A 53,140-nucleotide genomic window follows, 5' to 3' on the forward strand; every position below is an offset into this window, starting at 1 on the left:
AATCCAGCCTAAAAAATATTCAACGACTCGCCCTCCTCTGTCACCTCTACAGAAGGATGCAGTTGGAACGAGCGAGAAGCCATATGCACACCTATCGCATCAACGATATCAAGGATCACAACATAAAACGACTCTTTAAAAAACAACACAATCCTTCTGAAGCAAGCATTTGTGTATTCTGATGTTTTCCCAGCATAAACAACTTCAGATACTTGAACTTCATCATCTTCATAGACCGATTGTGCAACGGGATTCCCTACTCGCTCATATTCCCAGGAACCCTTCGGAACGGTAGTTGGGTGTCCATCCAGAATGATCACATTATGGGCGTATTCCGACTTCAAATAATTTCTTATGGGAGATTCCGTGTAAGTCCCCCTCCCCGGGTCGACTATGACAGGTGTTCCCCCTAATGAAAAAGAAAAATTACCTAACGCAGCATGTCCGTGCCCGCTACCATGTCTTCCATTATGAAGGCTATAGAATACGCCTTTCTCAGGATTTTTATAGATAATGTTGCCGCTCGCTTCTCCTGAATAGAGAGATTTTTTCTCCGAGTCCACCTGATTATGTTTGAATTTCATCCCTACATAAAGCAAATATTCATCCGTACGAACAGCTTCGTCCGTAGAAAAAACCGCATTCAAGCAATCCCTTTCAATCCGGATATCAACAGGATCACTATCATGCAACGCCAGCAGCTTACCTGACAAGTCCTCCAGATAATAACTTGCTTGAACGCCATTCAAAAGCCTTTCACGAATAGAAAATGGTGTTTCACGCTCGAGATAATCATAATGCATCATTATCGTTGCGCTACTCATCAATACTTCAAATTGATACAGGGGGCTTTGTTCCCAATGATAGCCATCTCGGTAAAATTGAATACGCAATTGTTCTTCAAATTGTTTCCAGGCCCATCCACGTTCTTCTTTTGCTAAAATATTCGGGTACAGTAAATCCACTGCTAATATTCCCGTCACCCCAAGGACTCCCCAATTACTAAGAATATGTTTCTTCCTGGAGTTGGCGAAAATATCCTTGATTTGTGATTCCAAAGAATATTTAATCTGTTGTTCCTCTACCTCAGATAGCGGTGCCAGATGTTGAAAAAGCAGCAGTGAGGTCACCCAGTTTCTGCAACGGATTCCCGTATCAATTATCCGCCAAGCAGTGTGATTTGATTTGTCCTTTATACCTACTTTTTCAATCCAGTCAAATACCAGTTTTTTCCATTTTTGAATATACTTTTGTTCTCCGGTCAACAAAAATGCTTGGCTAAGTTCCACCATGAATCCTTGTCTGTTCAGCATATAAATCCACTCGTCATCTCCATTTGGAGTGAATACCCAATCTATATCCTTAAAATAATGGGGTATATAACAACACTCCATATCTAAAGGGTCATCAAACAGAAAGATGTTCTGACAGATTAAATTCGCCTTGTAAATGATATGTTTTGCACGAGGTGTATCTTTGACGTAAGTTAGCCATTCCTTGTCACAAAAACGCTCTTCATACATTTTGAACGCTCGCTTATCAAACACTCCGTTTCCTCCCATTACTGGCTCCGTTCTTTATCAATACCGACGACGGCTTGCGGAATGATCTGAACGATGACTTTATCTGCAATTTCGATGCTGTACTTCTCATCATTCATTTGCGTAATTCTGCCGAAAATACCGGAAGAGAGTAAAACAAAATCACCTATCTTCAGTTTTTTTTGAAACTGAAGATAGGATTCTTGGTTATTCTTCCGGTTGCGGTATTGAAGGAACGGCTGGACTATAAAGCTCAGTACAAAAGTGCTGCTAACCAAACCCCAGATCCAATATTCCCTCATTACTTATTACACCATCCCACTTTGCATGGACATTATCATACTTCGGCTTTGCTCGATAGCCTCTTGAATGGCTGCTGCCGCTTCTTCATCTTTTATGTCGGAATAAAGGAATTTCATTGTCAATTCGACAACTAAGCCCAAGTTGATTCCAGAAATGACGTATTGATTTTCGGAGAATTTATTTTCCAACATGATACGAGCTGAAATTTGATGGGGAGCCCCGCCAGTCAAGTCAGCAAAAATAATGACTTTTTCATTATCTTTCAGAAGGGCAGTAACATCCTGTTCCAATACTTCGTGTGTTCTTTCGTCGTTCAGATTGTATGCGACAACGTTCTCATTTTCTCCAATTAATAGGCTGAGCGCGGATAAAACACCCTCAGGAAAGTTCCCATGTCCAACTATTGCAATTTTATACATTCTTCTACTCCAATCCTTACCCTAAAATTCCTAATGCAGATAATGCAACTCCGACAACCATCAATAAACCGATCAATTTATAAGTGGTCCAATTATATTTCTTGATCAAGATATAAACGACCACTGTCACTAAAACAGAGCCTAGTTTTGGTATGATTTTATCCAGTATCGTTTGTAAAGCTACGATTTGTTCTTCACCGGATGCCAACGTTGTTGCATATTGTAATTTCATGTTCACCTTTACGAAATTCACAGCCAATCCAGAGATAACCGTAACCCCGACAATAGTCGCTGCTCTTGATATTTTAGAAATTTGTTGGCTTAACGTATCAATGATGCTGGTTCCCAACTTATAACCTAATAGTCCCATTGTCAGCTTAATGGATAACATGCTTCCGATCATAGCAATCAAGAATATGATTGGTGCCGCAACAATTCCATCCAAGGCCATACCTGCACAAATAGTGGAGATGAGGGGTGCCAAACCGAATTGGGCAATGGAGTCACCAATACCAGAAAGAGGTCCCATCAAAGCAAGTTTGATACTTCTAGCATCTTCGACGTCTTCGCCGTGATCCAACATCGCTAATTGCAAACTAGAGATAAAAGGAACCGTCTGAGGATTCGTGTTGAAAAATTCGATATTTCCATCGACAGCATCTTTTAATTTTTGCGGTTCATCTTTATATATTTTTTCCAAAGCTGGGAAAATGCTGTAGGCATAACTAGTTCCTTGGTAACTGGTATAGTTGAAACCATTTTGCATAAAATAGGAGCGTAATGATGTTTTAATATAATCCTTTTTTGTTAATACCGGCTGTTTAGATCCCATTTTCAAAGTCCTCCCCTGTCGTCGCTACTACTGCACTGTTTGAAACATCATTTTGTTTGTTATACATGTCAATCAAAGCGAAGATAGCACCGATGATTGCCACGCCCATAACAGGGAGTTCTAGATAAGCGATACAAACGTAACCCAATAAAAGATAGGCTGCATAGTCTTTTTTGAACATAACGGTCATGATCATTGCAAACCCGATAGCCGGCAATAAGCCGCCTGCTACTGTCAAGCCAGTAACTAACCATTGTGGGAACGCTTCAACAAAAGCTTGTAAACTGGACATACTTACTGCAGATACAAACCCGATGAGAAATCCTACGACTAAAAACGTTAAAAAGGTGGAGTTGGAGAGAAATTTGAACTTCCTATAGTCTTCTTTTTCGATTGCTTTTTTAATCGTTGCACTTGTACCTGACATCGCTGTATATGTTGCCGTAACAACTATCTGGAATAAAACAGCAAACGGATAGGACAACGCCAAGGCAGATTCTACCGTCATCCCGCTATTTTTCAAAGTGATGGCCATGATTGTTCCGACAATACCAGGTCCCATCGGGTTCGGAGGAACTGTACCACCCGCACCAACACCAAATCCCATAAACGCTAATTCACCAATAGCGCCCATCATCAACGCTGTCGGCAGATCACCCAAAATCAATCCCATAAAGAAAGATAATACGATAACCCGATTTGTATAAAGACCCATCAATTGCCCTGCAAAACAAAATGCCGTGACTAAACCAATCAATAATGCTTGTCCCATGGATATGTCCATACTATTATTTCCTCCTCAAACTTAGTTCTTACAGAAAGTTATTTAAAGTAGCTGCTGTTTTCTCTCCATCATTTGACATTGGAGAAGTGCGTGTATTGAATGTAATGTGATGTTTATCGCGTAAAGTTCTTAAAGATTCTTTATCCTTTTCACCCAAATAAATGAATTGTGAGACCTTTTGTTTCCCTTGATCGGAATGTATATTTCCAATGTTGATTTCTTTAATCGGAAACCCACCTTCTACTAGTCTCAAGGCATCTTCCGGACTTTTCACAACCACAAATATTGTTTGTTGAGGACTGGCTTTAAAAATCACTTCATTTGTTTTATCGATTGAAAAAAATCGCATGCCTATATCCTTAGAAACTACTGTTTTCATTAACGTTTGTTGAATGGGATTCGTTGCAGCTTCATCATTTGCGACAATCACGAGGTTAACTCCTAGAGAATTTAACCATAATTGACCCTGCCCATGAATAAGTCGTTCATCAATCCGAAGCATCTTAACATTTGGTTGATTCATTATTTTTCCTCCTATTTTTTACCAGTACATTTCCCAGTCTTTGTAATAGCGAATGAGTGCTTCTAAGTAATAATAGTCACCCCAGTTATTCCCCTCGTCCACACCTTTGCCCGAATGCCATGAATAGACTCCGTGATTGATCAAGGCGGTTGCGTTATTACTCAAATCATCTGTATAGCGTGCGATAAGTTCTTTTAAAATAGCGTGTGCGCTATATCTGTACACTTCTTTATATTGGTGTGTTGCCGGTAGATATTTATCCATCAAATTCATGCCACACACAGCAATTGCAGCTGCAGAGCTGTCCCGTGACTGATTGTCTTCTTTACCAAATATTAAATCCCAATAGCAGACAAAGTCTTCTGGCAGACGATTCAAAAAATAATTGGTAACGGCTTCAAATTGAGGGATAGCGGTTTCATTTGGAAGATAGGAATAATTCAATGCGATTCCATAAATCAACCATGCCTGGCCACGTGCCCAAGAAGAACTATCGCTATATCCCTGACGTGTTTTTCCATATAATGGATTACCTGTCGCTGGATCGAAATAGAATGTATGGAATGCTGACGCATCTTCACGGATAGCATTCTTTATCGTTGTTTGATAATGATTATGAGCTATTTCTCGATAATGATCTTTTCCGGTTATATCCGCCGCCCAATAAAGCAGTGGAATATTCAATAAACAATCCACAATCAGACGGTAGTTATCTTCTGCCCCTAGTTCTCCCCAAGCTTGAATAAATTTACCATTCTCTTGGTAGCGGCTGATTAGTTTATCAGCCGCTAGAATAGCCGCTTCTTTCGCAGTTTCATTGCCAGTCAATTTATAGGCCGCAACACATGAAGGCGTGTACAAAAAACCTAAGTCATGATGATCGACTTCAATATTATTGTTTATGCGATGGTAGAATGACTCGACATGCTTTTCTGAAAGTTCTTTGTACTTTTTATCGCCGGTATACTCGTATGCCAACCACAACTGACCTGTCCAAAAACCATTCGTCCACTCAATATTTCCAATTGTTTCATAACTGTTGTTTTTTGTAGCTGGTGCAGGGAAGCGTTCTCCAAATTGTGTTATGTTCTGATCAATTTTCTTGATTGCTTTCTCGATAGCTTCCTCTACAACTTGCTTTGATAACAAGCCTTCTTTGAAGTAACGTTCACTGCTGATCAATTTCTCGATAGCTAATTTTTTACTTTCCAATTCCTCGCAGTTCATGTATTCTCGATTTCCTCCTCCATATTTGTTACTCAATATCATGCAGCGGTACGTCGGACATAATTTGTAAAGCATAGTAATCCGGATGAATATAGGTTTTCGAATATTCAAACGGCGTATTATCTGGATGATAGCTTACTCTTTCATTCAAGAAGACGGGTACATTCTGATCAATTTCCAATTGTTCCGCAACCACTTCATTTATTGGGAATGCAATGGATACCCGCGCTTTCATCGGGAGTCCAAATAAATTGATATTTGTCGCAGCCTTCAAGAAATCCGAAAGAGAAGATGACGCTTTTATTTTTGTTTCCTCGATTGCCGGCAAACGTTTTTTTGCAATATAACTATTTTGAAAAGTCCATGGTGTGCCGCCCACCAAACCTACTCTGCAAAAATGAATGATCGGATCATTTGGTTCAATCTTCAACTGTTCAGCAATTTGGGCATCTACGATTTCTTTGACGAACACCCATTTTTTCGTTTCTTCGATTTTCCCGCCAATGGTAGATGCTTTCAATTTTTGATGCATTGGTAGTTCTTCATCTACATAGACTTTTTTATGTTTGTAGCTTTTTCTGACGAAAGTGCCTTCCCCTTGTTTTCTGATCAGATATCCTTCTGCTACTAGGTTTTGCAAAGCTTTCACAGCAGTCGTACTGCTTACGTTGTATTTCTTTTTTATTTCGTCTTCTGAATAAATGCGGTCTCCAGGGCTCAAAGTCCCATCTTCAATCATGCGCTTAATGTCGCCCTCAATTATCTCGTATTTGTATTTCATGTGGATGCATCCTCCGTTTCCTAACTTAACGTGTTAACCCGTTAACGCCATAATATATCTTTGAGGATCATTTTGCAAGTGTTTTCGTTAATTATTCGAATTTTTTTAAAGCGGGAAAAGGTGGCTTAATTTTCCCGCTAAATCAACACTTTTCATGGTCAAAAATAGGACCAAGCATCTAAAATCATCTATTCAGTTCCTTCTGAACTTCTGACCGCCCTAAAAACCTGTCTTCGTTTTGCATTGATAGATTCATTATTATTCTGAGTCTTTTCAGATTTCCCAGCCTTACTCTTTTTCCCTTTTGAGATTATCAGTTCCGTGGTTTTCACCACCACATTGTCTGGCTTATTAAGAACTTGCAATTTTTTCCCATCTAGTCGCAGATCAATCCCTGTGTCATTCAACATACTTGGATCGGATACAGAAATTTTGATTGTATCTTTAGTCTCCTCCATAGTTAGAGAAGCTGCTTGAAACAGCGTTACTGCGCCAATTGTCGTTGGGATATTCTCCTATAAATTGATTCCTGTCGCACCGGTTTCCGCATCGTGCACCGCTTGTACGACCCCGTCGTTTGTATGGACGAAAAACCCTATCAACTTCTGGGTGAATCAAGAGAACCCCTTCCTATGCGAAAAGGCAGTAATCAAAAAATTGATTCTGAATACGTAATAGAAGGAACTTGTAGCATTTTTATCTTCACTGAACCACTAGGTGGTGTCCGACACGTTAACGTCCGTAAGCAGCGAACCGCAGTAGCTTGGGCCGAGGAGATTCAATACCTTGTAGACATTGGTTATCCCGAGGTTGAAAAATCACTTTGGTTCTGGATAATCTCAATACACATACAATCGCTTCACTCTACAGAGCATTTCCGCCTGAAGAGGCACGGAGGATAGCTCGCCGCTTAGAGGTTCACTTCACGCTATTACATGGCAGTTGGTTGAATATTGCCGAAATAGAATTGAACGTTATGACTAGGCAATGTTTACATCGCAGATTTTGATGATTTTGAGAAACTCCGTTCGGAGTTGGCTGCATGGGAGAGAGAACGGAATACCCAATCATCAAAAATCCGTTGGCATTTTACAAATAATAATGCGCGGACAAAGTTGGCTTCGTTGTATCCTAAAATTGTATGTTCAAATATTTGATGCACATTGAGGATATCGACTATATTTCTAAATATCAACGATACACTACACTAGAATAAAAGAACTTAAGCAACTTATTTTTATCCATCAACACTGCAATGGTTTCTGCACGCTGTGGCTTCACGCATGGGTAGACAACGAAAAACAAGAGCAACCTCACGAGGTTGCTCTTGTTTTTTAGCGGAATCGGAGTCTTTTCGGAACACCTGAAATTCCCTGTTTTTTTCATTTATAAGCCGGCAGATAATCGCCATGGGCAGCGATCAATTCGTCCACCATTGCTTTTATTTCCGAAATGGACAGTTCTGAACTCGCATGAGGGTCCATCAATGCCGCTTGATAGATTTTGTCTTTTTCAAGTGTCATTGCGGCTTCAACCGTCAATTCCTGGACATTGATGTTTGTTCGATTCAATGCGGCCAATTGCGTAGGCAGGTTGCCTACATAGGTAGGTTGAACGCCATTTTTGTCCACCAAACACGGAACTTCCACACAGCAATCTTCAGGCAAGTTCGTGATCAGACCTTTATTCAGAACATTTCCGGCAATCACAGTCGGATTTCCCGTTGTAATCGCATCCATAATATAAGAGGCATATTCGCGGCTTCTTGTATGTTCTAGCAAACCGTTATTGACGATCTCTTCTCTTTGGAGTTCCCAGCCTTCGATTTGGGTAACGCATCTGCGCAAATATTCATCAATCGGGATTTGCAATTGATCAATCAGCTGCGGATAATTCTTTTTGATGAAATAAGGATGGTACTCCGCATTATGTTCACTGGATTCTGTGATGTAGTAGCCAAAATGTTTCATCAATTCAAAGCGCACAGAATCCTTATGCGGATCAGCGATTTTTGAAGCCAGTCGGCGAATTTCAGGGTAGAAATCTTTTCCGTTTCGGTTGATTTCCAACAGCCAAGCCATGTGGTTGATGCCGGCGATTTTCCATTGGAATTCCTCGAGATTGTATTGATCTTTTATCCCCAAATGTTCGAATAGTTCCGGCACACAGACTTGGACACTGTGGCACAAACCGACCGTTTTGATCTTCGTCGCTTTCAGCATGCCCATCGTCAAAATGGCCATCGGATTGGTGTAATTCAATAACCATGCATCCGGACAAACCGCTTCCATGTCTTTGGCGATATCAAACATCACTGGAAGTGTGCGCAATCCTCTGAAAATACCGCCAATCCCGGCAGTGTCCCCAATCGTCTGCTGCAAGCCGTATTTTTTAGGGATCTCGAAATCGATCACGGTGCTCGGTTTATATCCACCAACTTGGATTGCGTTGATGACGAAATTCGCATCTTTCAACGCTTCTTTTCTATCGCTGAAAGATTTTATTTTAGCGCGGTTTTGATTCGAGTTTTTGTTGATCGTCTTAAGCATTAATTCGGATTCTTTTAAGCGTTTTTCATCAATATCGTACAATGCGATCTCTGCATCTTGAAGACTCGGCGTCAACATCGTGTCCCCTAAAACATTCCTTGCAAAAATCGTACTGCCTGCACCGATAAAACAAATTTTAACCATATCCATGCTCCTTTTTCTATTTGATGTCTCCAGTATAGTTTATTCTTACTGAAACAAAAGTGCATGATTTTAGTTACAGGGTACAATTTTGTAGGTCTTATTTTTCAGCCTTATATTCGGTCGGCGAACTGTGAAACCTGTGTTTGAAGGCCCTCGAAAAAGAGTGCCGGTTCTCATATCCTACAGCGCTTGAGATTTCCTCGATCGACAATTCCGTCGTTTTCAGCAGTTGGCTGGCTTTGTTCATCCGGTACAGGTTCAAATATTTGAGGGCGTTCAAACCCAACTCCTCTTTGATCACCTGGCTGAAATAGGAAGGATGCAGGTACATCGATTTCGCAATTTCTTCGATCGTCAAATCCTCGCGATAATAATTATTTTCCACGTACAACAAAAAGGCTTCGCTGTATTTTGTCCTTTGGCTGACGCGGACCTCCATTTCCACACCTTCATTATGAATTTTGAAGAAAGAAAAAATGTCATAGAAGTAGGCCTGGTTTGCTAATTTTTGCGAATCATCAAAGAAATCGGATTGTATAAAACTCTCGAATTTTTCCCGCAACTCTTCTTTCGTGTCAACTTGCCCTATATAGTCTTTAACTCCCATGCCGTTTGTCTGCAGGATTTCTTTCACCTTGTTTCCCGAAAATCCTATCCAATAGTATTCCCAGGGATCTTCCACATCCGCTTCATAATTAATCAGTTCATTCGGCCGGATCAGAAAAAAATCACCCGCACCCAAGTGATGCGTTGTATCGTTCACGGTATATCTTCCTTTTCCGCTGATCACAAAGTGCACGATATAGTTATCCCGTAACGAAGGGCCAAACCGATGCTTGCTCTGACATTTTTCATAGCCTACATTGAAAAAGAAAAAATCCGAGAAATAGTATTCTTTAAAAAATAGATCCTTAAATGGTTTTTCATTCATGGTATATCCTCTGTTATCTTTTTATTTATCATAACCTTAAAGGCCGGGCAACGCTGCTTTCCGATTGGACCGGCTTCGATGGTGTCATTCATCAGTACATTTGTACAGGTAGATTTTAGCACTAATCACAAATAAAAAAAGGGAATTAATGTTAAAATAATGAAATGATTGTCCAACTAACATGAATTATTCACTTGAGGTGGGAAATGTGGAAACATTGATTTATAATCTTTTAGCATACATAAATAACTCTCTTGATAAGGATATTAACTACCATATAGCGAAAACGTTGCTCGAAAATTTTCATAAGATTGAGGGATTTTCATTAGAAACAGCAGCAGAGGTATGTAATGTAGCTCCTTCTACAATTAATCGTTTCTGCAAAAGAATTGGTTTTAGAAATTTTTCAAACTTAAGAAATTCTGTAATGAAGTATGGGCCATCTCTTGAAAAGAACGATAGTGACCTAAGTGGAGATAGGTTTATAGAGCAATTAAAGGAAAACGTGGAAATAATTGAAAATATCCCTAGGGAACAGATTGAGCGGATTGTAAATCAAATTGGCAAATCCCGTAGAGTTGTCATATTAGGTTTTGAAAAGCATCAAATCCAAGCTTTGGAGTTGCAAAAAAAAATACTTCTTGCAGGGAAATTTTGTGAGTGCAATACAAATCTTTTCAAACAAATGGATGATCTGGACATATTGACAGAGGAAGATATGATCATCACTATTTCTATACAGGGACACTTACTATCAGAGGAATTCCTCTTATTTGAAAAAATTAAAAAGACAAAGGGAAAGAAATTACTTATTACCTTCTCGGAGCCACATCAACATCTAGAATTATTTGATGAAATTTTACAGTGTGGAAAAATTGAAAATAGTGCTGTCAGTAGTCAAACGTTATTAAGATTGTTTGATGTATTGTTCCATTGATTCCAATAACAACATTCTTCTTACTTAGCCTTAAACTGGTCTCTTTTTGACCAGTTTTTTTAGCATCACTAAATTATAATAAAATTAGAAACAAAAAAAGTCGAGAGAAGGAATATAATATGACATTTCCAAAAGGTTTTTTATGGGGTGGAGCTACGGCTGCAAACCAATTAGAAGGAGCTTACAACGAGGGGGGCAAAGGCCTTTCCATTTTTGATATGGTTCAGTTTATACCAAAAGAAGAGCGTGCAAATGAAATCGAAATGGATATCAGAAGCAAAAAGGAACTTGAGGATCTTTTAGCAGGAAACGTTGGAGATAACTTCCCGAAACGTCGTGGTATCGACTTCTACCACCGTTATAAAGAAGATATTGCACTGTTTGCAGAAATGGGCTTTAAAACATTCCGTATGTCCATCTCTTGGCCTCGTATTTTTCCAAATGGTGATGAGACAGAGCCAAATGAAGAAGGGCTAGCTTTCTATGACAAAGTATTCGATGAATTACTGAAATATGGAATTGAGCCACTTGTGACGTTATCACACTATGAAATTCCTCTTACTTTAGTTCAAAAATATAATGGTTGGGCAGATCGACGCGTAGTTGAATTCTTTGTTCATTATGCAGAAACGGTATTTGATCGTTATAAAGGAAAAGTGAAATACTGGTTAACGTTCAATGAAATTAACGTTTCAACGATGTCTCCATATATTGGTAGTGGTGTTCTTATAGATGAAGTAGAACACAAGGAAGAAACGGTTTATCAAGCATTACATCATCAGTTTGTAGCAAGCGCTAGAGCGGTCAAGGCATGTCATGAAATGATCCCTGATGCCATGATTGGTTGTATGCTGGCTCGTATGGAAGTATATCCAGAAACTTGCAGTCCAGATGATGTATTAGAAGCACTGAAAGAAGACCAAATGAACCTGTTCTTCACTGACGTCCAAGTTCGTGGATATTATCCAAGTTACATGTTAAGTTATTTTGAAGAAAATGATATCAAGATTAACATGCTTCCTGGCGATGAGGAAATATTACTGCAACATACAGTGGATTACTTATCCTTTAGTTACTATATGTCAATGGTTGCCAGCGGAGCACCTGGTAAGAAGAAGGAAAAAGGGAACTTCTTTAGTGGTGTGAAAAACCCTTATTTAGAGTCATCTGATTGGGGATGGCAAATCGATCCTAAAGGATTGCGTATTACCTTAAAGAAAATGTATGATCGCTACCAAGTACCGTTGTTTATCGTGGAAAATGGACTTGGCGCCTATGATAAAGTAGAGGAAGACGGCTCAATCAACGACGATTATCGTATTGATTATATGCGTGCACATATTGAGCAAATGAAAGAAGCGATCAAAGAGGGTGTAGATCTTATTGGGTACACAAGCTGGGGTTGTATCGATTTAATTAGTGCAAGTACCTCTGAAATGTCTAAACGTTACGGTTTCATCTACGTTGATCAAGACGATTATGGCAATGGTACTTTAGAAAGAAGCAAGAAAAAATCATTTGATTGGTATAAGCAGGTAATTACTACAAATGGAGAAGAACTATAGATAGAACTTAAAAGGGGGTGTCTCAAAATAAAATGAGACACCCCCTTTGCTTATAGATATGATAGCACCTTATGTTATTCAAATTAAAGTAAAGGGCTTGGCGACCACGGGCTGATTGAACGCGCGGTGAAATGTTGATTGAAACCATGAATAAATCCAAAGTATTTATCTTTTCGAGCCCGAATACCGTCTTAATCATGAATAACTCCAAAGTATCCATGTTTTCACGCCAATATTACCTACCCCAACAAAAAAAACCAGAAAAGCCCAAAAGGCGCTCCGTCAAGAGCGCCTTTTGGGCTTTTTCACTATACATTTTTATCCTTTGACTGATCCGGAAGTCACGCCTTCCACATAGAAGCGTTGCATGAAGATGAACAGGATCGTGATCGGGATGGCAATCAGCACGCAGCCTGCGGTGAACGCCATGAACAGCGAGTTCGCAGTTGTGCGGGTCATCATCGTGAACAGCCCGATCGCTATCGTGTAGTTCGGGATGTTGTCGCCCATGATGATTTTTGCGAAGATGAAGTCCATCCACGGTCCCATGAAAGCCAACAAAGACGTGTACACGATAATCGGTTTGGACAATGGCAACGTGATTTTCGTGAAAATCTGCCATTTGTTCGCACCGTCGATCATGGCCGATTCATCCAGCGCCATCGGGATTGTATCAAAGAATCCTTTGGCGATGTAGAAGCCCAACGCGGAGCCCGCGGAATAGACCAGAATCAAGGCAAGCAGGCTTTCCGTCAGGTTCAGGGCTTTCAGGATGTAGTACACGGCGATCATGCTCATGAATCCGGGGAACATGTTCAGGACCAGCGCCACTTTCAGGAACGGTTTCCGCATCTTGAAGCGTAGGCGCGACAATGCATACGCCATTGCGATCGTGATGAAAGTCGACAGGATGCAGCTGATCACGGAAACAAACAGCGTGTTCAGGAACCAGCGCACAAACGGATAATTACCGGTTGTGTTCTGCAGGAGAATCCTGTAGTTTTCCAACGTGAATGATTTTGGAATAATGTAGGGAACGAACGCGCCGCCTTCTGCCCGGAAGCTGGTCAAAACGATCCATACGATAGGGAACATCCAAATGACCGATAGGACAGCCAGGACGGCGTAGACTGCAGCCAGCGAATACCGCCGCTGCGCTTTGTATCCTGTTGTTTTCTTTGCTTTTGCCATTTTTTTAGCCCTCCTTGAATGAATTCGTTCTTGTGTAGGCCAGCAGACTGAACGCTGCGGACAGGATGAAGATCAGGATGCCGATGACGGATGCCAAGTTGTAGTCCATCGTGTTGACCGTCAAGTTGTACAGCCACGTAACCAGCAAGTCCGTCGAACCCGCTCCGTAAAAGTCGGAATTCGAAGGTCCGCCGCCGGTCAGCAGGAAAATAACGTTGAAGTTGTTGATGTTTCCGATGAACTGTTGGATCAACGCAGGCATCATGACGAACAAAATTTGCGGGAAAGTGATGTTCCTGAAAATCTGCAACTTGTTGGCGCCATCGATCCGTGCCGCCTCGATTTGATCAGTCGGCAGGTTTTGGATGATCCCCGTCGAAACCAGCATCGTTGCCGGAATACCGATCCACATATTGACGACGATGACCGTAATTTTTGCCCAAATCGGATCCGTCAAAAACGGAATGGCGGAATCGATCAGGCCCAGATTCAGCAGCGTTGCATTGATGGGACCCGCGCCATTCAACAGATTGCGCATAACCAGCAGCGAGATGAACTGCGGCACTGCCATCGTGACGACGAAAATCGTGCGCCAAACGCCTTTGAATTTCAAGCCTTTGGTATTGATCAAAAGTGCCAGCAGGATGCCGAAGAAAAAGCAAGTGACCGTCGCCAGCGTAGCCCAGATCAGCGTCCAGCCCAAGACCGGGAAGAAGGTGTCTGCCATATTTCCGGAAATGACGTTACCGAAGTTCACCAAGCCGACCCAGGTAAAGAGGTTTTTCGGCGGCAAGTGCGTATGATCATAGTTCGTGAAGGCGATCGAGATCATGTAAAGCAACGGCAGGACCGTGAACAGCAGTACGCCCAACAACGGAATCGTCATCAGGGTAAGGTAGAACCGTTCGTTCAGCAGACTCGCCAAATCATCCATCGTGCTCGGAATCTTTTCATCCGCTACTTTAAGTTCATGGATATGCCGTGCGCTTTTCAGATTGATGATGTACAAACCAACAAGGAGCACACAAATTACAATGGCAGCAATGCCGAATAATAGCAGTAACATCGAGTTGTCGCCCTCTTGCAGCACTTCAATCCCCAAGCGTTCATCAAAAACGAGCCCTTGCCCCTGAGTACCCAACGTCGCCAACATGGACAGCGCGTGCACTCCGTTGCGGATCAGCCAATAGAAGAAGGCGATCTGCGAAAACAGGAAAATCAAACCCTTTAAGTATTGTTTATTGGCAAGATTGGCAGCTCCCATGACAACAAAGGAAAGTTTTGTTGCGACGTCCCCTTCTTTGAACAATTCCCGAAAGGTCATCTGCTGGCCGTAACTTTTTTTCTTGAACATGGCTTCCCCACTCACTTTCATCATTTAAATAGGAGGGACGAAAGATGCGTGATCTTTCGCCCTCCCTTTTTAATTTTTATTATTATTTTTCTTCTTCAGGTTCTGTCACTTTGGATGTGTCGCTGACCAATTTGTCCAGTTTTTCCATGTACTCGGATTCTGTGATGTTGCCTTTGTATGCATCATTGATGATGGCATCCATTGCTGGCCAGAACGAAACGATTTCCGGAACTTTAGGCATTACAACTGAATGAGTAGGTTGGGACATTTCCATAACCGCTTTTGCAACAACGTCTTCTTGCACTTCCGCTGTTTCCTGAACGACTTTGTTAGATGGGATGACGCCCATTTCCTGGAATTCAGTCAATTGGGAAGTTTCATTGGACAGGTAGTTAGCCAAAGCCATGGATGCTAAAGGAGCATCTGTCTGTTGGTTGACGGCAAACAATTTGACGCCCAAGAAAGCTTTCATTTGAACTTCGCCGCTGCCGAAATCGACTGTCGGATAAGCCGCAACGCCCATGTTCTCGCCCAATGCTTTGACTACGTCGTTTTTGGACCAAGGACCGGAAAGGAAAGCATCCGAAACGCCTGCTTCCAAGTTTGCCAAAGCTTCAGCTCCGGACTGGATCACGCCTGGATTGTTCTTTTGAGCTGCGATCCATGCAAGTACTTCAGCACCTTTTTCGTTATTGAAATTAGTTCCGCTTGGATCTTCACCGTTTTCACCGTACAAGTAAAGACCGTTACTCATGAACAGCGGTCCAAAGATATAGTTGGCTCCAGCTTCAGCAAAATTTGTGCCGATTTTGCCTTTTTCAGACAATGTCGTCCAGCTCTTCACATCGTCTTCAGTAAGTTTCGCTTTGTTATAGTAGAGGACTTGCGATTCAACGCCGTATGGGTAGCCGTAAAGCTCATCATTCCACGTTACGCCTTCCACAGCCGATTCCACGTTGTTTGCTTTTACTTCATCTGCGTATTTTGTGTTCGGGTACAACAAACCCGCTTCAGCCATTTGACCGACCTGGTCATGCGGCATCATGAAAACATCGGCAGCCGCTTTTGGATCTTTCGAGACATCTTTTTTTGCATCAGCTGAGCTTCCTGCTGCCACTTCAACCGTAACTTCAGGGAATTCTTTTTCAAATTCCGCCACGATTCCTTTGAAGACTTCCACGTGATCCGTGTCCACCCACAATTTAACATCGCCTTCTACAACGACTTCCCCGGATGTGTTCTCAGCCGAGCCAGTGTCGCTTGTATCCGCTGTGCCGCCGCATGCGCCCAAGATTAAAGCAGATGCCCCCAAGATTAAACCGCTTCCAAAATATTTTTTCCAATTCGTCTTCACTTACTTGTCCCCCTTGAAATGAATTTCCTTTACAAGTCTGATTATGCAACCGATTGCTTAAATAGTCAAGCGTTATTTCTCATAAAAAGAAAACGGTTTATTTTTTTGATGAGTCAGATTGTTTGTGAAAAGCTTATTTATATAGTTATATCAAGGTTTTTTAATAATTCGAAATCCAACCGACGTGATTCTCCACCCCAAAAATAAAATGCAACCGATTGCTAAAAGTTCTTGCAACCGATTATCCGATGTGCCACAATGTGGGAAAACAAAGAATGAAAAGGAGCCGATACTACTATGAACACTTCAGCGCTTTACCATCGTCCCGAAAGCGAGTTTGCCTATCTATATGACTCGGAAACGATGCATGTCCGTTTGCGTACCGCACGCGGAGACGTCCGAGAAATGGGACTGCTTTACGGAGACCCTTATTTTTTGGACAAAGAGGAGTGGTTCCGCAAACCGCTTCAAATGATCAAAACACTTTCCACCGATCTATACGATTACTGGTTCGTGCAAGTGAATGCACCCTTAAAACGCTTATCCTATGCGTTCGCCTTAACAGGCCATGACGGAATTTCCGTCTTTTATGGCGATCACGGCGTCTACCCATTAGAAGAAGAATATTTGCGGATGCCGAATAATTACTTCCGGATGCCCTTCTTCCATGAAGTCGATCGCTACAAAACACCGGAATGGGTCAAAGAAACCATTTGGTATCAGATTTTCCCGGAGCGTTTCGCCAATGGGGATCCTAGCAACGATCCGGAAGGCACGCTTGCTTGGGGCTCGGAAGACCCGAACAGACAGAACTTCTTCGGCGGTGACCTGCAGGGAGTCATCAATCACCTCGATTATTTGGAGGACCTGGGAATCAATGGCATTTATTTCTGCCCGATTTTTGAAGCTTCTTCCAACCATAAGTACGACACGATCGATTACCTGAAAATCGACCCGGCTTTCGGCGATGCCGAAACCTTCAAAAAACTCGTGGATGAATGCCACAGGCGCGGCATGAAAGTCATGCTGGACGCCGTCTTTAACCATATCGGTGACTCTTCCCCGCAATGGCAAGACGTGCTTAAAAATGGGGAAGATTCGAAATATGTCGATTGGTTCCACATCAATGAGTTCCCGGCTTCGTACAAGCGAGGCGAAAATTTTGAGGATGCCTATGATATCACCTACGATGTCTTTGCCGCCAACCCACATATGCCGAAATTGAATACGGCCAATCCGGAAGTCCAGGATTATCTGCTGAACATCGCCCGTTACTGGATCGAAGCCTTCGACATCGACGCCTGGCGTTTGGATGTCGCGAACGAAGTCGACCACGCCTTTTGGAAAAAATTCCGGATCGTCTGCGATGAAGCTAAAAAAGATTTCTACATTCTCGGCGAAATTTGGCATTCCTCCCAGAACTGGCTGCAGGGCGACGAATTCCACGCAGTCATGAACTACGCCTTCACCGATGCGATCATGGGCTATTTCGTGAAGAATGAACTATCATTGAGTAAAATGGTGTCGGAAATGAACAACCAGCTGATGCTCTACCGCGATCAGACAAACCAGATGCAGTTCAACATTTTGGATTCCCATGATACGCCACGCCTTTTGACGGAAGCCAACGAGGACAAAGACATCATGAAACAAGCGATGGCGTTCACTTATATCCAGCCTGGGGTCCCATGCCTGTACTACGGGGATGAAATCGGCTTGACCGGCGGGATGGACCCGGATTGCCGCAAGTGCATGGTCTGGGAAGAGGAAAAACAGGACCGCAACCTGCACCGATTCGTGAAACAATTGAATGGCATCCGCAAAGAGCAGCAAAAGATTCTTTCAGAAGGCACCGTTTATTGGCGTCAAGTGTCCGAAGAATCGGGCGTAATCATTTTGGAGCGCATGCTGGGCGGCGAAGTCATCCGCGGCGCCTTCAATACCGGCGAACACACGGCACGGGTCGAACTGATCGGGGAGGCTTTGTTCTCGAACCTTGCGGATGTGTCGGACGGCTCGGTCGAATTGGAACGCAAAGGTTTTGTGTTGATGAAAGAATAACAACTGCACGTTGCGGTGAGAAGTTCGGACAATAAATTTTAGGAAATGACTAAGGAGTGAGGTTGCAGCATGGAAAAACATTGGTGGCAAGAGGTTGTCGTTTATCAGATTTATCCGCGGAGCTTCAGGGACAGCAACGGCGACGGTATCGGCGATATCGCCGGCATGACCGAAAAGTTGGACTACCTGGAAAAATTGGGGATCGGGGCCATTTGGCTTTCGCCTGTCTACCAGTCGCCGAACGACGACAATGGATATGACATTTCCGATTACGAAGCCATTCTTGACGAGTTCGGCACGATGGAAGATATGGAGCATTTCATCGCGGAAGCCGACAAGCGCAACATCAAAGTGGTGATGGATCTGGTGGTCAATCATACTTCGGACGAACACGCTTGGTTCGTCGAAGCCAAAAAAGGCAAAGACAATCCGTACCGTGACTATTACGTCTGGGCCGATCCTGCCGCGGACGGCGGCGTGCCGAACGAATTGGGCTCAGCCTTCTCCGGGCCGGCATGGGAATGGGATGCGGCGAGCGGACAGTATTATTTGCATCTTTTCAGCAAAAAACAACCGGATCTGAACTGGCAAAATAAAGCCATGCGCCAGGAGATCTATGCGATGATGAACCGCTGGATCGCCAAAGGAATCGGCGGGTTCCGCATGGATGTCATCGACCTGATCGGAAAGATCCCCGAAAAAGGAATCACGGGAAACGGACCGCAGCTGCATGAATTCCTGCAGGAAATGCAACAAGCGACTTTCGGCAACCACGACCTGCTGACCGTCGGCGAAACCTGGGGCGCGACTCCGGAAATCGCCAAATTGTATTCCGATCCTGAACGCAACGAGCTGTCCATGGTTTTCCAATTCGAGCACATCGGCCTGGACCAGAAACCGGACGGCGAAAAATGGGATCTGCAGCCGATGCGGGTGGCTGAACTGAAACGGATTCTGGCCAAATGGCAGACGGAAATCGGGCACGATGGCTGGAATTCCCTGTTCTGGAACAACCACGATTTGCCGCGGATGCTTTCGCGCTGGGGCAACGATCAGGAATACCGTTCGGAGAGCGCCAAAATGCTGGCAATCCTGCTGCACATGATGAAAGGCACGCCCTACATCTATCAAGGCGAAGAAATCGGCATGACCAATACGCCGATCACATCCATTGCGGAAGCACGGGACATCGAAACGATCAATATGTATCACGAGCGCTTGGCGAAAGGCTATCCCGAGGCAGCGATCCTGGCATCGATCAACGCGAAAGGCCGCGATAATGCCCGCCGCCCGATGCATTGGAATGCTTCACTGCACGGCGGATTTACGACAGGCAGTCCTTGGGTCGGCGTGAATGAAAATTACACGGATATCAATACGGAAGCTGCGTTGGCGGACCCGGATTCGATTTTTTATACGTACCAAAAGCTGATCCGCTTGCGCAAAGAAAACCCAATTATGATTTGGGGCGAATTCGAGCTGGTCGATACGGTCGACGAAGTCATCAGCTATTACCGAGAATATGAAGGCGAGCGCTGGCTAGTCGTAACCAATTTCTCCGATGCCACGCAGTCCTTCTCGGTCGATGATGAGATAGCCGAAGTAATCATCCAGAATGCCGAGAATGAGATCACCGGTTTGAAGGACCTGCAGTTGAAGCCTTGGCAAGCCTTCGTGGTGAAGGTGAAAGCATGAACAGATGGTGGAAAAACGCGGTAGGTTATCAGATTTATCCACGGAGTTTTCGGGATGCCAACCACGACGGCATCGGCGATCTGCAGGGAATCATCGAAAAACTGCCTTATCTGAAGTCATTGGGCGTGGATTTCATTTGGTTGAACCCTGTCTATGCTTCGCCAAATGTCGATAACGGCTATGACATCTCCGATTACCAGGACATCCATCCCGATTTCGGGACGATGGCCGACTTCGAGGAACTGTTGGAAAAAGCCCATGCTGCAGGCATCAAAATCATCATGGATCTGGTCGTGAACCATACAAGCGATCAGCATCCTTGGTTTCTGGAAGCGAAAAAAGGCTGCGAAAACCCCTACCGCGATTATTATTTGTGGGCGGATGCGACGGAAAATAAAATGCCGAATGATTGGCAAAGTTTCTTCGGCGGATCGACCTGGACTTACGACGACCGCTCGGGTCAGGCCTATTTCCATGTCTTCGCTCCGGAACAGCCCGATCTGAATTGGAAAAATCCGAAAGTGCGGGAAGAAATCTACCGGATGATCCGCTGGTGGCTGGACTTGGGGATCGACGGCTTCCGCCTGGATGCGATCAGTCATATCCAGAAAGAACCGTGGGATTTCAAAATCACCGACAATCCTTGGGCGCCCTTTATGAACGTCTCGGGAATCGAAGTCTATATGCAGGAGCTGAAGGAAATTTTTGATGCATACCCTATCATGACGGTCGGGGAAGCAAGCGGCGTTTCCAGCAAAAAAGCCGCGCATTGGACCAAAGAAGACGGCTATTTGAATATGATCTTTGAGTTGGAGCATAACGTGCGCGAAGGCCAACCGGGTTCGGAACGGCTCAATCTGTTGGGATTCAAAAAGGTGCTTTCCCGTTGGCAAAAAGACTTGGGATCAAACGGATGGAACGCCCTGTACGTGGAGAATCATGATAATCCGAGGATCGCTTCGATTCTGGGGGATGAATCGCCCAAATCAGCCAAAGCGATCGCGACGATGTACATGCTGCTGAAAGGGACGCCCTTCATCTATCAAGGCCAGGAAATCGGCATGACCAACTTCGCCTTCGAGTCGATGGAACAAGTCGATGCCCAAGATTCGCACAATCTCTATCGCATTCTCTTGGATAGCGGCTCTTCCCCAGAAGATGCATTGCGCAACGTCACCCATTGGACGCGGGACCATTCGCGCACGCCGCTGCAATGGGAAGGCGGCATGTTTGGCGGATTTTCCGAGTTGCTGCCCTGGATGGCAGTGAACAGTAACGCTGAACATTTGAATATCGCCGAGCAGGAAAAAGATGAACAATCCGTTTTGAGTCATTACAAGCATTTGATCCGTTTGAGAAAAAATCAGCCCGTATTTTCCGATAGTACCTTCGAACTGATTCTGAAAAATCATCCGCAGGTCTTCGCTTATTTGCGGAAATCGGACACAAAACAGGTGCTCGTCCTCACGAATCTTAGCCGGAAAGCCTGCCAAATCGACCTTCCGACAAGAGTGTCCAACAAAAAATGGCACTTGCTGCTGACGAATTCCGAGCAGATGGCTATCGAAAAGCGCGTACAGCTGCAACCCTATGATGCTTGGGTATTTGAGGAAATTGCTGCGGTGCCCGCTGACCAGAGTTGAGCGTCGGAATCGATGCACTCCTCCGGCGAGGCTGCTTTGGCCGGAGTAAAGCGGTAATTTGCGGGCTCTTCTCCCGCGAGCCTGTCCTAGTCGGAGCACAGACTTCAAATGTGGGCCGTCCTCCGGCGTAGCCTCCGTTCGCCGGAGGAAACCAGTCTCATCTATCACCCCGAATAAAGTTTTACAAAACGCTAAAATGAATGCACGAAGAAGGGGCTGTCCCGAATGAGACAACCCCTTCTTCGTGCATTCTGCTTATTGCGCTAGATCTTCTTCTGTGTAATATTCGGTATCGATCAGTTCAGCTTTATAGTTTTCTTTATCGACAGAGATTGGGTTTGCCAAATAGGTCGGCACCACTTTAACGCTGTTGTCGTAGGTTTCGGTGTCATTGACAGGTACTTCTTCGCCCTTGAAGATAGCTTCAATCATCTCGATTGTATTTTTAGCCAAAATACGCGTATCTTTAAATACAGTCTGCGTTTGTTCGCCTGCAATGATCGATTTCACGCCTGCTTGGTCTGCATCTTGTCCTGTAATGACCGGCATCGGCTTGTCTGCTGAACCGTAGCCTACCCCTTTCAAGGAAGAGATGACCCCCAAACTGATCGTATCATTGGGAGACAAGACGGCATCCAATGTTTCATCTGAATAGTTTGCGCTCAACAGATTATCCATCCGTCCTTGGGCAGTCGATCCGTCCCAACGCAGCGTTGCGATTTGGCTGAATTTTGTTTGCCCGGAACGAACAACCAGTTGACCGCTGTCAAGGTACTGTTGGAACACGGACATCACACCATCGTAATTGATCAAAGCATTATTGTCATCTGGAGATCCACTAAATAATTCAATATTATAAGGGCCTTCACCTTCACTCAAGTTCAATGCATCTTCGATATAGGAAGCCTGAAGAACCCCAACGCCGAAGTTATCGAATGTAGCATAGTAATCCACGTGCTCGGAATTCATCAACAGACGGTCGTAAGCGATAACTTCAATATCCTCGTTCGCAGCTTTTTCCAAAACGTTCGTTAAAGCAGAACCATCGATGGGGGCTATCACCAAAAGATCTACGCCTTTTGTGATCATATTCTCGATTTGCGCAATCTGATTTTCGACTTTGTCTTCTCCGTATTGCAAGTCCGTTTTATAACCCAGCTTCTCCAATTCCGTCACCATATTGTTACCGTCCGAAATCCATCGTTCCATCGATTTCGTTGGCATCGCAATCCCGACATAGCCACTTTCTCCGGTAGAAGCATTGCCACTTCCGCAAGCTCCCAAGACCACTGCAGATAACAACGTTACTGTTGCAAGGATACCTTTTTTCAAACTGAATTTCATTCCAAATTCCTCCACTGCTGATTATTTTTACATCTGTACCACATCAATAAAAATAACGCTTACATTAAATGGGTTGTCCGTTCCTTGGCATCATTTCGCGAATCATGGCTGGAGGGTATGAAACCATCCAGCCACGATTCGTTCCCATGATTCAAACCCAAAAATCTTAATGTTGCACGCTCAAATTTCTGCACAAATAGACTGTTATTCTTTCGCCAACGCATGACAAATTTCTTTTGTAGCTCCGTAAACTTGCGTATACAGTGCATATATTTTTTGATAGACTGCAACGTTTTCCGGAATAGGCCGGACGACATCTTTGTAGGCAACAAACACATCTGCGCAAGCAGTCACTGTTGGGAACCATCCAAGTCCGACCGCTGCCAACATTGCAGCGCCCAATCCAGGTCCCTGTTCGACTTCCAGACAGGTGATTTCGGCATCGAAAACATCTGCTTGGATTTGCAGCCAATCCGGATTTTTGGCTCCTCCGCCAACGGAAACGATCCGCTTAAAGGATTTTCCAGCTACTTTCTCCATCAATACTTGCGAATCCTTCAAGGAGAAGGTGATTCCTTCCAGAACCGCTCGTGCAAAATGTTTAATCGTATGATTCGTGTCCATCCCGATAAAACTGCCACGGATTTTGCTGTCGACATGCGGCGTGCGTTCCCCGACTATATACGGGGTGAACAACAAGCCCTCTGCACCCGGTTTGATTGCATCCATCCCTTCCAGCAGTTCCTCGAATGTGCTGTCCGGTGCGAACGTATCCTTGAACCAGTTGAGACTGTGTCCTGCCGCCAAAGTGACGCCCATCGAGTAGTACCCATCTTCAATGGTGTGGTTGAACAGGTGCAATTTTCCTTGGTAATCCTGTTCAGCCGAATCCTCGAAAGCGAGGAACACACCGGATGTTCCGATGCTGGCCATGCCGGTCTCGGCATTCACAATACCGGCGCCAATTGCAGCGCAGGCGTTATCAGCGCCACCCGCAAATACTTTTACTTCTTTTTCAAAGCCGAAGCGGTTCGCCAGTTCCGGCCGCAGGTTTCCGGTCATTCCCGAAGATCCGATCAATTCAGACAAATGGGTTTCCGGGATGTTGAATTTTTCAAGAATCGGTTTGGACCATGCTTTCTTTTCCGCATCCAGAAGCAGCGTGCCGGCTGCATCCGAGTAATCCATATGCATGGTACCGGTCATCCAATATCCCAGATAATCCTTTGGCAACAGCATATGCCGCACCTTGTCCCAGATTTCCGGCTCATTTTCCTGGATCCACAGAATTTTCGGCAAAGTGAATCCTTCCAATGCGATGTTTTTCGTAATCGCAAGCAGTTCTTCCCCGAAGGCATCCGTGATCGCCTTGCACTGTTTGGTTGTCCTGACGTCATTCCACAGAATCGCATTGCGGAGGACATTATTATCTTCATCCAACACAACCAAACTATGCATCTGGCCGGAGAAGCTGATTCCTTCCAATTGTACAGTGAAGTCTGCAACTTCATCTTTCAGCCTGTCCAGTACATATTCGCAAGCCAGAATCCATTGCCCCGGCTCCTGCTCGCTGTAGCCGGATTTCGGATGGATCAGCGGATAATCTTTTTGAGCGGAAGCTACTGCTTTACCGTGCTGATCCAGTAGCAATCCCTTCAATGAACTTGTTCCCAAGTCTATTCCTAACACATACGCCATAATTTTTGCTCCTATTCTGTTGCACCCATCAACCGAACAACTTCTGTATGGATTATACTAGGTAATCGTTCAAACGGGATTTGACGAATTCAAGATGGCTTGACTCCAGTTTGATGTCTCCGTTTTGCATGGAATACTCTGTCAATGATTCTAATGTTTCTTCATCCGACAAGATTCTTGCGCCGATTCCTTCATTGTAGCTGGCATATCGTTTGTCTTTCAGATCATCGAAGAAACGTTCCTCTTTCAACTTGGCCGCAGCTTTCAATCCGCGGGCAAAAGTGTCCATCCCGGCGATATGTGCCAACAACAAATCTTCCATCTCGAATGAGGAGCGGCGTACTTTGGAATCGAAGTTGATTCCGCCCGGTGCAATCCCACCGTTCTCAAGGATTTCATACATAGCCAATGTCGTATCGTAGATGTTCGTCGGGAATTCGTCCGTATCCCAGCCCAACAGCATGTCGCCTTGGTTGGCATCGATCGATCCCAGCGCATCGTAGCAACGGGCTACATTCATTTCATGTTCAAATGTATGTCCAGCCAATGTCGCATGGTTCGCTTCCAGGTTCAGTTTGAAGTCGCCTTCCAAACCATATTTTTGGATGAAGGCCATTGTTGTTGCTGCATCGAAATCATATTGGTGTTTGGACGGCTCCATCGGTTTTGGTTCAATCAGGAACTGTGGTTTGTGGCCGATTTTCTCGCCGTAAACAACTGCCATTTTGAACAAGCGGGCAATATTGTCTTGCTCGAATTTCATGTCCGTATTCAATAAGGACTCGTAGCCTTCACGGCCGCCCCAGAAGACGTAGTTTGCGCCGCCCAGTTTCTTGCTGATGTCCAAACCTTTTTTCACTTGTGCTGCCGCATAGGCAAAAACTTCAGCGCTATTGGAGGAAGCAGCTCCGTTCACATAACGCGGGTGGGAGAACATGTTGGCTGTGTTCCACAACAGTTTGATGCCGGTTTGATCCATCTTCGCTTTGATCAGGTCTGTGATTTCATCAATGTTATTGAAGAATTCTTCCAGAGAATCGCCTTCAGGGGCGATGTCGACATCGTGGAAGCAGAAAAATTCAACATCAAGTTTTTCCAAAATTTCAAAGAAAGCTTCCACACGGTTTTTTGCGGTTTCCATTGGAGTAGACCCTTCCCAGGTGCGGATGTTCGTAGGGCTTCCGAAAGGATCGGAGCCGTCCTGCGTCATTGTGTGCCAGTATGCGACACCGAAACGCAAATGCTCCTTCATGGTTTTGCCCATCACGACTTCAGACGGATTGTAATGGCGGAATGCCATTGGGTTTTCTGTGGTAACGCCTTCATATTTGATTTTATCTACTGTTGAAAAATAACTCATTTCTTTTCCTCCTAAAAAATGTTATCTTGTCTTTGGGTTAGTTCGCTCAACTAACTCATGAACATAATATAAACGAATATTTTTTTGTTGTCAAGCGCTTTCAGAAGATATATGATAGATAATGTAGGAAGAAGGAGTGGTTTTATTGATTCACAGCAAATATACGATCCGCGAAAACAATGAGGCAATTATTTTAAATGCTATCATCAGCCAGAAAGAAATTTCCCGTGCTGAATTATCCGTCCTTACCGGTTTGAATAAGGCTTCCGTATCCGCAATCAGCAAAAAACTTTTGGATGACCAGTTGATTCATGAAGACCGTATCGGCGACGCAGCCAGAATCGGCGGCCGAAAGCCCATCATGCTCACTTTCAATGGAAAAGCTGCACTTACCCTTTCCTTGGATGTTGCACCCAATTACGTAGAAGGGCTCATCGCCTACATCGACGGAAAAGTCCTTTATGAATCCGAAATCAGAGGCATCAAAGTTTCTTCCGCCAATGTCCTCGACTATATCACGGAAATGGTTGAAAAATTGACGCAACATGCTGTGGAAACGCCTCACGGCATCACGGGACTCTGCGTTGCGATCCACGGACTCGTCAATCAGGAAGAAATCATCTTTACGCCCAACTATACGTTGCAGAGCGATTTGAAGGCTCAATTAGAAGAAATTTATCCGTTCTATGTATATTTGGAAAATGAAGCAAATCTGGCAGCGCTTGGTGAATATACCTTCGGATCGATTTCGGACAGCGTCGTCAGCCTGAGCATCCATACCGGGATCGGAGCCGGAATCGTTGAAAACGGAAAACTGCGGATCGGCAAAACCGGAAAGGCCGGTGAAATCGGCCATAGCATCCTTTATCCCGATGGCCGAAGATGCCCTTGCGGCAATGACGGCTGCCTCGAGCAGTATGCTTCCCATCAAGCCCTCTACAGTGAACTGGAACAGACGCTTGCGCTACCGGACATCAATTCTTCTTTGGTAATCGAACGTTATAAAAAAGGCGACCCCGTTTTCCAAAATGCACTACGGACCAATGCGCATTATTTGAGCATCGCCGTCAATAATCTGGCCGTAATCTATGAACCTGATTTAGTGGTGATCAACAGTTCCATTTATTCGCAAATCCCTGAGCTGATCAACATTCTTAAAGGTGATCTCAAAGGTAAATTTTCGTGCGAGACCAGTGTCGTCAGCAGCTCACTCAGAAGAAAAGCGACCTTATTCGGCGGCGTGGCCAAGTCCACACAAAATTTTCTGAATATCCAAAATTTGAAAATGAATCCTGAATTATTCATGCTACCCAAAAATTTGACATGAACACTCCGTTCAAAGAGGAACCCGAACTTCTTGGGGATTATTTGCCATGGAGTCAAGATGTTGTCCAGGCAAACCGCAAATAAACCCTACTACGATATGATATCCATATTGTGGCAGGGTTATTCGTGTTGTAGTACACACCTAGTTATGTAGCGCTTACATCCAACTCATATAGACATTCCACTTAAAAAGAGTAAGATATAAATCAAACAAGACGGGAGCGACCGGGATGAACAAAACACCAGATTGGTTGAAAAAAATTGTCCATATACCTGATATTGATACGAATATTAAATTGTTTGGTGGTCATAAGCAACATGTGCCCTATAAATGGAAGGCGGAACGGGAAACCCACTACGCTTTTGAAATGATGTTTATTTTGTCGGGTACAAAAAGGATTATATTTAGTGGGACTTCTTATGATTTTGTCGCTGAAGATATGGTATTGATTCCGCCTGGTACGCCCCATGAAAATCAGTGTGTTTCTGAAGAAGGCATGACGTATTTTTGCGTCCATTTTGATATCGATGACCCCATGATTCAACAAAGACTCCTCATGTATTGTCCGATTTTTCTGCGGAAGGAAAATACAGCTTATCAATCGATTGAAGAAGTCATCCAAGGTTTTATTCAGTTATTAGATTGTGGTGACTTTGGGTTAAAGAAGAAACTAAAAGTACAACAATTAATCATTGAATTAGTTCTTTGTTTATTGGATTATGCGGACTATGAACAAGTTGAAATGAAAAAATCTGATAATACTACATTAATTCTTGCGATAGAAATTGCGAAAACACTGCAAGAAAATTTTCGTCAGTTTACGAAGTACCCGACAGAAGAGAATTTTTCTTTATTATCTTTACAACAAATTGCTGAGTCTTTGAATATCAGTGAAAGCACTATGTTGAAAATTTTTAAAAAAGTTTATTCCGTGAGTCCTAAATATTATTTAGATCGATTACGTTATAATGAATCAAAAAAATTACTTCATCAGCCGGGTTTATCCATTGGTGAAATTGGTGAAATAGTTGGTTATCAAAATGCTTCTCATTTCTCAAGGCAATTTAAAAATTGGAATGGGCAATCTCCTAAACAATATCGACAAGAAATAAATGAAATTGTTCAAAAGTAAGCCCGCATTCAAATGACGTAAATAAAGAAATAGCCGGATACTTGCGAAAAAATCGCATGGTATCCGGCTATCCATGATGCGCACCAAAGGGTGTTGCTATTTTTTTATATTTCGGGCTTACTAATTATCGTTACACAATTCGGGAATGCAGGTTCAAACTCATAATTTACAAATGAGTTGAGCTACTTGATTAAGAAATCCATTTTTTTGATAAGCAACGACTCAGGTCCCATGAATCCCATCCATACCAAGAGGGATCATTAATCGTATCAATGTTTAATTTATACGTCCAGAACATATGCCCTTCACCGATATTCCACGTCTCGACTGATTTTTTCCATAAAATCTGATAAACTTCAACTAATTCTTCTGCGGAAAATTGTTTATTAGAATCAAAGGTTTGTTGAGTAGGATTAATTCCCCCTTGGGTATCCACACCAACCGCGTAGGAGTTAAACAGTGACCATTCCCCGACAAAAACAGGAATATAGGCTGCGACTTCTGCGATTTCTTTTCCTAAAGCTTCTAAGTAATTAAGATAGGCTTCGAGATTTTGCTCGGTACCTTCCATTTCTGCAAACATCAAGTATTGATGAGTATCTAACATCACATTTTCAAATGCATGATCGAGAAAACAGTCTTTCCAAGCATGTAGTTCGAAAGCATCATGAAAAGCAATCACTGTTTCTGGCAATAAAATTTCACGTAATTTTGTATACGCCTCCAGATAAAAAGATTGTAAAAACTTCATCGACAATGGGCCACTTCCTGCCGCTAACTTCGGATCACGGGCTGGATATCGTTCCAGTGGTTTCATAGTCCCCCACATTTTTTCTGTAATTGGTTCATTGATGAGTTGAATCCCCCATAACGCTTCATGGTCTCTGTACCGCTGCGCTAAGCGAGTCAGAACAGAGAGTGCGAAATCGACTTCTTTTGGATCTTGTCCCCAGCGACATACTCCAGAAATCCCCCCGTTATCAAACCCATTTTGGCTTCCTGGAACCGTGTGTAAATCAAGCAGAATCTTAATGTCATAAGCTTTTGCCCAGTTAAAAGCTTTATCTAAATACGGAAGGCAGCCAATAAATGGCGGACGATCGCCGAAAGCGAAATAAGGAATTGGGATACGAATCAAATTAAGGCCCGCAGATGCGATGCGAATAAAATCAGCTTCAGTAATGAATTCCGAGCGGTGATTTAAAATTCGTGCCTGATACGCTTCTTTCTCTAAATCGTGCGCTAGGTAATATTCATCTTCTGCTTGAGTTCCTTCAAAAAGTTCTGGTGTCATCCACTTTTCTAATACGAGCCAACCGCCAAGATTCACTCCTTTAATTTTTTCTAACATGAACTATTCCTCCGTTATACTATTTATTATTTACTTCTCTTTCGCGTAAATCTTTAATAATGCCCTCAAATTCATCATCCAACCGATAGAAGTATAAAATAACTAGGATCAATACGTTAAGAATGATCGGCAGTACCCAAAAGACCATATGAATACTCGTAACCGCTTGAGCGGATTGTGTGACCGACGTTCCAACATAGCCACCCATAGATAAAACAACTCCCAGCAAGGCAGAACCTAAACCATTTCCGACTTTATAGCCGAAACTACAGGCACTATTGGTTAGACCTTCCATTCGTAGACCCGTTTTCCATTCACCATAGTCCACTGTATCAGAGACCATCGCCCAAATCACTGCTCCAAAGAATGCGCCTCCAATTCCTCGAATAATGCTTGATGCATAGATACCTACCACCGAGCCACCCATTACAACAAGCAGCACTGTACCAATGGATTGAATAATTAAACCGAGACCCATTGAATTTCTCTTTCCTAATCGTTTAACGAATGGTGCAATGATAAACATGAAAGTAATTTGAGCAATATTCATAATCGAGTTGATTGTTTGGGCTAACTGATTGTCCCCCAAAATCGATTTCGCGTAATATACAGTTGATCCGTAGCTTAAAGCCATGTTAATGAATAAAAGCATTAAAATCCCCGTCACCATTAACCAGTATTTATTTTTAAATAAGGCACGAATTCCAACTTTAAATGAGACATGGGCAGACTCTTCATTGAGAGGTTTGACTCTTTCTTTCGTTCCAGCAAAGCTAATAAGAAAAGCAACTACAGCTAATATACCAAAGATACCAAAAGTTTTAGTCCATGCACCCGCATCATCACCAAAATATTTCACTAAGGTCAAGGTATAAGAGTTAATAATCAATGTCCCCGCTGTCGCCAGTAAGTTCCGGAAAATACTTAGAACACTTCGTTCGTAAGGATCTTGAGTCATTAGAGCGTTTAATGACGAATAAGGAACGTTAATTGCCGTATATACCACACTTGAAACTAAATTATACGTTAGAAATACATAGATCAATTTCGCTCCATTGTCCCATCCTACCGGTACAGAAAAAAGTAAAATTCCTGAAATTGCAAAAGGGATTGCCATTCTGAGAATCCAAGGTCGTGCTTTTCCATATTTTGTTTTTGTGCGATCGACAATCATTCCCATCCCAATATCAGTCAACCCATCTAAAAACCGTGAAAACAACATGATCATTCCAACCGCCGCCGCATTCACTCCTGCATAGTCAGTATAATAAAATAATAAATACGTCGTCATTGCCGTATAAATAATATTACACCCAAAATCCCCTAAACCATAAGCGATCCGTTCAAACAATTTTATTTCCTTAGATGCTTTTAATTCTATTTCATTTTCCATTTTCATCCACCTTTACTTATCAATATATTTTCAAATCTTAAGTTCCTAATCCTCGAGTGTTTACAAGAAATGTTATACTTTATTTTTAACGTAATAATAAGAAAAGTCAGCAAATGAATCATGTTGATGTGCATCGACAGAACCCACAAAATTAAACAAACCTGTAAACCCACCAATTTCTCCAGGTTCTCCATTGACCCCTTCATCCGATAAGTAAGACACATCAATTTCTTCAACAAACAAAATCCAGTCTTCTTCTAAACGATAAAACAAATCGGCTTGCCCGTGATCATAAGATAATTTCAATTCAACAATTCCTTGCTTGACTGGGAAACAATTGTTGCTATATTCAATACGCTTTCCATGCTTTGCTTGCAAAACGGTCAATAAAGGTATCGCTTTTTCTTCTGAATAACTCAAGTGTAAGTACAACCAATTATTCGAATCATAGTATAGTCCAACGCCCGCTGTTTCAGAATAATGATCTGGATGAAACTCAACTTTCGTCTCCAATTGATAGTTAAAAGAGGTAGCTCTAGTTGCCATAATTGCTGGATTCACTTGAGAAAAGAAGGAATCACTTCCGTAAATTCGTAAATAACCTGGACGTTCTATAGTGTTGACCCACGCAACTTCTTGATTTCGATAAGGAGTCATAAAACGACAGTGATATGCATCATTGAAATCATCCTCAACATTATGAGTCACAGTGGTTTCAACATCTTTTCCTATGATACCCTCCACTTCCATCTTAGCGAGGTTGCTGCCATCTTTCATTTCAAGCCATCCTTCTTTTGTCCAGTGCATTTTTTGAATGGCCGTTTCTCGCCCCAGTGGATTGAGTAACGTACCTTCCAGTGGCCGTGACATTAAATGAGAAATATACCACTCGCCTGTAGTCGTTTCCACCAAGGAACCATGTCCCGCTTTTTGCATGACGGATTCTGGATTATACATCCCGAACTGCCCCGCATCTGGATTCCCTAAGGAGAATAAATGTCTCGGTGAGGAAGTAATAATCGGTTCGCCAGTGGGATGTGGTTCATATGGGCCAAAGATGTTTTTTGAGCGACCAATTTCCACACCATGAGCATAACCTGTTCCTCCTCCCGCAATAAGTAGGTAGTAATAATCATTGCGTTTGTAAATTTGTGGCGCTTCTGCACAACCTCTAGTGGTAAACCCATGATTAATACGTTGCCACTTACCAATAATGCCCCCTTTTTCTAAATCAACTTCCGCAATGACAATATGCCCTGGGGCTTGGTAACCTTCCCTTGTTTCCCATTCTAAAATCGCCATATACTTTTTGCCGTTGTCATCATGATAAATAGCTGGATCAAAACCAATTGACGTTAAGTAAATAGGCTCAGACCACGGACCGCGAATATTCTCTGCCCAAATCGCATAAGAATCAGAATTGAATTCTCGTCCCGCCATGTTCACCATATGGGAATAGGCTAACCAATATTTTTTAGCTTCATAGTCATAAGACAAATGTGGGGCCCAAATCCCTGCCGGGGTGTTTGTTCCTCTTAAATTAACTTCTCCCTCCTTTATGGCATAATCGATCAATTCCCAATTGGCTAAGTCCGCTGATTGAAAAATTTGAATAGCTGGATTCCAGTGAAAAGTCGATGTTGCAAGATAATAAATATCCCCTACTCGAATAATTGACGGATCTGGGGCCATTCCCGGAATAATTGGATTTTGAATGTTCATTTTATACTTCCTTTCAACTTTCGTGTCGATCATAAAAGGTGTCATAATGAAACCGCTTCCCTTCTACTTCCCTATAATAAAAGAAATAGATAAGGAGTTATATACCAAAATTCGCAGTTTTTTTACCATTTTCCGTAATATAGTAGAAGCAAGAATTTGGCTATGAGAACTACGGACAATTAATTACGCTGTGCCGGACCCCTTGGGGCTCAATGGATAGCGGATGTAGCAAAATAAAAATCACCAAGATGAAAGCCCGCTGTTGCAGCACTTTTACCTTGGTGATATATCGTTTTATGGATTTTACGACTAATGTAAAGAAAACAAAAAAAGCGCCCCCCTACTACTCAATCTCATTAACTTAAGGGTATTGACAAATAAGAAGAAGGAGGAAAATATTCCTCCTCACATCATAAAAAAAGCGAGGATGCATCCTCGCTTTTTACAGTTGTCAAGTTGCTTGAGTTAATGACATTGTGGCTTTATTTTTGGAAAATTGTAAAATGAAATACGATTATTTGTTCTAATAACCCAATTTTTCCAATTCCTTTTCCAGGCTGTCCGGGACGATCTGGCCGGTCGCTTCGAATTTCGCAATTTGCGCCTCCATCTTATCCACTTGCTCTTGGGCTGCTTGGATGATTTCCTCGGCATGCTCCAACGGAATCACGACGACCCCGTTACGGTCACCGACGATGATGTCCCCAGGGCGCACCGACACGCCGCCGCAGGAAATCGGTACATTGACTTCCCCCTTCGCGCCCCTGGTGCTTCTGCCGCAGGTGTTCGCCCGGGCGTAGATCGGGAAGCCGAGTGCTTCATTTTCTTCGATATCGCGGAAGGCACCGTCGATTACGACGCCGGCTAAGCCGATCGCCTTGGCCACGCGGCTGCGGTTATCGCCCCAAACGCCATTGTTGCAGCTGCCTTTCGCATCGATGACGATGATGTCACCCGGTTGCGCTACCTCCAAAGCTTTCGGTACAACCAGACTGTCACCGAGCGTAAGTTGCAGCGTGACGGCAGGTCCGATGATTTTTTGCGTCGTCACCATCGGCTTGATTTGGTAATCCATTGCCCGAAAGAGATCCATCCCGTCGCACAATTCCGGCACAGTAAATTGGTTCAGTCTTTCCAGCAGATCCGTGGTCGGCCGGGGAATATTTTGGTTTATTCTGAAGCCCATTCTTTGCTTGTTCTCGCTCATGTTCCTACCTCCATTTTTTTGATTTTTCCCAAAAAAACATATTGTTGACTCAACCATATCAGAATAGACGTTTTTTTGTATATATGATAGCGACATGAAAAACAAAGGTAAAACACTTTTCCGACAAATCAGACAGACGAAACAAGAAACCGTTGGACCGTGCATAATCAGATTGTCGGATTTTAGCTCCTTCTCCGGCGAGTGGGTCCTTCATCGAATTTGCGCACGTATTCTGTTGCTCTCCTCCGATTAGCGGACGCAGAAGAAGCTGCCTCACCCTGGAGACAGCTTCTTCGTTCTCTACTTTTTAAACAAGTACTTCCTCTTTTTTGACTGCGTTCATAACGCTGGCAGCTACGATGTCCGCCACGCCCGGAGTGAAGACATCCGGCATGATATAGTCGACGTTCAGTTCCTCATCGCTGACGATGCTGGCGATGCCACGCGCTGCAGCAAGCTGCATTTCGATCGTGATATCTTTAGCACGGGCATCCAAGGCTCCGCGGAAGATTCCCGGGAATGCCAGAACATTGTTGATTTGGTTCGGGAAGTCGCTGCGGCCGGTGCCGACAATATAGGCACCGCCTGCTTTTGCTTCATCCGGGAAGATTTCCGGTGTCGGGTTCGCCATCGCGAAGATGACCGGTTTCTCGTTCATGGTTGCGATCCATTCCTTCTTCAGGACGCCTGGCGCGGATACGCCGACGAATACGTCCATTCCGACAACTGCATCCTCCAAAGTTCCGGTTCTGAAACTGCGGTTCGTAACTTTTGAGATTTCCACATGGCGTTCGGCCAATTCAGGATTGGTTTCGGAAATGATGCCGGTGCGGTCCACGACCATCAGGTTCTTGATGCCAGCGGAAAGGAACATTTGACTGATGGCGATCCCTGCAGCACCGCCGCCATTGACGACCACTTGAATCTCATCGATTTTTTTGCCTGTCAGGCGCAAGGAATTGTAAAGGGCAGCCAGAACAATGATCGCGGTCCCGTGTTGGTCATCATGGAAGACCGGAATGTCCAACATCTCTTTCAAGCGGCGTTCGATTTCGAAGCAGCGAGGCGCGCTGATGTCTTCCAGGTTGATCCCGCCGAAAGAAGGTGCGATGGCAGCAACGTGCGAGATGATTTCTTCAACATCCTGCGTATTCAAGGAAATCGGCACGGCATCCACATTTCCGAAGCGTTTGAACAAGGCCGCTTTGCCTTCCATAACCGGAATGGCTGCTTCCGGTCCGATATTGCCCAAGCCCAGGACAGCCGATCCATCCGTTACGACGGCAACCAGGTTCTTTTTAGTGGTATAAGTATAGACGGATTCTTTGTTGTTCGCGATTTCCATGCAGACAGCTGCGACGCCTGGTGTATAGGCGATGCTCAGATCTTCCATTGTTTCGATCGGCACTTTTGAGATGACCTCCAATTTACCGCCGAATTTTTTGCTGATAGCCAATGCTTTTTCATTTACATTTGTCATAATGAACACACTCTCTTTCTTCTCGTTTTAGTTTTTGGTTTTTATGTCGTTAGAACAGGAAACGCAATAAGGATGTCATGGAAATAACGGTGATGGCTCCACCCAAACGTGTAGCTACTTGAGCAAATGGCATCAGATTCATGCGGTTGGAAGCCGATAGGATGGCAACATCCCCGGTTCCGCCCATGCCGCTTTGGCAAGCCGTTACAATGGCTGCTTCGATCGGGTTCATGTTCATTTTTCCACCGACGAAGAAACCGGTCAGGACAACGGTCAACACGACTGAGATCACGACCACGAAATACTGCCAAGAAAGCATGCCGACGACGTCTTTAAGTGGGATGTACAACAAACCCAAGCCGACCATCAACGGGAAAGTAAAGTTGCCGGAAACGAATTTGTACAGCTGTTTCGAACCTTTTTCAACATCTTTAGGCAATAGGCTCAAGTATTTGATGCTTGCAGCGATCAGGATCATCAGGACCGGTCCAGGGAAACCCGTAAGTCTTTCCAAAAGTCCGCCTGCGATGAAGAGTGTGCAGGCTGTCAGAACGCCGGCACCCATCAATTTGATGTCCAGCGGGCTCTTGTCTTCCTGCATGGCATCCGCCATATCGTCGTCGCCGCCGAATTTGATCAATTGGCCCTTGCCGCTTTTCTCAGGATATTTTTCGCCTAAGCGATTCAAAATACCAGAACAGATGATTGCGAAGAAGTTACCGATGATCGTTGCCGGAATCAATTGTCCAACCAATTCTCCACTCGGGATGCCGGTGATGGCGCTGTAACCAAGCGATAACGGCAGGATGCCTTCGCCGATTCCGCCGGCGATGATCGGTGTCACGATGTAGAAGAGCGTATGCTCAAAACCCAGTCCCAACAAAGTTCCAATTGAAGTTCCGACGATCAATGCAGCGATCATCGCTACTGCCATCGGGATGATCATCCGAATCAAGCCTTGCACCAGAATCTTGCGGTGCATCCCCAGAATACTGCCGCAGACAAGACAAGCGATGTAGAAATACAGGAAGTTTGCTTCCCTCATCAGCATATTCGCTGCATCCAGTGTATTTTGATTGAATACATTCATGAATACCATGATCGATGGCACCATCAGCGACAGGATGGCCGATCCTCCGAAATTTTTCAATCCCGGAATGCTTGCGCCGATTCCTCCCAAAAGCCACCCCAAACTCAAGATGACTGCGAAACCGCCCAGCATGTTGACGGGCAATTCGCCCAGATACGCAGAAGCTATTATAATGGCTGACATCACGAGATAAGTGGGCAACGGAATCGCGCCTACCTTCGCATTCTTGAATCTGTCGAAAACCGTCAACTCTGAAATGCCCGGGAGCTGTTCAAGCTCCAATTCTTTTGTCGTGTCTCTCACTTTCCTTCTCCTCCTTTTGATTAACCGCAACTCTTGAAGCGCTTTCTTTAACCTGTTTTCATTATGCTACCGCTTACAGAATTAAAATAGATTATTTAATTAATTTAAGTATTATTCAATTAATTAAATTGCGAACGCCTACTTTTCATTTGGTATAATGGCTGTGTAATAGGAAGGGAACATCGAAGAATGATCAAACTGAAGCAAAAATGGAAAAACCAGCGCTTATGGGTGAAGCTCACCTTGATGGTATTGGTCACGGTGGCTCTGACAGTCAGCGTCCTGTACTTCTCGCTGACGAACCGCATCTATGAAGCGACGCAGACGCAGGAAGAGGAGCAACTCCTTTCCGTCGCCGAAATCGTGGCCGCGCAGCCTTTGGTTATCCAGACGCTGAGCGATGGTGCCACCAATCCGGAAGTGCAGGCCTATGCCAATCAGATAACCGAAACCTACCAATTGGACTTCGTCGTGGTCATGACGATGGACCGCATCCGCCTGACCCATCCCAATCCGGAAAAGATCAATGCGCCTTTCCAGGGCGGAGATGAAGAAGCCGCACTTTCGGGACAGGAGACAACTTCAATCGCGCAAGGCACGCTGGGTCAATCGCTGCGCGCCTTCGTCCCTGTTTTCAATGCGGAAAACGTGGAAATCGGCGTCGTCGCGATCGGCATCAAGACGACAACGCTCGCTTCGATCGCCAAGAAAACGATGCAGCCTTTCTCCGTCAGTTTTGCGGTAAGCCTGCTGTTCGGAGCTGCCGCTGCGATCTTCACGGCTTTCCAGCTCAAAACCCAAATGTACAATCTGGAGCCGATCGAAATAGCCAGATTATTGGAAGAACGCAATGCGATGCTGGAGAACACGAAGGACGCCATCCTCGTCACCGACAAGGACAACCGGGTCGTCCTTTCCAATCTGGAGGCGAAAAAAGTGTTCCGGCCGCTTTCGCCGGATGGTTCACCGGAGGATGGCGGGGATGGCGCAATCATCGGCATGCCGATTCAATCGCTGTTGCCTGTGGCGCAGGACTTGAAGCTGTTAGCCGGACAAAACAAAACGACCGACCAGATCTATCATCAGGATGGCGTGGACTACTTGCTTTCGACAGCCCCGATCACCGTCGCCAAGAAAGTCATCGGCCAAATCATCCTGATGCGCGATGCCACGGAGCTCTATCTGCTGACGGATCAACTGTTCAACGCGGCCACCTACACCACCACCCTGCAGACGCAGTCGCATGACTTTTTGAATAAGCTGCATGTCATCTACGGCTTGGCGGATCTGCAGGAATACGAGGAATTGAACGACTACTTAGGCAAAATACTCGAACCGGAGCAGGAATTTTCGCACCGCATGATTTTCCTGGTCAAAAACCCTGTCATCGCAGGCTTTCTGATCGGCGAGCGCAGCAAATTCACGGAGCAGAACTATCCGTTCATGATTGAAGTCTACCCGGATGTGCCGCCGACTACCGATCACACGGCTGTCCAATGCTGGATCAACATCATCCGTTTCCTGGACCAATTCATTTTGGAAAACAGGTTGGCGGATGACCTGCAGATCCATTTCGGCTTCTGGAACGACCGGTTGGAGACTGTTTACGAATTGCAGCTGGAGCCCGCCATGAACGAGCGGCTGACGGAAGAACTGCATACGCCGGTCATTTCCCAACTGCTGAAAAGAGTGGACGGGCAACTGGAAATCGAAAGCAATGACCGCCGGATTAAGATTTCTTTGAAAACAGCGTACCGAAAGGAAGAGAACTGATGGTCTATCACGTATTGATTGTGGAGGACGATCCGATGGTATTGTCCATCAATCGTCGTTATCTGGAGAAAATACCCGGCTTTGTCGTATCCGGGACTTGCAGCAGCTTTGAGGAGGCCATCCGTTTGACCAGCAAGCATACCTACGATTTGTTGCTGGTCGATGTAAATATCCAGGGCAAAAGCGGTTTGGATCTGATCCGATCGCTGCGAAAAAGGGATTACCCGGCCGAGTTGATCATGATTACGGCGGCCGGCGAACAGGAAGCAATCCGAATCGGCCTGCAGTGCGGTATCGTCGACTACATCCTCAAGCCGTTCCAGTTCAAACGCTTCGAGAAGAGCATCGAGGCCTTCGTGCAACGCCAAGAGCTGCTGCATTCGCAAAAGCCGGTGACACAAAAGCAATTGGATCAGCTCCACTCGCTGGATAAGCAACCGGATGAGAAGGACGACGAGGCCATCGACAAAGGGCTGACTCCTTCAACATTGACCATGATCATGGCTTGCATCGACCAACAGAAAGGCGATTTCACCGTGAACAACATCACCAGTCTGGCGAACCTTTCCCACGTGTCGGTCCGGAAGTATCTGCGCTACCTGGAGGACAAGCAGGTCATCGAAATGCGGTTGGAATACGGGACAGTCGGCAGACCGACCGCGTTTTACCGGAAAAAATAGGAGCAGCAGCTTCGCCGGAGTTGGCAAACCATAGTACGCAAAAAAAGAGCAGCAGCGAGGCATAAAATACCTCGCTGTTGCTCTTTTTGTCTTATGCAATTTCCGCTTGCATCAGCAAGCGAACTAATTTGCTCTTAGATGGACAAGTCTTCCCCGTTGCTGGCGATTACTTGTTTGTACCAGTCGAAGGATTTTTTCTTCGTACGTTTCAGCGTGCCATTGCCTTCGTTATCGCGGTCGACGTAGATGAAACCGTAACGTTTCTTCATTTCGCCTGTTCCCGCGCTGACAAGGTCGATACAGCCCCAGCTCGTGTAACCCAACAGATCGATGCCATCCAAGTTTACGGCATCTTTCATGGCTTCGATATGCGCAGCCATGTAGGCGATGCGGTAATCGTCTTCGACATAGCCGTTTTCGTCCGGCACATCGACAGCTCCCAAACCATTTTCAACGATGAACAATGGTTTTTGGTAGCGATCGTACATCGCATTCATCGTGATGCGCAGTCCTAATGGATCGATCTGCCAGCCCCATTCGCTCGCATCCAAATAAGGATTTTTGACGGATTCAAAAATGTTTCCACCTGTTTTTGCGTTCACTTCAGGATCAGCAGAAGCTACGCGTGAAGAATAGTAGGAGAAGGAAATGAAATCGACTGTGTTTGCTTTCAGGATTTCTTTGTCGCCTTCCTCCATCTCGATTTTGATGCCTGCGCGCTCCAATTTCTTCAGCGCGTACGCAGGGTATTCGCCGCGTGATTGCACATCGATGAAGAAGTAGTTTTCACGGTCTTCTTCTTGCGCTTTGAATACGTCTTTAGGATCGCACGTATATGGATAGTAGTTCCCGGCAGCCAACATACAGCCCACTTGGTTTTCAGGATCGACTTCATGCGCGATGCGGGTAGCGATTGCGCTGGCCACCAACTCGTGATGCGCAGATTGGAATTTGACTTGTTCTTCGTTTTCGCCTTCTTCGAAGTACAGACCGGCACCCATGAATGGTGCATGCAGGATTATGTTGATTTCATTGAAAGTCAACCAATACTTAACCAGACCTTTGTAGCGGTTGAAAATGGCATGGCATAGATTCTCATAGAATCCGACCATTTTGCGGTTGCGCCAGCCACCGTACTCTGTGATCAAGTGCATCGGGCAATCAAAATGCGTGATTGTCACTAATGGCTCGATTCCGTATTTATGGCACTCTTTGAATAAGTCTTCGTAGAATTTCAGACCTTCTTCATTCGGCTCCTGCTCGTCGCCGTTAGGGAAGATGCGCGTCCACGCGATTGATAAACGGTATGTTTTGAAGCCCATTTCGCCAAATAGTGCGATGTCTTCTTTATAGCGGTGGTACATGTCGATAGCTTCCAACGCAGGATAGAAATGCTCATCGTCAAAATCGAACATTTTCATTTTCCCTGTGATGATGGCCCCTCTGTCCTTGCCGACGGGAACAACGTCAACGTTGGCCAAACCGCGTCCGCCTGCGTTGTATCCACCTTCACATTGATTGGCAGCAGTAGCGCCGCCCCATAAAAAGTCTTCTCTTAAAGCCATTTGCCATCCTCCTCGGTCTTTTATACATAAAAATTGAATACTCTATTAGTTTACTCCGCTTGCGCAAAGGTTTTCCGTAACCGCTACCATTCATTTGAATTTTTACGGTATCGGTTACATTAATAATACTAACACTTTTGGATGGACAATGTAAATATTGTTAGACAACAAATTGTATTATTGTGGACTTATAGTCAAAATAGAGGCGAGCTTATTTTTCTCCGGTGAACACCTCTTTGCCGGAGGAGGAGATTCAAAAAAATCATTACCTCCGACCACGGCGGCTTCGCCGGAGAACAGACGCCCGGAAGACGTCCAACTCCGGCCAGCAACCGCTCATCGGAGTTGGGCTACCTGAGTAAGATATTTCCGAATGTTCGAAGTGCATCCATATCCCCAACCAAAAAGGCGTCCCTATTCAGAGCGCCTTTCCTATCAAAAAATCTTGCAGTCCTTAATTATTCGAACAAACTGGCGCCATTCGTTTCGATGACATCCTTGTACCAATGGAAGGATTTCTTTTTGAAGCGGTCGTAAGTGCCGTTGCCGAGATCGTCGGCATCCACATAGATGAAGCCCCAAGAAGTGTAGCCTATCAGCTCGACTCCGTCTTTGATGGCCAAGTTCATCTGTTCGAAATGATCGCGGAAATACGCGATCCGGTAATCATCAATAACCGTGCCATTTTCGGTCAGGACTTCGGTCGAGCCGATGCCGTTCTCGACGACGAACAGCGGGATGCGGTACTTATCATAGAGATCGATGGAAAATGTGGCGATTCTGCTGTCCTATACCGGCGAAACCCATGAAACGATCGGCGATGCCAAACTGTGCCGCTACGGCGGAACGAAGACGATCTCGATCATATCATTCGGCCAATTCGCTTCCTCCGCGGGCTTCAGCTATATCCTCGATTTTTTCTACAGCGGCATCTTCGAAAAGGATTACTTGGCCAACTACGAATACATGCTGGAGCATACCGGGCGCTTGAGCATGGTTCAAATCAATAAGAAGATGAGCGATATTTAGTGCATTTGGTGGTTATCATTTTGCTTAATTTTTGGTGTGTTATATACTGATGGCAGAAGGCAATGTTGCTACTGTGCACGTTCAAATAGGTTTTTGGTCAACACTCGTTTGTTTTGATGTCCGACGGCAGCGTTCGCGTTGCCGCATGAAAAAGGAGGTACCAAAAATGGGGAAATTTTCTAGTTTCGTCAGAGGTCTTGTGATCGGCGGAGGGATCGCCCTGCTGTTGTCGCCGAAGCCAGGTAAGGATATCCGCAAAGATTTGGCCGACAAAGCCGATGAAGCGTTGGACAAGGTGATGGACTACACCGATAAAGCCAAGGAAACTGCAAAAGAAGCCGTCGATCAAGCCAAAGAAATGGCCCAAGAAACGACAGACACGGTGAAGCAACAATTCGCCTCGAAGGCTGCTGAAGTTGAGGGGAAATTCGATGCCGAAACGGAAGCGCCCGTGACCGAAGTGGACGAACTCGATCCGATCGAGGAAGCATTGAAAACATTGTGAGCATAAGGAAGAGGCTGCCCATTAAGGGAGCCTCTTCTTTTGTCTCTTACGCTAGATTTGCGTGCCAAAACCTCTCAGACCTGGATTTATGTTTGATTTTTGGGTCTTTTTTTTGATAATAGAGGCGGGTGGGCCAAATTATCGAATATTGATCGTGTATTCGACAATTTACTTCCACCATGTTGAGCATTTTGCTTTCCTTAGCATTTCTTCTGAATTCTGATTGCCACCCCACCCGCCATAGCAGTTTGCACCAAGCGTTCTTGCCATTGCGACTTACTTCCGTTCAGCACATCATCGATTCCAACGGCTGCCGTGGTAGCCCATCAGATCCATCGCTTCATGCGTGATGATGATTCCTTCTTTCTCATTATGATGGACCAGCAAAGAACACGCAGAGCTGTTGGCTGCAGAGTCGTTCCAAACGATCCGGAATGTTGCTGTGCCTTTGTTTCCGGATACGAATTGATGTCATTAGTATAGGCCAATCAGACAGGCAATGATATGTCCCGGAAAATAAGAGTGCACCGCTTATAGCGACCGTTTGCTATTCCGCGAAACAAAAAACAGTGCAGCTGTACAGCCGGAATCTCAATACTCAAAAATGATTTCGAAAACTTGATGCTGGTCAAGTCCTTTCTCGGCGATTCCACCTATACTATAGTCATACCAGACAAATAGGAGGAATGAATCATGAGCCAAGCCGTTATCCAATTAGGACCCGTCACTTGCCCATCCTGCATCAAGAAAATTGAATCCGCCGTCAGCAAAATCGATGGAGTCGAAACCGTCAAAGTGTTGTTCAACTCCAGCAAAGTCAAAGCCGCATTCGACGGCACCAAAACTTCAGGGAACGACATCAGCAAAACAATCCAAAAGTTGGGCTACGAAGTCCAATCGGTCAAAGAATCCTAGATTTTTTTAGGGGTCCCCTCAATTTAGAGACGGCCCCTGCTTTTTGTTGGCGAGGGTGTCCTAAAACATGGATTCCAGATAGTTATCCATCTTTTCATCCGGATCCGGGCACATAAACATGGATTCCTGATGATTATCCATCTTTTCATCCGGATTCGAGGCCATAAACATGGATTCCAGATAGTTATCCATCTTTTCCGCCCCACCACATCACTCGCGAATCCGTTTATTCCTGAATCGAGGGATATCAGTTGCTTTCGAAAAATAAGCATGCTATCATGAAAACACAAATGAAAATAAGTTGTGCGTTGAAGAGAAGAAGTACCTTTCAGGGTCATCAAAGAGAGCCTCAGTCGGTGAGAAGAGGCATGGTCAGGAAAGCGAAAATGCGTCTCGGAGCAAAATGATGCGTTAGTGTCATTTCGGTTTGTACCCGATAGCGTACAGAAGTATGGCTGATTTTGCGTACTTCATAAGGCACAATCCGTGAGGGTCGTGCGAATAAGGGTGGATCACGAAGAGCTTTCGTCCCTGTATTCCAAACATTTGGAGTATAGGGACGAGGGCTTTTTTTCGTTCTCGGGATAGATAAATTAAAGGAGGAATTCAAATGGACATCATTTCCATTGTCATTATTTTAGCCGTATTTGTGGCACTGCTTTTTGCACTTTATCGTTTAGGCTCCAAACATGTCAAGTTCTCTAGACGCGTTTTCATCGCGTTGGCTTTAGGGGTTATCTTCGGGGCCGCCATCCAGCTGCTTTTTGCACCGGACAGCGCAATCACACTGACCGCCATCGATTGGATCAACATCGTCGGCAACGGTTATGTCCGCTTCCTGCAGATGCTGATCATGCCATTGATTTTCGTGTCGATCGTGGGCGCTTTTACCCGCATCGAAGAAACCAAGAATCTGGGCAAAATCAGCGGATCCGTACTCGGCACTTTGCTGGGTACAACTGCCATCGCCGCTCTTATCGGATGGGCATCCGTCATCCTCTTCAATCTTGACGGCGCACAATTCACGCAAGGTTCCGCTGAAACTGCAAGAATCGAAGCCTTGACTACCCAACAGACGCAAGTCGCTGACTTGACGATTCCTGGTCAAGTGCTCAGCTTCATCCCGACCAACATCTTCCAGGATCTGGCCGGTCTGCGCAGCACAAGTACGATTGCTGTCGTAGTCTTCTCCGCTTTTGTCGGGATCGCTTATATGGGCATCAAGAAAAAACAGCCCGAAAATGCTGCTTTGTTCAATAAAGGACTGCAAGTCATCCAATCGATCGTTATGCGTATCGTTACCTTGGTCTTACGCCTGACTCCTTACGGAATCTTGGCCTTAATGACTAAGATGATGGCGACATCCAGCTATCAGGCCATCGTCAACTTGGGACTGTTCGTGGTCGCTTCCTACGCCGCTTTACTTGTCGTCTTGCTGGTGCACAGCTTGATTCTGGCAGCTGTCGGTGTCAATCCGATCACTTACTTCAAAAAAGCTTTCCCGGTATTGAGCTTCGCCTTCACTGCCCGTTCCAGCGCAGGTGCACTGCCTTTGAACGTTGAAACGCAAACGAAAGCTTTGGGCGTCGATGATGCCTCAGCCAACTTCGCCGCCAGTTTCGGCCTATCCATCGGTCAGAACGGTTGCGCGGGTGTCTACCCTGCCATGTTGGCGACCATCGTCGCCCCAACTTTGGGCATTGACGTCACCAGCATCGGCTTCGTATTGACACTCATACTGGTCGTTACGATCAGTTCCTTCGGGGTTGCCGGTGTCGGCGGCGGTGCTACTTTCGCGGCTTTGATCGTTCTGGGCGCCATGAACTTGCCTGTCACCATCGCCGGACTAGTCATCTCAGTTGAACCAGTCATCGACATGATGCGCACTTTGACCAACGTCAATGACAGCATGTTGGCCGGCGTCGTTTCTTCCCGCAACATTGGGGAATTCGACTCCTCCGTCCTGAACGACGACGCTGCCGTTGTCGATGGGGATGCCATCTAGTCTTTTCTTCTATACATTATTCGGCCTTGCCGAAGGATTAAGCTGCCTGCAATTTGCAGGCAGCTTTTTTTGTCCGGATTCCATTAAGCGAATGAAGTCGGTTCGTTCCTCCGGCGAGGCTTCCCACACCGAAGCACGGCGGTAATTTGCAGGCTCTTCTCCTGCGAGCAGGTTCTCGTCGGAGCACAAAACTTAAATGTGAGCCGTACTCCGGCGTAACCTCCGTTCGCCGGAGGAAAAAGGCTGAGGTTCTGCTGATCTAATTTCCGCATCCAAAGCTTGACCCTAATCAAGTCGTTTTCCTGCTTAACGACGTATGATTAGGCTATAGGAAATACAAGAGGAGGTCGTTTAAATGATCAAATGGATACATAAATATAAAAACCGCATCACTGCGCTGTCAGGTTTCCTGATTGCAGTCGGTTTTGCTCTGAAAACACTCGGATATGCTGTGGCCACTGACTATGTGCTTGTCCTCGCAACGCTCATCGCGGTCGTGCCGATTATGCACAAAGCCTATCTGGCATTGCGGATGAAAGCTTTCAGCATCGAGTTGCTGGTGACGATCGCAGTCATCGGCGCGCTGTTCATCCGCGAATATACGGAGTCTTCCGTTGTGACGTTTCTGTTTCTGTTCGGTGATTTCCTGGAAGCACGCACATTGGAAAAGACCCGTTCCTCTTTGCGGTCCTTGATTGACATGGCGCCCCAGGCAGCCATCGTGCTGCATGGCACTGACCAAGCCGTCGTGCCGGTTGAGGAAGTGGCTGTCGGGGATCGGCTGTTGATCAAACCGGGCGGTAAAATCCCGGTTGACGGCATCATCGTGAAGGGCCAGGCGGCCATCAACGAAGCCGCTGTGACGGGAGAAGCGATTCCGGCCAATAAATCCTTGGATGACAAAGTCTTTTCGGGGACATTGGTGGACGACGGCTTCATCGAAATGATCGCGGAAAAGGTCGGCGATGACACAACTTTCGCCAAAATCATCGAATTGGTCGAAGAGGCGCAGGAATCCAAATCCAAGGCCGAACGTTTCCTCGATGCCTTCGCTAATTTCTACACGCCGGCCATCGTGGTGCTCTCCGTCATCGTTTACGTTTGGACGCGTGACCTGCATCTTGCCATAACTTTCCTTGTGATCGCCTGCCCTGGCGCGCTCGTGATTGGAGCGCCGGTATCGAACGTGGCCGGCATCGGCAACGGCGCCAAATACGGTGTGCTCGTGAAAGGCGGCGAGGTCATGGATCGTTTTTCCAAAGTCGATACGCTCGTTTTCGACAAGACCGGCACGCTGACGAAAGGCAAACCGGAAGTGACCGACATCCATATTGTTAGTGCCATTGACCGCCAGGAACTGCTGCTGCTGACGGCTTCAGCGGAGCGCATTTCCGAGCATCACCTCGGACAGACAATCGTGAAATACGCACATCAACAAGGCCTAGCAACCGTTGCACCGAAAGATGCGGAAGTCATTAAGGGACACGGCCTGAAAGCCATAGTTGACAACCGTCATCTTGTCGTCGGCAATCGCAAGCTGATGGCACAGTCCGGAATTTCGATAAATGAAGCCGCAGAAAGCTACGCGATTGCGCGTGAAAAAACCGGTAACACTGTTGTTTTCGCAGCCATTGACGGCACACTTGCCGGGCTCTTCTCCATTGCCGATCAGATCCGCGCGGATGCACAGCAGGCTTTAGCCGAGATGCGCCGCAACGGCATCGAACAGATCATCATGCTGACGGGTGACAACCGCCATACCGCCCAAGTGGTTGCGGAACAATTAGGGCTGGATGCCTTCCATGCCGAGCTGTTGCCGGCGGACAAAGTGCGGTTCGTCAAACAACTGCAGGCGAACGGAGCTGTCGTGGCGATGGCTGGCGACGGCATCAACGATGCGCCTGCCATCGCGACAGCGGACATCGGCTTAGCGATGGGCGAAGGAGGGACCGACATCTCGATGGAGACGGCCGACGTCGTGCTGATGGCCGATAAACTGATGCAGTTTTCCCATGCTTACTCGCTGTCAAAGGCAACCATGCGGAATATGAAACAAAACATCGCCATCGCAGTCGCGGTCGTCATATTCCTTTTGGCAGGCGTCCTATTGGGCTCCGTCCATCTCGCAAGCGGCATGTTCATTCACGAAGCCAGCATCCTGGCCGTCATCCTGAACGCCATGCGCTTGATTGGGTTCAACCGGAAATCGAATGCCGATCAACAGTAAAAAGTTAGCATGCAGCCTCCGGATTGCGGTACAATTCAGATGATCGAACAACTGCATGACCTGTTCCAAAAAGGAGAATCCACCCTATGAATAATAACCAAAACAAGGCGCACAACTGCAGTGGAGAGTGCACCTGCAATGCGCATCGTTCCTGCGTTTCGCTTGTGCCGATCTTCAATCATTTGGAGCCCGACCAGATGGATGAAATCATGTCCGTCATCCATCCGGCGACCTACAAAAAAGGCGAACTGATTTACCGCCCCGGCGATGCGTCGGATACACTTTACATCCTCCACTCCGGCCTGATCCGCATCTACCGGCTGGCCGAATCTGGGAAGGAGCAACTTGTGCGCTTCCTCTACCCGGGCGATTTCACCGGTGAGCTGGCCCTCTTCAGTGAATCGAAGCACGAAGCCTATGCCGAAGCCGTGAAGGAGACCCAAGTCTGCCGGATGCAAAGGAGCGATCTGCAGCACTTTTTGTTGAAATACCCGGCTATCTCTTTGAAATTGCTGCAGGAATTCTCTAACCGTCTGGAAAAGTCGGAAAGACAGACGACCTATGTGGCGACCGAAAAAGTCGAATCTCGTTTGGCCCTTTACCTCGCCGAGCTGGCCACAAAGGACGGCGACACCATCACCTTGCCGATGTCGAAGAAAGATCTGGCTTCCTATCTCGGAACGACACCGGAAACAATCAGCCGAAAGATGGGCTCGTTGGAGGACCACCATTTCATCAAACAACTGACCCACCGCGAAATCGTCATCCTGGATCTGGATGGCTTGCTATTTATATGAAACACTCCTGCCTTTCCGACCAAGCGGGAAGGTTTTTTTGCCGGATCACAACCGTATTACGAAAAGGGAGTTTGTGGTAGAATGGGTTTACGAAAAAGGGGGAAATTTTGATGACAGAAAAAATGAAGCAACGGCTTTTGTTGGCCTTCGCTACGGTTGTTGGCTTCGTGATCGGCTACCTAAATCCGGAGACTTCCCAAGCACTCTTGTCCGGCATCGGCTGGATTGCGGGGATTGGCATGTTCTTCCTCTTCCGACGCTCCAATAAAAACCCAACTCGGGATTATACAGCAAGCTGGGCCTATATTTTGATCCGCATGCTGTTGTTCTTCATCATCGGTGCCGTATTGGGCAGCATGATCCCTTATTACCAACAGATCATGGCTTTGCAGCAGCAATAGTCCATTTATTCATTTTTCAATAAACAACCAAAAGGAGTATGTATGCAAATGGATTATGTCGCCATTGACTTTGAAACTGCAAACAGCCGTGGTGACAGCGTCTGTTCCATCGGCTTGAGCCGCTTTTCCGACGGGAAGGAAATCGATCGCTACTATGCGCTCATCAATCCGCGCCAATATTTCAGCCGCGGGAATATCCAAATCCACGGCATCACCGAGGACATGGTCGCAAGGGAACCTTCCTTCGACGAACTTTATCCGGACATCCGTTCCTTCATCGGAACCGATCCGCTTGTGGCCCACTTTGCCCAATTCGATATGAGTTGTCTGCAACAGACGATCGAAACTTACAAATTGCCGAAGATGCAGAACGAATTTTTCTGTTCCTGCAAGATGGCGCAGCGCATGCTGGACCTGCACAATAATCGCTTGCCGACTGTGTTGGACCACTTCGGCATGACCATCGATAACCACCATAATGCGGTAGAGGATGCGGTTGCCTGCGGACTGATCACCAGCAAAATGCTGGCGCAATACGACTATGATATCCAAGGTTTTTTGGACGAATACCAATATCGGATGGGGAAATTGTTCTCGCATGCTTTCGGAGTGGCGAAAGGCGGCAGAAGCACCCCCGCCAAACGGGCAAAAACAGCCGCCCCCTTGAAGCCGAAGAGCCTGCTGTTCGATAAGGATCACGTCTTTTACGACAAGCACGTCTGCTTTACCGGCCGGTTCCAAAAACTGAAGCGCAACGCTTTGGCGCAACTCGTCATCGATGTCGGCGGCCACTTCGACGCCAACCTGAGCTACGAGACCCTCTACCTGGTCGTCGCCGACAGTGATTGGCGCAAAATCGGCACACCTAGCGAGAGCCGCAAGATCCAATCTGTCCGTGAACTGCAAGGCAGTGGCCACAATCTGACCCTGCTTTCCGAATCGGATTTCCTGCGTATCTTCTTGAAGGAATGAGGTGACAACAGATGAATATCTTCAGCAAAATGGACAATTTAGTAAGCTTGACTGAAAACGAGAAAATTTTGGTTTCCTATATAAAAGAAAATTCCGAAGCTTTCGTGAAGATGACTTCTGCAGAAATCAGCGAAGCCAGCTTCATTTCGAACGCAACCATTTACCGTTTATGCAAAAAATTGAATCTGGCTGGCCTTTCCGAATTGAAGATCCTGGTTTCGGCTTCGGTCGGAGACTATCTGAAAGAACGGACAACCCTGGATTTTAACTATCCGATCCACCCCAACGAAACCCAATACCAGATAACGCGGACGATGCAGGAACTCTATGAGCAGACCGTGGTGTCCTCGCTAAACAATCTGGATCTGGAGCAGCTGCGGCAGGCGGCTTCTTTGATGAAAAAGATTTCGGCGATCGACCTATATACCTCTGCAGGGAATCTGTTTTTCGCAGAGAACTTCAAGTTTCAGATGCAGGAAATCGGCAGATTCGTCAATGTCCCGATCGAAGAGTATCACCAACGTCTGACGGCGGCTGCCAGCGACCCTTCACATCTTTCCATTGTTGTTTCATACGGCGGACGGGGTACGGTCATTCCCGAAATCGTGAAAATCCTGAAGAATAATCGATCGCCCATCCTGTTGATCACATCCACCGATGCCATTCCTTTCGCGGATGTGGCCACGCACCATCTCTACATGAGCTCGAACGAAAGTCATTATAATAAGATCTCTTCGTTTTCGACTAGGCTTTCTTTGCTGTTCCTGCTGGATTGCCTCTATACTAGCTATTTCAAACTCGACTACGAGCGTAATGTCGCACTGAAAATGGATTACTATAAGAAAATCAGCCGAATCACTTGGTGATGATTATCAGAACGGCCCCTCCTTCTGAAAGGATTCTCTCAGTGTCCCAACTATCGGGATGTAAGTTGTGAGAGATTTCTTTCATTCGGAGCTCGACATCTTTCCTCATAAACAGTTATGTCTTATACTAAGTGTATCCATAAAAGAGGTGCCTTCATTTGCTAATGACAGGTTCCTTTTCCCGGCGTGAGATCGCTCAGTCAGTAAGCGTCGGAAAAATGACTCCATTCTAGAGAATAAGGTCCTTCAACCGCGTACTGCCATACGCAAGGAGGCTTTCTGCTCTAGGAAACCCGGACAAATCTGTCCGGGTTTTTGTGTTTTTTTAGGCCTATTGCTAGCTTCTTGGTATAATAGGCACGAAGGATTGCTATTGTTTTTCTTGTGGAAGAAGGAATGGATATGTTTAAAAAGACGGGAGACAGATCAGGGGAAGTCACCTTGTACAGCGGTAGGATGAGTTGGTGCCGCAGCGAACAGTCCGCCCTGGACGGTTTTGGCTTTTTGACCGACAAGCAGCTCCGCTTCGATATGCCGGAAATAGCCAAAATCATGACGAAAATTCTCTTCAAACCCTTTTCAAAGGCCTTCGCTGACGGCATCTACGATATCGCCATACCATACGATGACATCAGAAGCGTTCGTCCAAGTACTTACGGCCTCCGCAAAGCGCTGATTATCGAAAGGAAAGACGGGACTCTCTTCAAGTTTGCAGTCAACCACTATGACACATGGGAACAAGCCATCCTGAAACGCATGACAAAAATCGCTTAACAACTGAATACATACCGAACGAAAGGGGCTGCCTCCAATGAGGCAGCCCCTTTTTGTGTTTTGGATGTTAGCGTTCGTGGCGGAATAACCCGCCAAAATGGTTTTTACGGGCAATCTCGTGTTGTCCGCGAGTTTTTCCCCGCCAAAGTGGTTTCGGCGGGTTTTCTGACTGTTATTTGAACTGGTTTTCCCCGCCAAACCGGTTTTGACGGGTTATTTCTGAGCATAAATTCAATTCCCATATGGAAAGTGGCTACCTTTTCGCTACTCTTTACTGATCGCTATTTTTTTCTCTTTGTTGCCCAAAAATTCGTTCAGGAAGGCCGCAGCCAGTATCAGCACGCCTCCCGCCAATTGAATTGGTGACAGGTCTTCTTTCAGGAATACCGCCGAAACCACGATCGCCGTCACCGGATCGACGTAGCTGAGCACCGCGAACGTCTGGCTCTCGACCGCTTGGGCACCTGCAAACATCAGCACATAGGCGATCCCTGTGTGGATGATTCCCAGAATCAGCAGACTGGTGATAGAGCTTCCAGTCAATTGTCCCAATCCGAAACCGGAAGTCAGTGCGACATAAGGGGTCAGGATTCCGGTTGCGATGACGAGCGTCAAAGCGGTCAATGAGATCCCGCCAAGACCTGCGATTTTTTTATTTGAGAGGATAGCAACCGCATAGAAAAACGCCGCAGCCAATCCGAATCCGATCCCGACTGGATGATTATAAGTTCCCGAGTTGGGGCTAACGCCGATTATCAGGAACATCCCAAGCATCGCCAACAGAACACACCCGATTTTCTTCGCGGTCAAGGACTCCTTGAAAACAAACGGCGCCAACAACGTCATGAAAATCGGCTGGAAATAATAGCTCAATGTTGCATTCGATACCGTCGTGTAACGGAAAGCTTCAAACAGCAGGATCCAGTTCATGCCGACCGCAAAACCCGAAAGTAACAGGAACTTAGCATTTCCCCTGATTAGCACCAAAGGAATCCTTTCCTTGCGCACCAGTAAAGTTCCCCAGAGGAACAGGCTCCCCAAAGCACCCCGGAAGAAGGCAACCTGATTGGAAGCCAAATCGATATTCTTAACGAAAATGCTGATTGTCCCGAATATCAGCATCGACAGCATCACTTTCCCTTTTCCTTTCGACACAACCCCACACCTTTCGTTATTTGATGAAAATAGTACACCCATCATATCACAGAGTTTACCGGCCGGGGATGATTTCCGCGCAAAAAAATACGGAACGCGCAGCCACCCCAATGTCATTAACTTAAGGGTATTGACAAATAAGAGACAGTGGAAATGGGAGATAAATCCTCTCATTTCCACTGTCTCTTTCTTTTCTGACAATCGAAAGCACGACGAAGCAAGGCAACTCCATGAA

The 53,140-nt window shown here is 45.5% G+C and carries 46 protein-coding genes and 1 pseudogene; 20 read left to right on the plus strand and 27 right to left on the minus strand.

Annotated features, from left to right (window positions below; genetic code table 11):
* Positions 1-8 precede the first annotated feature (8 nt).
* The 9 genes from WBM30_RS05030 to WBM30_RS05070 form a co-directional block, all read right to left on the minus strand.
* Positions 9-1,547, minus strand: coding sequence for an alginate lyase family protein (locus WBM30_RS05030; RefSeq protein WP_424899663.1), 1,539 nt, complete (start codon positions 1,545-1,547; stop codon positions 9-11).
* Positions 1,548-1,561: 14 nt separating this feature from the next.
* Positions 1,562-1,843, minus strand: a complete 282-nt coding sequence (locus tag WBM30_RS05035; RefSeq protein ID WP_424899664.1) for a preprotein translocase subunit YajC — start codon at positions 1,841-1,843, stop codon at positions 1,562-1,564.
* A 6-nt stretch (positions 1,844-1,849) separates the two neighbouring features.
* Positions 1,850-2,263 carry a PTS sugar transporter subunit IIA gene (locus WBM30_RS05040; protein WP_424899665.1) on the minus strand — a complete coding sequence of 138 codons (414 nt, stop codon included), beginning with the start codon at positions 2,261-2,263 and terminating at the stop codon, positions 1,850-1,852.
* Positions 2,264-2,279: 16 nt separating this feature from the next.
* Positions 2,280-3,095, minus strand: a complete 816-nt coding sequence (locus tag WBM30_RS05045) for a PTS system mannose/fructose/sorbose family transporter subunit IID (RefSeq protein ID WP_424899666.1) — start codon at positions 3,093-3,095, stop codon at positions 2,280-2,282.
* Entirely contained in the window at positions 3,085-3,879 is a 795-nt protein-coding gene (locus WBM30_RS05050) for a PTS mannose/fructose/sorbose/N-acetylgalactosamine transporter subunit IIC (protein WP_424899667.1), read from the minus strand. The genes WBM30_RS05045 and WBM30_RS05050 overlap by 11 nt, the downstream gene beginning before the upstream one ends.
* Positions 3,880-3,907: 28 nt before the next feature.
* Complete coding sequence (locus WBM30_RS05055) at positions 3,908-4,402, minus strand: PTS sugar transporter subunit IIB (protein ID WP_086986197.1); 495 nt, start codon at positions 4,400-4,402, stop codon at positions 3,908-3,910.
* Positions 4,403-4,420: 18 nt separating this feature from the next.
* On the minus strand, positions 4,421-5,629 hold the full coding sequence (locus WBM30_RS05060) for a glycoside hydrolase family 88 protein (protein WP_424899668.1): 1,209 nt from the start codon (positions 5,627-5,629) through the stop codon (positions 4,421-4,423).
* Positions 5,630-5,657: 28 nt separating this feature from the next.
* Positions 5,658-6,410, minus strand: a complete 753-nt coding sequence (locus WBM30_RS05065) for a GntR family transcriptional regulator (RefSeq protein ID WP_424899669.1) — start codon at positions 6,408-6,410, stop codon at positions 5,658-5,660.
* Positions 6,411-6,598: 188 nt separating this feature from the next.
* Positions 6,599-6,868, minus strand: a complete 270-nt coding sequence (locus tag WBM30_RS05070; protein ID WP_424899670.1) for a hypothetical protein — start codon at positions 6,866-6,868, stop codon at positions 6,599-6,601.
* 365 nt (positions 6,869-7,233) lie between these two features.
* Between WBM30_RS05070 and WBM30_RS05075 the strand changes: the two genes are divergently transcribed.
* A complete protein-coding gene (locus WBM30_RS05075) occupies positions 7,234-7,419 on the plus strand; it encodes a transposase (protein WP_424899671.1) in 186 nt (61 codons plus the stop codon).
* A gap of 373 nt (positions 7,420-7,792) precedes the next feature.
* On the opposite strand, the gene WBM30_RS05080 is transcribed toward WBM30_RS05075, so the two are convergent.
* Positions 7,793-9,103 (minus strand): alpha-glucosidase/alpha-galactosidase, encoded by a 1,311-nt coding sequence (locus tag WBM30_RS05080; protein ID WP_424899672.1) that lies wholly within the window; start codon positions 9,101-9,103, stop codon positions 7,793-7,795.
* A gap of 97 nt (positions 9,104-9,200) precedes the next feature.
* Positions 9,201-10,034 (minus strand): AraC family transcriptional regulator, encoded by an 834-nt coding sequence (locus tag WBM30_RS05085; protein ID WP_424899673.1) that lies wholly within the window; start codon positions 10,032-10,034, stop codon positions 9,201-9,203.
* A gap of 208 nt (positions 10,035-10,242) precedes the next feature.
* Here WBM30_RS05085 and WBM30_RS05090 point away from each other — a divergent pair, with 208 nt between their 5' ends.
* The gene (locus WBM30_RS05090; protein WP_424899674.1) at positions 10,243-10,971 is read left to right on the plus strand and encodes a MurR/RpiR family transcriptional regulator; all 729 of its coding nucleotides are present in this window, start codon (positions 10,243-10,245) and stop codon (positions 10,969-10,971) included.
* Positions 10,972-11,090: 119 nt separating this feature from the next.
* Positions 11,091-12,536, plus strand: a complete 1,446-nt coding sequence (locus tag WBM30_RS05095) for a glycoside hydrolase family 1 protein (RefSeq protein WP_424899675.1) — start codon at positions 11,091-11,093, stop codon at positions 12,534-12,536.
* Positions 12,537-12,854: 318 nt separating this feature from the next.
* Here the strand turns inward: WBM30_RS05095 and WBM30_RS05100 are convergent, their stop codons facing one another.
* From WBM30_RS05100 to WBM30_RS05110, 3 genes are all read right to left on the minus strand, one after another.
* On the minus strand, positions 12,855-13,727 hold the full coding sequence (locus WBM30_RS05100; RefSeq protein ID WP_424899676.1) for a sugar ABC transporter permease: 873 nt from the start codon (positions 13,725-13,727) through the stop codon (positions 12,855-12,857).
* Between the two features lie 4 nt (positions 13,728-13,731).
* Positions 13,732-15,081, minus strand: a complete 1,350-nt coding sequence (locus tag WBM30_RS05105) for a carbohydrate ABC transporter permease (RefSeq protein WP_106450179.1) — start codon at positions 15,079-15,081, stop codon at positions 13,732-13,734.
* A gap of 82 nt (positions 15,082-15,163) precedes the next feature.
* Positions 15,164-16,435 (minus strand): extracellular solute-binding protein, encoded by a 1,272-nt coding sequence (locus WBM30_RS05110; protein WP_424899677.1) that lies wholly within the window; start codon positions 16,433-16,435, stop codon positions 15,164-15,166.
* Positions 16,436-16,732: 297 nt separating this feature from the next.
* Here WBM30_RS05110 and WBM30_RS05115 point away from each other — a divergent pair, with 297 nt between their 5' ends.
* The 3 genes from WBM30_RS05115 to WBM30_RS05125 all read left to right on the plus strand — a co-directional run bounded on the left by WBM30_RS05115 (position 16,733) and on the right by WBM30_RS05125 (position 21,834).
* Positions 16,733-18,496 carry a glycoside hydrolase family 13 protein gene (locus tag WBM30_RS05115; protein WP_424899678.1) on the plus strand — a complete coding sequence of 588 codons (1,764 nt, stop codon included), beginning with the start codon at positions 16,733-16,735 and terminating at the stop codon, positions 18,494-18,496.
* A 69-nt stretch (positions 18,497-18,565) separates the two neighbouring features.
* Complete coding sequence (locus WBM30_RS05120) at positions 18,566-20,191, plus strand: glycoside hydrolase family 13 protein (protein WP_424899679.1); 1,626 nt, start codon at positions 18,566-18,568, stop codon at positions 20,189-20,191.
* Complete coding sequence (locus tag WBM30_RS05125) at positions 20,188-21,834, plus strand: glycoside hydrolase family 13 protein (RefSeq protein WP_424899680.1); 1,647 nt, start codon at positions 20,188-20,190, stop codon at positions 21,832-21,834. Before WBM30_RS05120 ends, WBM30_RS05125 begins: the two co-directional genes overlap by 4 nt.
* A gap of 255 nt (positions 21,835-22,089) precedes the next feature.
* On the opposite strand, the gene chvE is transcribed toward WBM30_RS05125, so the two are convergent.
* The 3 genes from chvE to xylA all read right to left on the minus strand — a co-directional run bounded on the left by chvE (position 22,090) and on the right by xylA (position 26,236).
* Positions 22,090-23,178: a multiple monosaccharide ABC transporter substrate-binding protein gene (gene chvE / locus WBM30_RS05130; protein WP_424899681.1), complete on the minus strand. Its 1,089-nt coding sequence runs from the start codon at positions 23,176-23,178 to the stop codon at positions 22,090-22,092.
* A gap of 204 nt (positions 23,179-23,382) precedes the next feature.
* Complete coding sequence (xylB, locus tag WBM30_RS05135) at positions 23,383-24,876, minus strand: xylulokinase (protein ID WP_424899682.1); 1,494 nt, start codon at positions 24,874-24,876, stop codon at positions 23,383-23,385.
* Between the two features lie 52 nt (positions 24,877-24,928).
* Positions 24,929-26,236: a xylose isomerase gene (gene xylA, locus WBM30_RS05140; RefSeq protein WP_424899683.1), complete on the minus strand. Its 1,308-nt coding sequence runs from the start codon at positions 26,234-26,236 to the stop codon at positions 24,929-24,931.
* Positions 26,237-26,381: 145 nt separating this feature from the next.
* Between xylA and WBM30_RS05145 the strand changes: the two genes are divergently transcribed.
* Complete coding sequence (locus tag WBM30_RS05145; RefSeq protein WP_424899684.1) at positions 26,382-27,563, plus strand: ROK family protein; 1,182 nt, start codon at positions 26,382-26,384, stop codon at positions 27,561-27,563.
* A gap of 229 nt (positions 27,564-27,792) precedes the next feature.
* Entirely contained in the window at positions 27,793-28,695 is a 903-nt protein-coding gene (locus WBM30_RS05150) for a helix-turn-helix domain-containing protein (RefSeq protein WP_424899685.1), read from the plus strand.
* A 190-nt stretch (positions 28,696-28,885) separates the two neighbouring features.
* On the opposite strand, the gene WBM30_RS05155 is transcribed toward WBM30_RS05150, so the two are convergent.
* From WBM30_RS05155 to WBM30_RS05180, 6 genes are all read right to left on the minus strand, one after another.
* A complete protein-coding gene (locus WBM30_RS05155; protein WP_424899686.1) occupies positions 28,886-30,046 on the minus strand; it encodes a glycoside hydrolase family 5 protein in 1,161 nt (386 codons plus the stop codon).
* Between the two features lie 19 nt (positions 30,047-30,065).
* Positions 30,066-31,439, minus strand: a complete 1,374-nt coding sequence (locus tag WBM30_RS05160; RefSeq protein ID WP_424899687.1) for an MFS transporter — start codon at positions 31,437-31,439, stop codon at positions 30,066-30,068.
* Between the two features lie 72 nt (positions 31,440-31,511).
* Entirely contained in the window at positions 31,512-33,161 is a 1,650-nt protein-coding gene (locus WBM30_RS05165) for a family 43 glycosylhydrolase (protein WP_424899688.1), read from the minus strand.
* A 523-nt stretch (positions 33,162-33,684) separates the two neighbouring features.
* Entirely contained in the window at positions 33,685-34,368 is a 684-nt protein-coding gene (locus WBM30_RS05170) for an RraA family protein (RefSeq protein ID WP_424899689.1), read from the minus strand.
* A 307-nt stretch (positions 34,369-34,675) separates the two neighbouring features.
* On the minus strand, positions 34,676-35,848 hold the full coding sequence (locus WBM30_RS05175) for an NAD(P)-dependent malic enzyme (protein WP_424899690.1): 1,173 nt from the start codon (positions 35,846-35,848) through the stop codon (positions 34,676-34,678).
* Positions 35,849-35,897: 49 nt separating this feature from the next.
* Complete coding sequence (locus tag WBM30_RS05180) at positions 35,898-37,196, minus strand: 2-hydroxycarboxylate transporter family protein (protein ID WP_424899706.1); 1,299 nt, start codon at positions 37,194-37,196, stop codon at positions 35,898-35,900.
* 234 nt (positions 37,197-37,430) lie between these two features.
* Between WBM30_RS05180 and WBM30_RS05185 the strand changes: the two genes are divergently transcribed.
* Both WBM30_RS05185 and WBM30_RS05190 read left to right on the plus strand, forming a co-directional pair.
* Complete coding sequence (locus WBM30_RS05185; RefSeq protein ID WP_424899691.1) at positions 37,431-39,014, plus strand: Spo0B domain-containing protein; 1,584 nt, start codon at positions 37,431-37,433, stop codon at positions 39,012-39,014.
* Positions 39,014-39,694: a response regulator gene (locus WBM30_RS05190; protein ID WP_424899692.1), complete on the plus strand. Its 681-nt coding sequence runs from the start codon at positions 39,014-39,016 to the stop codon at positions 39,692-39,694. The genes WBM30_RS05185 and WBM30_RS05190 overlap by 1 nt, the downstream gene beginning before the upstream one ends.
* A 134-nt stretch (positions 39,695-39,828) precedes the next feature.
* Here WBM30_RS05190 and WBM30_RS05195 read toward each other — a convergent pair whose 3' ends face one another.
* Both WBM30_RS05195 and WBM30_RS05200 read right to left on the minus strand, forming a co-directional pair.
* Positions 39,829-41,259: a 6-phospho-beta-glucosidase gene (locus WBM30_RS05195; RefSeq protein WP_424899693.1), complete on the minus strand. Its 1,431-nt coding sequence runs from the start codon at positions 41,257-41,259 to the stop codon at positions 39,829-39,831.
* Positions 41,260-41,717: 458 nt separating this feature from the next.
* Positions 41,718-42,023, minus strand: a pseudogene (locus tag WBM30_RS05200) (family 1 glycosylhydrolase); the annotation flags it as partial.
* Between WBM30_RS05200 and WBM30_RS05205 the strand changes: the two are divergent.
* From WBM30_RS05205 to WBM30_RS05215, 3 genes are all read left to right on the plus strand, one after another.
* Positions 42,022-42,288, plus strand: coding sequence for a hypothetical protein (locus WBM30_RS05205; protein ID WP_424899694.1), 267 nt, complete (start codon positions 42,022-42,024; stop codon positions 42,286-42,288). The pseudogene WBM30_RS05200 and the gene WBM30_RS05205 sit on opposite strands and share 2 nt — an antisense overlap.
* Positions 42,289-42,454: 166 nt before the next feature.
* Entirely contained in the window at positions 42,455-42,793 is a 339-nt protein-coding gene (locus WBM30_RS05210; RefSeq protein WP_424899695.1) for a YtxH domain-containing protein, read from the plus strand.
* A gap of 693 nt (positions 42,794-43,486) precedes the next feature.
* Positions 43,487-43,708 carry a heavy-metal-associated domain-containing protein gene (locus WBM30_RS05215; protein WP_424899696.1) on the plus strand — a complete coding sequence of 74 codons (222 nt, stop codon included), beginning with the start codon at positions 43,487-43,489 and terminating at the stop codon, positions 43,706-43,708.
* Positions 43,709-43,768: 60 nt separating this feature from the next.
* Here the strand turns inward: WBM30_RS05215 and WBM30_RS05220 are convergent, their stop codons facing one another.
* Complete coding sequence (locus tag WBM30_RS05220; RefSeq protein WP_424899697.1) at positions 43,769-43,900, minus strand: hypothetical protein; 132 nt, start codon at positions 43,898-43,900, stop codon at positions 43,769-43,771.
* Between the two features lie 418 nt (positions 43,901-44,318).
* Here WBM30_RS05220 and WBM30_RS05225 point away from each other — a divergent pair, with 418 nt between their 5' ends.
* The 7 genes from WBM30_RS05225 (at position 44,319) to WBM30_RS05255 (ending at position 51,750) form a co-directional block, all read left to right on the plus strand.
* Entirely contained in the window at positions 44,319-45,713 is a 1,395-nt protein-coding gene (locus WBM30_RS05225; protein ID WP_424899698.1) for an L-cystine transporter, read from the plus strand.
* Between the two features lie 355 nt (positions 45,714-46,068).
* Positions 46,069-47,940 carry a heavy metal translocating P-type ATPase gene (locus WBM30_RS05230; RefSeq protein ID WP_424899699.1) on the plus strand — a complete coding sequence of 624 codons (1,872 nt, stop codon included), beginning with the start codon at positions 46,069-46,071 and terminating at the stop codon, positions 47,938-47,940.
* Positions 47,941-48,026: 86 nt separating this feature from the next.
* Entirely contained in the window at positions 48,027-48,737 is a 711-nt protein-coding gene (locus tag WBM30_RS05235) for a Crp/Fnr family transcriptional regulator (protein WP_424899700.1), read from the plus strand.
* A 110-nt stretch (positions 48,738-48,847) separates the two neighbouring features.
* Positions 48,848-49,138: a hypothetical protein gene (locus WBM30_RS05240; protein WP_424899701.1), complete on the plus strand. Its 291-nt coding sequence runs from the start codon at positions 48,848-48,850 to the stop codon at positions 49,136-49,138.
* Positions 49,139-49,186: 48 nt separating this feature from the next.
* The gene (locus tag WBM30_RS05245) at positions 49,187-50,110 is read left to right on the plus strand and encodes an exonuclease domain-containing protein (protein WP_424899702.1); all 924 of its coding nucleotides are present in this window, start codon (positions 49,187-49,189) and stop codon (positions 50,108-50,110) included.
* An 11-nt stretch (positions 50,111-50,121) separates the two neighbouring features.
* Entirely contained in the window at positions 50,122-50,976 is an 855-nt protein-coding gene (locus WBM30_RS05250; RefSeq protein WP_424899703.1) for a MurR/RpiR family transcriptional regulator, read from the plus strand.
* A 402-nt stretch (positions 50,977-51,378) separates the two neighbouring features.
* Positions 51,379-51,750 carry a hypothetical protein gene (locus tag WBM30_RS05255; protein WP_424899704.1) on the plus strand — a complete coding sequence of 124 codons (372 nt, stop codon included), beginning with the start codon at positions 51,379-51,381 and terminating at the stop codon, positions 51,748-51,750.
* Between the two features lie 264 nt (positions 51,751-52,014).
* On the opposite strand, the gene WBM30_RS05260 is transcribed toward WBM30_RS05255, so the two are convergent.
* Positions 52,015-52,905, minus strand: coding sequence for a DMT family transporter (locus tag WBM30_RS05260; RefSeq protein ID WP_424899705.1), 891 nt, complete (start codon positions 52,903-52,905; stop codon positions 52,015-52,017).
* Positions 52,906-53,140 lie beyond the last annotated feature (235 nt).

The sequence above is a fragment of the Trichococcus sp. genome (genome assembly GCF_049684335.1).
GTDB lineage: Bacteria > Bacillota > Bacilli > Lactobacillales > Aerococcaceae > Trichococcus.

Bases quoted from the DNA above. Each gene is read 5' to 3' on its own strand.
- chvE (WP_424899681.1), bottom strand. From the start codon at position 23,178: ATGAAATTCAGTTTGAAAAAAGGTATCCTTGCAACAGTAACGTTGTTA.
- WBM30_RS05250 (WP_424899703.1), top strand. From the start codon at position 50,122: ATGAATATCTTCAGCAAAATGGACAATTTAGTAAGCTTGACTGAAAAC.
- WBM30_RS05040 (WP_424899665.1), bottom strand. From the start codon at position 2,263: ATGTATAAAATTGCAATAGTTGGACATGGGAACTTTCCTGAGGGTGTT.
- WBM30_RS05120 (WP_424899679.1), top strand. From the start codon at position 18,566: ATGGAAAAACATTGGTGGCAAGAGGTTGTCGTTTATCAGATTTATCCG.
- WBM30_RS05085 (WP_424899673.1), bottom strand. From the start codon at position 10,034: ATGAATGAAAAACCATTTAAGGATCTATTTTTTAAAGAATACTATTTC.
- WBM30_RS05050 (WP_424899667.1), bottom strand. From the start codon at position 3,879: ATGGACATATCCATGGGACAAGCATTATTGATTGGTTTAGTCACGGCA.
- xylA (WP_424899683.1), bottom strand. From the start codon at position 26,236: ATGAGTTATTTTTCAACAGTAGATAAAATCAAATATGAAGGCGTTACC.
- WBM30_RS05205 (WP_424899694.1), top strand. From the start codon at position 42,022: ATGGAAAATGTGGCGATTCTGCTGTCCTATACCGGCGAAACCCATGAA.
- WBM30_RS05115 (WP_424899678.1), top strand. From the start codon at position 16,733: ATGAACACTTCAGCGCTTTACCATCGTCCCGAAAGCGAGTTTGCCTAT.
- WBM30_RS05255 (WP_424899704.1), top strand. From the start codon at position 51,379: ATGTTTAAAAAGACGGGAGACAGATCAGGGGAAGTCACCTTGTACAGC.
- WBM30_RS05035 (WP_424899664.1), bottom strand. From the start codon at position 1,843: ATGAGGGAATATTGGATCTGGGGTTTGGTTAGCAGCACTTTTGTACTG.
- xylB (WP_424899682.1), bottom strand. From the start codon at position 24,876: ATGGCGTATGTGTTAGGAATAGACTTGGGAACAAGTTCATTGAAGGGA.
- WBM30_RS05105 (WP_106450179.1), bottom strand. From the start codon at position 15,081: ATGTTCAAGAAAAAAAGTTACGGCCAGCAGATGACCTTTCGGGAATTG.
- WBM30_RS05065 (WP_424899669.1), bottom strand. From the start codon at position 6,410: ATGAAATACAAATACGAGATAATTGAGGGCGACATTAAGCGCATGATT.
- WBM30_RS05190 (WP_424899692.1), top strand. From the start codon at position 39,014: ATGGTCTATCACGTATTGATTGTGGAGGACGATCCGATGGTATTGTCC.
- WBM30_RS05060 (WP_424899668.1), bottom strand. From the start codon at position 5,629: ATGAACTGCGAGGAATTGGAAAGTAAAAAATTAGCTATCGAGAAATTG.
- WBM30_RS05175 (WP_424899690.1), bottom strand. From the start codon at position 35,848: ATGACAAATGTAAATGAAAAAGCATTGGCTATCAGCAAAAAATTCGGC.
- WBM30_RS05235 (WP_424899700.1), top strand. From the start codon at position 48,027: ATGAATAATAACCAAAACAAGGCGCACAACTGCAGTGGAGAGTGCACC.
- WBM30_RS05045 (WP_424899666.1), bottom strand. From the start codon at position 3,095: ATGGGATCTAAACAGCCGGTATTAACAAAAAAGGATTATATTAAAACA.
- WBM30_RS05080 (WP_424899672.1), bottom strand. From the start codon at position 9,103: ATGGTTAAAATTTGTTTTATCGGTGCAGGCAGTACGATTTTTGCAAGG.
- WBM30_RS05230 (WP_424899699.1), top strand. From the start codon at position 46,069: ATGATCAAATGGATACATAAATATAAAAACCGCATCACTGCGCTGTCA.
- WBM30_RS05155 (WP_424899686.1), bottom strand. From the start codon at position 30,046: ATGTTAGAAAAAATTAAAGGAGTGAATCTTGGCGGTTGGCTCGTATTA.
- WBM30_RS05095 (WP_424899675.1), top strand. From the start codon at position 11,091: ATGACATTTCCAAAAGGTTTTTTATGGGGTGGAGCTACGGCTGCAAAC.
- WBM30_RS05245 (WP_424899702.1), top strand. From the start codon at position 49,187: ATGGATTATGTCGCCATTGACTTTGAAACTGCAAACAGCCGTGGTGAC.
- WBM30_RS05185 (WP_424899691.1), top strand. From the start codon at position 37,431: ATGATCAAACTGAAGCAAAAATGGAAAAACCAGCGCTTATGGGTGAAG.
- WBM30_RS05100 (WP_424899676.1), bottom strand. From the start codon at position 13,727: ATGGCAAAAGCAAAGAAAACAACAGGATACAAAGCGCAGCGGCGGTAT.
- WBM30_RS05225 (WP_424899698.1), top strand. From the start codon at position 44,319: ATGGACATCATTTCCATTGTCATTATTTTAGCCGTATTTGTGGCACTG.
- WBM30_RS05165 (WP_424899688.1), bottom strand. From the start codon at position 33,161: ATGAACATTCAAAATCCAATTATTCCGGGAATGGCCCCAGATCCGTCA.
- WBM30_RS05240 (WP_424899701.1), top strand. From the start codon at position 48,848: ATGACAGAAAAAATGAAGCAACGGCTTTTGTTGGCCTTCGCTACGGTT.
- WBM30_RS05215 (WP_424899696.1), top strand. From the start codon at position 43,487: ATGAGCCAAGCCGTTATCCAATTAGGACCCGTCACTTGCCCATCCTGC.
- WBM30_RS05160 (WP_424899687.1), bottom strand. From the start codon at position 31,439: ATGGAAAATGAAATAGAATTAAAAGCATCTAAGGAAATAAAATTGTTT.
- WBM30_RS05210 (WP_424899695.1), top strand. From the start codon at position 42,455: ATGGGGAAATTTTCTAGTTTCGTCAGAGGTCTTGTGATCGGCGGAGGG.
- WBM30_RS05170 (WP_424899689.1), bottom strand. From the start codon at position 34,368: ATGAGCGAGAACAAGCAAAGAATGGGCTTCAGAATAAACCAAAATATT.
- WBM30_RS05055 (WP_086986197.1), bottom strand. From the start codon at position 4,402: ATGAATCAACCAAATGTTAAGATGCTTCGGATTGATGAACGACTTATT.
- WBM30_RS05220 (WP_424899697.1), bottom strand. From the start codon at position 43,900: ATGGATAACTATCTGGAATCCATGTTTATGGCCTCGAATCCGGATGAA.
- WBM30_RS05070 (WP_424899670.1), bottom strand. From the start codon at position 6,868: ATGGAGGAGACTAAAGATACAATCAAAATTTCTGTATCCGATCCAAGT.
- WBM30_RS05150 (WP_424899685.1), top strand. From the start codon at position 27,793: ATGAACAAAACACCAGATTGGTTGAAAAAAATTGTCCATATACCTGAT.
- WBM30_RS05195 (WP_424899693.1), bottom strand. From the start codon at position 41,259: ATGGCTTTAAGAGAAGACTTTTTATGGGGCGGCGCTACTGCTGCCAAT.
- WBM30_RS05125 (WP_424899680.1), top strand. From the start codon at position 20,188: ATGAACAGATGGTGGAAAAACGCGGTAGGTTATCAGATTTATCCACGG.